General features: G+C 72.1%; 59 protein-coding genes and 1 riboswitch (1 of these 60 running past the window's edge). Of the genes, 25 read left to right on the forward strand and 34 right to left on the reverse strand.

The window, feature by feature from the left end; all coding sequences use genetic code 11:
- Positions 1-248: 248 nt before the first annotated feature.
- From KZ829_RS18300 to KZ829_RS18310, 3 genes are read right to left on the reverse strand one after another with little or no spacing between them, the layout of a single operon-like run.
- The gene (locus tag KZ829_RS18300) at positions 249-611 is read right to left on the reverse strand and encodes a DoxX family protein (protein WP_220145125.1); all 363 of its coding nucleotides are present in this window, start codon (positions 609-611) and stop codon (positions 249-251) included.
- Positions 612-645: 34 nt separating this feature from the next.
- Entirely contained in the window at positions 646-1,263 is a 618-nt protein-coding gene (locus KZ829_RS18305) for an MBL fold metallo-hydrolase (RefSeq protein ID WP_220145126.1), read from the reverse strand.
- Positions 1,264-1,284: 21 nt separating this feature from the next.
- Complete coding sequence (locus tag KZ829_RS18310; protein WP_220145127.1) at positions 1,285-2,220, reverse strand: TIGR03564 family F420-dependent LLM class oxidoreductase; 936 nt, start codon at positions 2,218-2,220, stop codon at positions 1,285-1,287.
- 123 nt (positions 2,221-2,343) lie between these two features.
- Between KZ829_RS18310 and KZ829_RS18315 the strand changes: the two genes are divergently transcribed.
- Genes KZ829_RS18315 through KZ829_RS18325 form a run of 3 tightly spaced genes read left to right on the forward strand, consistent with a single transcriptional unit; the run spans position 2,344 to position 4,029 of the window.
- The gene (locus KZ829_RS18315; protein WP_220145128.1) at positions 2,344-2,859 is read left to right on the forward strand and encodes a TetR/AcrR family transcriptional regulator; all 516 of its coding nucleotides are present in this window, start codon (positions 2,344-2,346) and stop codon (positions 2,857-2,859) included.
- A 19-nt stretch (positions 2,860-2,878) separates the two neighbouring features.
- Positions 2,879-3,541: a hypothetical protein gene (locus KZ829_RS18320; protein WP_220145129.1), complete on the forward strand. Its 663-nt coding sequence runs from the start codon at positions 2,879-2,881 to the stop codon at positions 3,539-3,541.
- A 5-nt stretch (positions 3,542-3,546) separates the two neighbouring features.
- On the forward strand, positions 3,547-4,029 hold the full coding sequence (locus KZ829_RS18325) for a hypothetical protein (protein ID WP_220145130.1): 483 nt from the start codon (positions 3,547-3,549) through the stop codon (positions 4,027-4,029).
- A 49-nt stretch (positions 4,030-4,078) separates the two neighbouring features.
- Here KZ829_RS18325 and KZ829_RS18330 read toward each other — a convergent pair whose 3' ends face one another.
- Both KZ829_RS18330 and KZ829_RS18335 read right to left on the reverse strand, forming a co-directional pair.
- A complete protein-coding gene (locus KZ829_RS18330; RefSeq protein WP_220145131.1) occupies positions 4,079-6,145 on the reverse strand; it encodes an endo-1,4-beta-xylanase in 2,067 nt (688 codons plus the stop codon).
- Positions 6,146-6,413: 268 nt separating this feature from the next.
- Complete coding sequence (locus tag KZ829_RS18335) at positions 6,414-6,746, reverse strand: hypothetical protein (RefSeq protein WP_246635835.1); 333 nt, start codon at positions 6,744-6,746, stop codon at positions 6,414-6,416.
- A gap of 432 nt (positions 6,747-7,178) precedes the next feature.
- Between KZ829_RS18335 and KZ829_RS18340 the strand changes: the two genes are divergently transcribed.
- Positions 7,179-7,595 carry a GNAT family acetyltransferase gene (locus KZ829_RS18340; RefSeq protein WP_220145132.1) on the forward strand — a complete coding sequence of 139 codons (417 nt, stop codon included), beginning with the start codon at positions 7,179-7,181 and terminating at the stop codon, positions 7,593-7,595.
- Here the strand turns inward: KZ829_RS18340 and KZ829_RS18345 are convergent.
- Positions 7,582-8,193 (reverse strand): TetR/AcrR family transcriptional regulator, encoded by a 612-nt coding sequence (locus tag KZ829_RS18345; protein ID WP_220145133.1) that lies wholly within the window; start codon positions 8,191-8,193, stop codon positions 7,582-7,584. The genes KZ829_RS18340 and KZ829_RS18345 overlap by 14 nt on opposite strands.
- Before the next feature lie 65 nt (positions 8,194-8,258).
- Between KZ829_RS18345 and KZ829_RS18350 the strand changes: the two genes are divergently transcribed.
- The gene (locus KZ829_RS18350; protein ID WP_220145134.1) at positions 8,259-8,780 is read left to right on the forward strand and encodes an AhpC/TSA family protein; all 522 of its coding nucleotides are present in this window, start codon (positions 8,259-8,261) and stop codon (positions 8,778-8,780) included.
- A gap of 58 nt (positions 8,781-8,838) precedes the next feature.
- Positions 8,839-9,609 carry a class I SAM-dependent methyltransferase gene (locus tag KZ829_RS18355; protein ID WP_220145135.1) on the forward strand — a complete coding sequence of 257 codons (771 nt, stop codon included), beginning with the start codon at positions 8,839-8,841 and terminating at the stop codon, positions 9,607-9,609.
- A gap of 512 nt (positions 9,610-10,121) precedes the next feature.
- Here KZ829_RS18355 and KZ829_RS18360 read toward each other — a convergent pair.
- The 6 genes from KZ829_RS18360 to KZ829_RS18385 form a co-directional block, all read right to left on the reverse strand.
- Positions 10,122-11,210: a helix-turn-helix transcriptional regulator gene (locus KZ829_RS18360; protein WP_308285553.1), complete on the reverse strand. Its 1,089-nt coding sequence runs from the start codon at positions 11,208-11,210 to the stop codon at positions 10,122-10,124.
- Positions 11,211-11,215: 5 nt separating this feature from the next.
- On the reverse strand, positions 11,216-12,154 hold the full coding sequence (locus KZ829_RS18365; RefSeq protein WP_308285554.1) for an alpha/beta fold hydrolase: 939 nt from the start codon (positions 12,152-12,154) through the stop codon (positions 11,216-11,218).
- A gap of 12 nt (positions 12,155-12,166) precedes the next feature.
- Entirely contained in the window at positions 12,167-12,610 is a 444-nt protein-coding gene (locus tag KZ829_RS18370; protein ID WP_220145137.1) for an MmpS family transport accessory protein, read from the reverse strand.
- Positions 12,611-12,909: 299 nt separating this feature from the next.
- On the reverse strand, positions 12,910-14,088 hold the full coding sequence (locus KZ829_RS18375; RefSeq protein ID WP_220145138.1) for an MFS transporter: 1,179 nt from the start codon (positions 14,086-14,088) through the stop codon (positions 12,910-12,912).
- A gap of 54 nt (positions 14,089-14,142) precedes the next feature.
- Positions 14,143-14,712: a TetR/AcrR family transcriptional regulator gene (locus KZ829_RS18380; RefSeq protein WP_220145139.1), complete on the reverse strand. Its 570-nt coding sequence runs from the start codon at positions 14,710-14,712 to the stop codon at positions 14,143-14,145.
- Positions 14,713-14,714: 2 nt separating this feature from the next.
- Entirely contained in the window at positions 14,715-15,284 is a 570-nt protein-coding gene (locus KZ829_RS18385; protein ID WP_246635838.1) for a sugar O-acetyltransferase, read from the reverse strand.
- A gap of 60 nt (positions 15,285-15,344) precedes the next feature.
- Between KZ829_RS18385 and KZ829_RS18390 the strand changes: the two genes are divergently transcribed.
- The gene (locus KZ829_RS18390; protein ID WP_308285555.1) at positions 15,345-16,244 is read left to right on the forward strand and encodes an aminoglycoside phosphotransferase family protein; all 900 of its coding nucleotides are present in this window, start codon (positions 15,345-15,347) and stop codon (positions 16,242-16,244) included.
- Positions 16,245-16,321: 77 nt separating this feature from the next.
- On the opposite strand, the gene KZ829_RS18395 is transcribed toward KZ829_RS18390, so the two are convergent.
- Together KZ829_RS18395 and KZ829_RS18400 are read right to left on the reverse strand one after the other, a co-directional pair.
- Positions 16,322-16,540: a hypothetical protein gene (locus KZ829_RS18395; RefSeq protein ID WP_220145141.1), complete on the reverse strand. Its 219-nt coding sequence runs from the start codon at positions 16,538-16,540 to the stop codon at positions 16,322-16,324.
- A gap of 16 nt (positions 16,541-16,556) precedes the next feature.
- Positions 16,557-18,125, reverse strand: a complete 1,569-nt coding sequence (locus tag KZ829_RS18400) for a hypothetical protein (RefSeq protein WP_220145142.1) — start codon at positions 18,123-18,125, stop codon at positions 16,557-16,559.
- 88 nt (positions 18,126-18,213) lie between these two features.
- Here KZ829_RS18400 and KZ829_RS18405 point away from each other — a divergent pair, with 88 nt between their 5' ends.
- Together KZ829_RS18405 and KZ829_RS18410 are read left to right on the forward strand one after the other, a co-directional pair.
- Positions 18,214-18,834 (forward strand): HEAT repeat domain-containing protein, encoded by a 621-nt coding sequence (locus KZ829_RS18405; protein WP_220145143.1) that lies wholly within the window; start codon positions 18,214-18,216, stop codon positions 18,832-18,834.
- A 3-nt stretch (positions 18,835-18,837) separates the two neighbouring features.
- Positions 18,838-19,830, forward strand: a complete 993-nt coding sequence (locus tag KZ829_RS18410; protein WP_220145144.1) for a MerR family transcriptional regulator — start codon at positions 18,838-18,840, stop codon at positions 19,828-19,830.
- A 167-nt stretch (positions 19,831-19,997) separates the two neighbouring features.
- On the opposite strand, the gene KZ829_RS18415 is transcribed toward KZ829_RS18410, so the two are convergent.
- From KZ829_RS18415 to KZ829_RS18430, 4 genes are all read right to left on the reverse strand, one after another.
- Positions 19,998-20,558, reverse strand: coding sequence for a hypothetical protein (locus KZ829_RS18415; protein WP_220145145.1), 561 nt, complete (start codon positions 20,556-20,558; stop codon positions 19,998-20,000).
- Positions 20,559-20,634: 76 nt separating this feature from the next.
- Positions 20,635-21,759 carry a type III PLP-dependent enzyme domain-containing protein gene (locus KZ829_RS18420; RefSeq protein ID WP_220145146.1) on the reverse strand — a complete coding sequence of 375 codons (1,125 nt, stop codon included), beginning with the start codon at positions 21,757-21,759 and terminating at the stop codon, positions 20,635-20,637.
- On the reverse strand, positions 21,752-23,317 hold the full coding sequence (locus tag KZ829_RS44025; protein ID WP_220145147.1) for an IucA/IucC family protein: 1,566 nt from the start codon (positions 23,315-23,317) through the stop codon (positions 21,752-21,754). Before KZ829_RS44025 ends, KZ829_RS18420 begins: the two co-directional genes overlap by 8 nt.
- A gap of 23 nt (positions 23,318-23,340) precedes the next feature.
- Positions 23,341-24,825 (reverse strand): IucA/IucC family protein, encoded by a 1,485-nt coding sequence (locus tag KZ829_RS18430; RefSeq protein ID WP_220145148.1) that lies wholly within the window; start codon positions 24,823-24,825, stop codon positions 23,341-23,343.
- Positions 24,826-24,959: 134 nt separating this feature from the next.
- On the opposite strand from KZ829_RS18430, the gene KZ829_RS18435 reads away from it, so the two are divergent.
- Complete coding sequence (locus tag KZ829_RS18435; RefSeq protein ID WP_220145149.1) at positions 24,960-26,624, forward strand: FAD-binding dehydrogenase; 1,665 nt, start codon at positions 24,960-24,962, stop codon at positions 26,622-26,624.
- Here KZ829_RS18435 and KZ829_RS18440 read toward each other — a convergent pair.
- The 3 genes from KZ829_RS18440 to KZ829_RS18450 form a co-directional block, all read right to left on the reverse strand.
- A complete protein-coding gene (locus KZ829_RS18440) occupies positions 26,621-27,586 on the reverse strand; it encodes an NAD-dependent epimerase/dehydratase family protein (RefSeq protein WP_220145150.1) in 966 nt (321 codons plus the stop codon). The genes KZ829_RS18435 and KZ829_RS18440 overlap by 4 nt on opposite strands.
- A gap of 64 nt (positions 27,587-27,650) precedes the next feature.
- On the reverse strand, positions 27,651-28,127 hold the full coding sequence (locus tag KZ829_RS18445) for a heme-degrading domain-containing protein (RefSeq protein ID WP_220145151.1): 477 nt from the start codon (positions 28,125-28,127) through the stop codon (positions 27,651-27,653).
- 18 nt (positions 28,128-28,145) lie between these two features.
- The gene (locus tag KZ829_RS18450; RefSeq protein WP_220145152.1) at positions 28,146-28,907 is read right to left on the reverse strand and encodes a sulfite exporter TauE/SafE family protein; all 762 of its coding nucleotides are present in this window, start codon (positions 28,905-28,907) and stop codon (positions 28,146-28,148) included.
- A 119-nt stretch (positions 28,908-29,026) separates the two neighbouring features.
- Here KZ829_RS18450 and KZ829_RS18455 point away from each other — a divergent pair, with 119 nt between their 5' ends.
- Complete coding sequence (locus KZ829_RS18455; protein ID WP_220145153.1) at positions 29,027-29,803, forward strand: endonuclease/exonuclease/phosphatase family protein; 777 nt, start codon at positions 29,027-29,029, stop codon at positions 29,801-29,803.
- 284 nt (positions 29,804-30,087) lie between these two features.
- On the opposite strand, the gene KZ829_RS18460 is transcribed toward KZ829_RS18455, so the two are convergent.
- A complete protein-coding gene (locus KZ829_RS18460; RefSeq protein WP_220145154.1) occupies positions 30,088-30,432 on the reverse strand; it encodes a PadR family transcriptional regulator in 345 nt (114 codons plus the stop codon).
- On the reverse strand, positions 30,432-31,415 hold the full coding sequence (locus KZ829_RS18465) for a hypothetical protein (RefSeq protein WP_220145155.1): 984 nt from the start codon (positions 31,413-31,415) through the stop codon (positions 30,432-30,434). The genes KZ829_RS18460 and KZ829_RS18465 overlap by 1 nt, the downstream gene beginning before the upstream one ends.
- 243 nt (positions 31,416-31,658) lie before the next feature.
- On the opposite strand from KZ829_RS18465, the gene KZ829_RS18470 reads away from it, so the two are divergent.
- The 4 genes from KZ829_RS18470 to KZ829_RS18485 are packed head-to-tail and all read left to right on the forward strand — an operon-like array spanning position 31,659 to position 35,993.
- Entirely contained in the window at positions 31,659-33,266 is a 1,608-nt protein-coding gene (locus tag KZ829_RS18470; protein WP_246635839.1) for an ABC-F family ATP-binding cassette domain-containing protein, read from the forward strand.
- A 4-nt stretch (positions 33,267-33,270) separates the two neighbouring features.
- A complete protein-coding gene (locus KZ829_RS18475) occupies positions 33,271-34,209 on the forward strand; it encodes a tyrosine-type recombinase/integrase (RefSeq protein WP_220145156.1) in 939 nt (312 codons plus the stop codon).
- A gap of 60 nt (positions 34,210-34,269) precedes the next feature.
- On the forward strand, positions 34,270-35,106 hold the full coding sequence (locus KZ829_RS18480) for an undecaprenyl-diphosphate phosphatase (RefSeq protein ID WP_220145157.1): 837 nt from the start codon (positions 34,270-34,272) through the stop codon (positions 35,104-35,106).
- A 2-nt stretch (positions 35,107-35,108) separates the two neighbouring features.
- Complete coding sequence (locus KZ829_RS18485) at positions 35,109-35,993, forward strand: DUF3626 domain-containing protein (RefSeq protein ID WP_308285556.1); 885 nt, start codon at positions 35,109-35,111, stop codon at positions 35,991-35,993.
- Here the strand turns inward: KZ829_RS18485 and KZ829_RS18490 are convergent.
- Both KZ829_RS18490 and KZ829_RS18495 read right to left on the reverse strand, forming a co-directional pair.
- Complete coding sequence (locus KZ829_RS18490) at positions 35,974-36,468, reverse strand: RBBP9/YdeN family alpha/beta hydrolase (protein ID WP_220145158.1); 495 nt, start codon at positions 36,466-36,468, stop codon at positions 35,974-35,976. The two genes, KZ829_RS18485 and KZ829_RS18490, sit on opposite strands and share 20 nt — an antisense overlap.
- 280 nt (positions 36,469-36,748) lie before the next feature.
- The gene (locus KZ829_RS18495; protein ID WP_220145159.1) at positions 36,749-37,144 is read right to left on the reverse strand and encodes a hypothetical protein; all 396 of its coding nucleotides are present in this window, start codon (positions 37,142-37,144) and stop codon (positions 36,749-36,751) included.
- A 144-nt stretch (positions 37,145-37,288) separates the two neighbouring features.
- On the opposite strand from KZ829_RS18495, the gene KZ829_RS18500 reads away from it, so the two are divergent.
- The 4 genes from KZ829_RS18500 (at position 37,289) to KZ829_RS18515 (ending at position 40,178) form a co-directional block, all read left to right on the forward strand.
- Positions 37,289-38,158: a hypothetical protein gene (locus tag KZ829_RS18500; RefSeq protein ID WP_220145160.1), complete on the forward strand. Its 870-nt coding sequence runs from the start codon at positions 37,289-37,291 to the stop codon at positions 38,156-38,158.
- A gap of 23 nt (positions 38,159-38,181) precedes the next feature.
- On the forward strand, positions 38,182-38,568 hold the full coding sequence (locus KZ829_RS18505; RefSeq protein ID WP_220145161.1) for a DUF1707 SHOCT-like domain-containing protein: 387 nt from the start codon (positions 38,182-38,184) through the stop codon (positions 38,566-38,568).
- A gap of 206 nt (positions 38,569-38,774) precedes the next feature.
- Complete coding sequence (locus KZ829_RS18510) at positions 38,775-39,311, forward strand: SGNH/GDSL hydrolase family protein (protein ID WP_246635900.1); 537 nt, start codon at positions 38,775-38,777, stop codon at positions 39,309-39,311.
- A gap of 93 nt (positions 39,312-39,404) precedes the next feature.
- A complete protein-coding gene (locus KZ829_RS18515; RefSeq protein ID WP_220145162.1) occupies positions 39,405-40,178 on the forward strand; it encodes a hypothetical protein in 774 nt (257 codons plus the stop codon).
- Positions 40,179-40,410: 232 nt separating this feature from the next.
- On the opposite strand, the gene KZ829_RS18520 is transcribed toward KZ829_RS18515, so the two are convergent.
- From KZ829_RS18520 to KZ829_RS18540, 5 genes are all read right to left on the reverse strand, one after another.
- Complete coding sequence (locus KZ829_RS18520; protein WP_220145163.1) at positions 40,411-40,773, reverse strand: GntR family transcriptional regulator; 363 nt, start codon at positions 40,771-40,773, stop codon at positions 40,411-40,413.
- Positions 40,773-42,164 carry an MFS transporter gene (locus KZ829_RS18525; protein WP_220145164.1) on the reverse strand — a complete coding sequence of 464 codons (1,392 nt, stop codon included), beginning with the start codon at positions 42,162-42,164 and terminating at the stop codon, positions 40,773-40,775. The genes KZ829_RS18520 and KZ829_RS18525 overlap by 1 nt, the downstream gene beginning before the upstream one ends.
- Before the next feature lie 72 nt (positions 42,165-42,236).
- Positions 42,237-42,680: a hypothetical protein gene (locus KZ829_RS18530; RefSeq protein ID WP_220145165.1), complete on the reverse strand. Its 444-nt coding sequence runs from the start codon at positions 42,678-42,680 to the stop codon at positions 42,237-42,239.
- The gene (locus KZ829_RS18535; RefSeq protein ID WP_220145166.1) at positions 42,677-44,461 is read right to left on the reverse strand and encodes a dynamin family protein; all 1,785 of its coding nucleotides are present in this window, start codon (positions 44,459-44,461) and stop codon (positions 42,677-42,679) included. The genes KZ829_RS18530 and KZ829_RS18535 overlap by 4 nt, the downstream gene beginning before the upstream one ends.
- Complete coding sequence (locus KZ829_RS18540) at positions 44,449-45,927, reverse strand: dynamin family protein (protein WP_220145167.1); 1,479 nt, start codon at positions 45,925-45,927, stop codon at positions 44,449-44,451. Before KZ829_RS18540 ends, KZ829_RS18535 begins: the two co-directional genes overlap by 13 nt.
- A 170-nt stretch (positions 45,928-46,097) precedes the next feature.
- On the opposite strand from KZ829_RS18540, the gene KZ829_RS44030 reads away from it, so the two are divergent.
- The 3 genes from KZ829_RS44030 (at position 46,098) to KZ829_RS18555 (ending at position 49,898) form a co-directional block, all read left to right on the forward strand.
- Entirely contained in the window at positions 46,098-48,596 is a 2,499-nt protein-coding gene (locus KZ829_RS44030; RefSeq protein WP_220145168.1) for a helix-turn-helix transcriptional regulator, read from the forward strand.
- The gene (locus KZ829_RS18550; RefSeq protein WP_308285557.1) at positions 48,593-49,126 is read left to right on the forward strand and encodes a LuxR family transcriptional regulator; all 534 of its coding nucleotides are present in this window, start codon (positions 48,593-48,595) and stop codon (positions 49,124-49,126) included. Before KZ829_RS44030 ends, KZ829_RS18550 begins: the two co-directional genes overlap by 4 nt.
- A gap of 364 nt (positions 49,127-49,490) precedes the next feature.
- Entirely contained in the window at positions 49,491-49,898 is a 408-nt protein-coding gene (locus KZ829_RS18555) for a hypothetical protein (RefSeq protein ID WP_220145169.1), read from the forward strand.
- Here KZ829_RS18555 and KZ829_RS18560 read toward each other — a convergent pair.
- Positions 49,867-50,376, reverse strand: a complete 510-nt coding sequence (locus KZ829_RS18560; RefSeq protein WP_220145170.1) for an SMI1/KNR4 family protein — start codon at positions 50,374-50,376, stop codon at positions 49,867-49,869. The two genes, KZ829_RS18555 and KZ829_RS18560, sit on opposite strands and share 32 nt — an antisense overlap.
- Before the next feature lie 240 nt (positions 50,377-50,616).
- Between KZ829_RS18560 and KZ829_RS18565 the strand changes: the two genes are divergently transcribed.
- Positions 50,617-51,567, forward strand: coding sequence for a GNAT family N-acetyltransferase (locus KZ829_RS18565; RefSeq protein ID WP_220145171.1), 951 nt, complete (start codon positions 50,617-50,619; stop codon positions 51,565-51,567).
- On the opposite strand, the gene KZ829_RS18570 is transcribed toward KZ829_RS18565, so the two are convergent.
- Positions 51,458-52,231, reverse strand: coding sequence for a lysophospholipid acyltransferase family protein (locus KZ829_RS18570; RefSeq protein ID WP_220145172.1), 774 nt, complete (start codon positions 52,229-52,231; stop codon positions 51,458-51,460). The two genes, KZ829_RS18565 and KZ829_RS18570, sit on opposite strands and share 110 nt — an antisense overlap.
- A gap of 218 nt (positions 52,232-52,449) precedes the next feature.
- Between KZ829_RS18570 and KZ829_RS18575 the strand changes: the two genes are divergently transcribed.
- Entirely contained in the window at positions 52,450-53,001 is a 552-nt protein-coding gene (locus KZ829_RS18575) for a hypothetical protein (RefSeq protein ID WP_220145173.1), read from the forward strand.
- A 60-nt stretch (positions 53,002-53,061) separates the two neighbouring features.
- Positions 53,062-53,131, forward strand: a riboswitch (guanidine-III (ykkC-III) riboswitch).
- A gap of 14 nt (positions 53,132-53,145) precedes the next feature.
- Positions 53,146-53,460, forward strand: coding sequence for a DMT family transporter (locus KZ829_RS18580; protein ID WP_204298401.1), 315 nt, complete (start codon positions 53,146-53,148; stop codon positions 53,458-53,460).
- A 60-nt stretch (positions 53,461-53,520) separates the two neighbouring features.
- Here the strand turns inward: KZ829_RS18580 and KZ829_RS18585 are convergent, their stop codons facing one another.
- Both KZ829_RS18585 and KZ829_RS18590 read right to left on the reverse strand, forming a co-directional pair.
- The gene (locus KZ829_RS18585; RefSeq protein ID WP_220145174.1) at positions 53,521-54,231 is read right to left on the reverse strand and encodes a hypothetical protein; all 711 of its coding nucleotides are present in this window, start codon (positions 54,229-54,231) and stop codon (positions 53,521-53,523) included.
- Between the two features lie 85 nt (positions 54,232-54,316).
- Positions 54,317-54,604 carry the 3' portion of a VOC family protein gene (locus KZ829_RS18590; RefSeq protein ID WP_246635841.1) on the reverse strand. Its footprint extends 402 nt past the window's final position, so only the last 288 of its 690 coding nucleotides appear in the window; its start codon lies beyond the right edge, outside the window; the stop codon is at positions 54,317-54,319.

Raw genomic sequence — 54,604 nt, forward strand, 5'->3', positions numbered from 1 at the left:
GGAGATCGACCCGGGCGTTCCGGCGGAGCTGTGGCGGTTGAGGCGCGGCGGGCCGGGCGGCCGCCCGTGAGCTGGCGGCGCTGATCCAGCCGGGGGCGCGGTTCGTCTCCAGCCCGGAGCCCAAGGCGATGGAAACACCGGCGGAGATCGCGGGAGACGGTCGTTCAGGAGGTGTCCAGCGCCTGGGCCGTCGTCGCCCGCTGGACGCCCTGCATCAGCCGGGGGTTCGTTCCGCGGATCGGGCAGACCTATGCGGTGGCGGAGAGGCTGGCGAAAGCGGTCAGCGGCAGCAGCAGGAAGACGCCGGGGATCACGGCGCTGCGCCAGGTGCGGGTGGTCAGCCGGGCCGCGGTCTCCGCCAGGAACAGGACCACCAGCACCGACGCGGCGGCCAGACCCACCGGCCGGCGGACCGTGCCGATCAGCAGGCACACCGCGGCGCCCAACTGGACCGCCGCGAACGGGCGCCACAGCCACTCCGGGTAGCCGTAGCGGCCGGGGACGTCCAGCTCCTTCACATGGTCGGCCGGCATCCGTAGCTGCACCGACGCCTGCCAGATGAGGAACAGGCCGGCGAGCAGGGGGAGCAGTAGTAGGTGTCCGTCGGTCACCGAGACACCCTACGTGCCGGCTACGTTCCGGTGATCAGGAGAGGTCGTCGGACTCACCCAGGGCGATCCGGGCGTACGTCGTCTCGCTCTTGGCATCCATCCAGGCGTCGAAGTTGGCGAAACCGACGTCGGTGGACAGCATCCGGTCATGGATCGGGAAGGCACGCAGCGGCGCGATCGCCCGGGTCATCTCGATGGCCTCGCGGTGCTTCGCCCACGGCGCCGCGGCCGGCACCAGCAGGGTGGTGACGAGCGTTTCCGGTACGAAGTACGAGTCGCCGGGGTGGTAGACGCCGTCCACGACATAGCCGAGGTTGGCGCATCCGGGCAGTCCGTCGATGATCTCGGCATGCTGCCCGCCGACCGCGGTCACCTGGAAGCCGGCGGCCTTGAACTCGTCGCCGGCGCCGACCACCGTGGCGGTGGGCAGCAGTGCCCGCACCGGCTCCGGCGCGAAGATCTGCAGTTCACGTGTTGCCGTCAACTCGTTGATGCGTTCGGCGTCAACATGGTCGTCATGTTCATGGGTGATCAATATGTCGGTGACCCCGTCGAACGCCTCCGCCTCGGTCCACACACCCGGATCGATCAACAGGCGACGATCGCCGTTCGCGATCCGGACACAGGCGTGGGTGAATTTGGTCAGTCGCATCGCCTCACCCTATGCCCGCTGTCAGCGAGCATCCGGACCTCGTCTCGCCTCTGGGTGAGCCACCGGACGGGCGCTGGCGAGATCGCGCAGCAGCGTGGTGGTCCGTCGCTGCTCGGCCGGATCGCCGAACGGGGCCGCGGCGAACTCGGTGATGCCGGTGTCCTCGAGGCGCTGGACGGCCCGCGCCACCGTCTCCTCGTCGCCGACGACCGCGACGTCGGCGGGGCCGGTCACGCCCTCGCGGTCGAGGACCGCGCGGTACTCGGGGACCTGGCCGGCCATGCCGAAACGCTCCGTGATGCGGGAGCGTGCGCCGGCCTCGTCGCCGGTGACGCAGACCGGCAGGCCCGCGACGATGCGCGGGGGCGCGGGGGCCGCTTCGCGGATCAGGGGTACGACGTGCGACTCCAGTGTCCGGGGACCGGTCATCCACGTGATCGCGCCGTCGGTGGACGATCCGGCCAGGCGCAGCATCGCCGGGCCGAGGGCGGCCAGCAGGACCGGAGGGGGTGCGGTTGCCGGCAGTTCGACCGTACCGATGCTGGTCAGGAACCGACCGGTGTGGGTGACCGGCTCGCCGCGCAGGAGCGGCAGCAGGATGGACAGGTATTCGCGCAGGTAGCGGACGGGTTGGTCGGTGGGGAGGCCGAACATGCCGCCGGTCATCGCGCCGATGCCGGCGCCGATGCCGAGGGTGAGGCGGTTGCCGGTGGCGGCCTGGACGGAGAGCGCTTGCCCGGCCAGCAGTAACGGATGTCGTTGCCGGACCGGGACGACCGCGGTGCCGAGGCGGATGCCGGGCGCGTGGGTGCCGGCGACGACGAGAGCGGTGAGGGCGTCCCACCCGAGGGCCTGCGCCGCCCACACGCCGAGACCGTCGGCGGCGGTGACCTGGTCTTTCAGGTCGGCGGCGGTCGCCGGGCCCCGTACGTCACCGATCATGATGCTGATGTCCATGCGTGTTCTCCTGGCAGGGTGGCAGCGTGCTCCGGCTCCAGCGGATCGCTCGGCCGCCGGGTCATGGTTCCGGAGTGGTTCTCCGGTACGATACGGAGAGGTTCTCCGGATGGGAAGAGCGGGATGAGAAGCGACGCACGGCAGAATCGCGACCGGGTGCTGGCCGCGGCGCGGGAGGAGTTCACCGCGCACGGTGCGGCCGCCTCGCTCAACAAGATCGCGCAACGGGCCGGGGTCGGGCCGGGCACCCTCTACCGGCACTTCCCGTCGGCGCAGGCGCTGCTCGTCGCGATCATCACGGCGGACGTGGCGGCGCTCGTCGATCACGGGCGTGAACTGCTCGGCCATCCGTCGCCGGGCGAGGCGCTGCGGATCTGGCTGCGGGCCGTGGCGGTGCACGCGACCGCGATGCGCGGGCTGGTGGCGACCGAGTTGCTGGGTGCGGATCCGGCGCTGGCCGAGTGCCATGACCGGATCCGGGCGGTCGCCGGGGACCTGTCGCAGCGTGCGGGGGTCCGCGACGATGTGGACGATCTGTTGACCGTCGTCAACGCGGTGGCCTGGGCGAGCGAGCGGCATCCGGGGGATCAGGGACGCCTCGGCCGGCTGCTGACCCTCGTCACCCGGGGACTGCCATGATCCGATAGCGTGCCGACTCGTGAACCCCCTGCTGCGAAGGTTCGTCGATCTCCTCGAGGACGGGCTGGCACCCGACGGCTTCGTGCGCCGCGGGCCGGTCTACCGGTATCTCGACGCCGACGGGAACGGCATCGCCCTCGACATTCAACGGACCACCGCGATGTACGGGGAGGTCGAGTTCTTCGTCAACGCCGGGGTGCTGCTCGGCCCGTACGTTCGGTATTTCCTGGATGACGAGGATCCGCGCCTGGACGTCATACCGCGTCACGGTGTCTGGGAGCACCGCCTGGTGGCGGAGGACGATGACCACCGGTTCTCGCTGGCCGACGAGGCCGGCGCGGACCGTGCCGCCGAGGTCGTGCTGACCTGGACGAGGGCGAACGTTCCCCGGCTGAAGGGCTGGCTCGGCGACTACGACGCGATGCTCGCCGCCGTTGCCGAGGACGGGGAACGGGTCAGGCGGGCCCGCGCCGAGCAGCTCGCCTCCGGGGAGTGGAAGCCCGGCCGCTGGCCCGACGGGACGTGGCGCGAGAAGGTCATCCGGCTCTACCGGGATGCCGAGCGCGGCGACGTCGGCGCGGTCAGCGCGCTGATCGGGACTCCGAAGGCCGTCGACCCGGACTCGGTCCACGCGGCCGCACTGGCCTACGCCGAGCAGCGCCGCGCCGAACGGAAGGGCTGACCGGCATGGGGTACTCGGGTCTGGTCGTCGTCGCGCGTACCGGTGACACCCGCCTCGACGATCTGGTGTGCATCGAGGATCTGCTGGTCGTCGCGCGCGGTCATCTGCGGGTGGGTGGCTGGCGGATCGGCTTCCTCGGGCAGAACGACGACACGTCACCCGGGCGGCTCGCGGCGGATCTGGCGCTGGAGACGGCGGCGCCCGCCATCGCGATGTGGGTGGTGGACAGCGACTGCGCCTTCGCGGTGGCGGAGCATCCCGTCGGGGAACGGGTCGAGTTCTATCTCAACGAGGAGATCGTCAAAGAGCTGGCGGGGGACGACTTCGAGCCGCTCAACAGCGAGGCCGTCGCCGGGCTGATCCGCTGGGCCGGCGGCGGGGACCCCGATCGGCTGGCGGCCGCCCTGGAGGAGAGTCCCGGCCCGTTCGGCGACGGCATCTACGCGTTCGCCGAGGCGCTGGGGATCGGGCCGTTGCCACCGGCGTGAAGCCGGATGGCCCCGCTGCCCCCGGCTCGAGCCGGGGGCAGCGGTCACCTCAGAGGACCGTGCAGGCGGTGCCGTTGAGGGTGAAGGCGGCCGGGACCGGGTTGGCGCCGGTCCAGCTGCCGAGGAACCCGAACGTGGTCGAGCCGCCGGCCGGGACGTTGCCGTTCCAGGACGCGTTCGTGACCGTGACCGAGGTGCCGGTCTGGACGGGCGAGCCGCCCCACAACTGGGTGACCTTCTGGCCGCCGGTGAACTGCCAGTTCAGGTTCCAGCCGGTCAGCGGTGTCGGGCCGGTGTTGCCGATCTTGACCTCGCCCTGGAAACCGCCGGGCCAGCTACCGGTGACCCGGTAGGTGACGGCACACGACGACGTGCCGGTCGACGGGCTGACGCTGGCGGAGGGACTGACGCTGGCGGACGGGCTGACACTGGCGGACGGGCTGACACTGGCTGAAACGCTGGCCGACGGGCTGACGCTCGTCGAGACGCTGGCCGACGGGCTGACGCTCGTCGAGACGCTGGCCGAGGGCGAACTCGGCGACGGTGAGGTCTCGATCTTGCTGGGGTCGACCACACCCCAGTACGCCTGCTTGGCCTGCAACCGCGTGTCGAACAGCAGCGGCGCGTCCTTGCGGGTCACCGGGAACGTGTCCAGCCACGTGTTGTCGTCGGCCAGGCCCCACAGCGTCACCGAGGTGATCTCACCCGGGTACTTGCGGAACAGGGCGAACATGTCGCGGTAGACGTATGCCTGCTTGAGTAGACGATCCGCGGGCGGGGTCGTGAAGTTCTCACTGTTGCTCGTGTAGATGCTGACGTCCATCTCGGTGATCTGCTGATCAATGTTGAGTGGAATGAACTTCGTCAACATTGATTCAGTCTCGGCGATGGTCGGCCAGTTCACGTTGATGTGCATCTGGTGGCCGACGCAGTCGATCGGTACACCCTCGGCCTTGAGTGTGCTGACCAGATTGAACAGGTGGTCACGCTTGGCCGCCACGTTGGTGTTGTAGTCGTTGATACACAGCTTGGCGTGCGGCGCCACCTCACGTGCCACCCGGAACGCGGTCCGGATGTAGTCGAGACCGGTCACGTTGTACCAGCTGCTGCGCCGGTTGCCGTCCGACTGACTCTCGTCGATGACCTCGTTGACGACGTCCCACACGCCGATGTCGGTGCCGTAGTGGGCGGCCACGTTGCGGATGTGGTTCTCCAGCCGGGCGAGCAGCAGCGTCTTGTCCTCGGCGGTGGCGGTCATCGGCTGACCGTCGGCCCCGGTGAACACCCATGACGGTGTCTGGTTGTGCCAGACCAGGGTGTGGCCGCGGACGGCCAGGTCGTTCGCCTTCGCGTATGCCATCAGCGGGTCCGCCTGGGCGTACGTGAAATTGTTCTCGGACGGCTCGGTGGCGTCCCACTTGAGCGCGTTGCCCGGGGTGACGGTGTCGAAGTGCTTGGTGAGCAGCTGGCCGTGTTCGGTCACGATCTCCGCGCCGGTGATCGCCGCGCCGACCGGGAACTCGGTGACCACGTCCTTCACCGACGGGATGCCGGTCTGGACCGGCAGCGCCGGCACATAGCCGGCGGTCACGTCGTCGATATGGAACGAGCCGGTCGTCGACGAGGTCTCCACATAGACGCGCAGGAACTCGACGTCGGAGGCGAGCGTGTACCGGCCGGTCAGGTTCACCCAGGATCCGCTGGTCACCGCGGTGTTCCCGACGACCTGGTCGTAGGCGGCGACGCCACCGGTGCGGCGTTCCACACTCAGCCGGGCGTTGTCCGAGCCGCTGGACATCCGGACCCACACCGAGATCGTGTAGGCGGTGCCCTTCTCGAAGGTGTCCAGCACGTCGAGCGACGGCCCCTGCCAGGCCGCGGTCCGCCCGGAGACGAGCAGGCTGCCGGTGCCGCCGTGCGCCTGGGCGGTGCTGTGCGCGACGGTCTCGGCCGACCGCCCGGACCAGCCCTGGACGGTGCCGTCCTCGAAGTTGCTGGTCAAGACGGTGATGGGGGTGGGGTCGTCGGCCGCATGGGCGGCCACGGTGACGGTTACGGCGGCCGCCGGGATCGCCACCAGGAGGGCGGCTATGGCCAGCCGGGGGAGAGCGCGCATTCGCGGCTCCTTCGGGGGGTCGTGACGGGGATAGAGCGACATCGTTGCATGGGAGCGCTCCCATTACAACGACGTCAAATCAGACGTCTTGGCCGCCGGGCCACGCGGCCTCCCGCACCCGCACTGCCGTGCGGCGGCAGCCGGATTGGCCGGCGCCGCTACCCGGCGTCCAGGACGGTGTCGACCCAGCGGCAGAACGGATCACGGGTGCCGGGGTCGCCCATCTCGGCGGGTTCGGGCACGATCTCCCGTGCGGTCTCCGGGATGGTCACCCGCTCGCCGAAAGTCCGGCGCAGCCAATCGCGGTAGGGCGCGTTGGCGATCTCGTGGTCCTCGCCCGCCGGTTGCGGCGGGGCGCCGAACTCCGCGTTCCAGCCAACCAGGCGGCCGCGTACGAGGCCGTCTGATCCGCGGTGAAACCGCGCAACTCCACACGCGTGCCCACCCAGGCGTCACGGCTGATGGAGCCGTAGAGATCTCCGTCGTGGCCGGTGACCACGAAACCCTGCTGACCGACCCACTCGAACAGCAGGCGCAACGGCTCGGGCAGGTCGAACCCGGCGGGCACGCGCGCCAGTGTCAGGCTCAGGAAGTCGCTCACCGCGACATCGTAGGCGCCCGTCACGGCTGAGTGGTTGATGATCCTTCGACCGCTTCGGCACCCCCGGGCCAGGGGTTCGGAACCAGGAAAAGTGCTGATATCGACCTGGCTAGGCTGCGGGACATACTGGTGCGACGTAGCGCGGCCGGCATGAGTACGGCCGTTGTCGTGGAGTTGCCGGTCTCAGTGGCCCGGGCCGAGCCGTCCGAGCAGGACACCGTTTCCTGCCGGCCGCTCATCAGGGACACGGCGCCGAACTCGAGCAGGGTCGGACCGCTCGGCTCGAGACCGGCGGCCCGGAGGTCCGGGAGACCCCGCCGCGTGCGGTAACCGGCTGACAGACGACCTCCATACTGGAATCCTAGGAAGCCCTGGCGGTGGTGCGGTCGATCACGTCATCTCCGGGCTTCATCGAGGGGGAGGCGGTAGAGGGTGATCCGGCAGTTCCAGTGGCGTGACTACGACGCCGTGACCGGGGTGTGGGAGTCGGCCGGGCGGGAGGTCGTGCCCCGCGCCGAGCTGGAGGCCAAACTTGCTCGCGACCCCGAGTTGTTCCTGGTGGCCGAGACCGGGCGGCGGATCGCCGGGGTCGTGATGGGCGCCTACGACGGGCGGCGTGGCTGGATCCTGCGGTTGGCCGTTCATCCCGACTACCGCCGCCAGGGTCTCGCCTCCCGGCTCGTCGCGGAGCTGGAGGCACGTTTCGTGCGGCTGGGGTGCCCGCGGGTCAATCTGCTGGTGATGCCGGACAACGAGGCGGGGCTGCGGTTCTGGCAGGAACTCGGCTATCTGCCGTGTCCCGACGTGCTGTGCACCAAACCGATGGGTACGCCGGTCAGCCGGGACTGAGGCCGTTGAGCAGCGCGGTCAGTCCCGCGCCGAACTCCGCCTCCGGTGTCACCGCGGCCGCGTCCCGGGCGGTGCTCGCCATCAACGGGAAGTCGCTCTGCGCGGCGATCACCTTCGTGCCCGGCCCGGCCAGTGGGCCGAGGTGCTGCAACTGGAGCACTCCGACCATGTAGCCGGTGATCGCGCGCAGCGCCGTGACGCGGGCCGGTCCGGTGTGGCCGGCCGCGGTGAGGACCTGGAGAGCGGTTTCCGACCAGCGGAGCAGGCTCGGTGAGCGGTGCCGGTGCGTCATCAGCAGCGGTACGACGGCCGGGTGGGCGCTGACGGCGACCCGTACCCGTTCGGCGAGCGTGGTGATGGTGTCGCGCCACGGCGTGTCGTCGCCGGGTGGGCGGGTGTCGACGTCGGCCAGAACCAGTTCGACGACCAGGGCTTCCAGTTGGTCGCGGCCGTCGACGTACCGGTAAAGCGCCATCGTGCTGGTGCCCAGCTCGGCGGCGACCGCACGCATGGTGAGCGCGTGGAGGCCCTCCCGGTCGATGACGGTGAGCGCGGCGGCGGCCAGTTGGCTGGTGGTGAGGGAGCGCGGTCTCGGCATGGCGCGCATAGCGTACCGTCCGATCGTAAGCGTACGATGTACGCCTACGATTCGATGGAGGCCAGATGCTGTCGCTCACCGCCGTCCAGGACGGCGCGCCCGTCCCCGTGCCGGACCCGGTCCGCATGGTCCACCTGCAGCTGCGCCGCTTCGCCGGCTGCCCGATCTGCCATCTGCATCTGCGGTCGTTCGTCCGCCGCCACGCCGAGATCGAGTCCGCCGGCATCCTCGAGGTGGTCGTCTTCCACTCGGCGGCCGACGAGTTGCGGCCACATGTGACCGATCTGCCGTTCCCGGCGGTCGCCGATCCGCAGCGGCGCCTCTACCACCGGTTCGGCGCCGAGCCGTCGGCGCGCTCGCTGCTCGATCCACGGGTGTATTCCTCGGTGGTGCGGGCGGTCACGGTCGGCACCGTCGAGTTTCTGCGGGGCCGGGCGAAGCTGCCGTCGCTCAAGCCCACCGGCGGCCGGCTCGGACTGCCCGCCGACCTGCTGTTCGCGCCGGGCGGCGACATCGTGGCCCGCAAGAACGGCGTCCACGCCGACGACCAGTGGTCCGTCGACGAGGTCCTGGAGCTGGCCCGATGAGCGCCGTCGAGCGGGACGCCGACCAGTGGTCCTTCCACGAGGTCCTGGAGCTCGCTCGATGAGCGCCGTCGAGCGGGACGCCGACCAGTACGAGGTGGTCAGTGCCGGCTACACCGCACCGCTGCTTGCCGCTGCGGGGATCACTGTGGGCGATCGGGTGCTCGATGTCGGATGTGGCTACGGCACGACGACCCGGGCGGCCGCGCTCCTCGCCGGATCCGGCCGGGTGCTGGGCAACGACCTCAGCCCGGCGATGGTCGCCGGTGCGCGTGCGCTGAGCGCCGGCGTCGACCACGTCGCCTTCGAAGTCGGCGACGCGCAGACCCATCCGTTTCCCGATGGCGGATTCGATGTGGCCATCAGCCGGATGGGGGTCATGTTCTTCGCCGACCCGGTGGCGGCCTTCACCAACATCGGCCGGGCGTTGCGGCCCGGCGGGCGGCTCGCGATCGCCACGGTGGGAGCGCCCGAGGACAACGATCTGCCCGGCCTCGTCGCCGCCGCCGCGCCGGGCGCGGACGCGGTGCTCGCGCTCTCCGATCCGGCGCATCTCACTGCCGTGCTGGGCGCCGCGGGATTGCAGGACATCACGGTACGGCCGGTCGCGACGACGATCGCATTGGCCACCGACCCGGCGGCGGCTGCCGAGTTCATCTGTGAATGGGGCGCCTTCCGTGGCTTCCTGACCGCCGGTCCGGCCGAGGAATTCACCGCCCGGCGTGCGGTGGCGGCGGCCGCGCTGACCGTGGCGGCGCAGCGGTTCCACACCGGTGATGGGATCCGTCTGCGGAGTTCGGCCTGGTTGGTGACCGCGGTCCGCCCGGCCTGAGAACTCCGTCCGCAGCCGCATTCAACGTTGATCAATGTTGATTGGCGCCGGCCGGAGGGAGGACCAGGTCTTCCTAGGATGGTTTAGGGGAAGTGCGGCAACCCGCTAACTCACAGCGTCGGCTTCGCCGACTGATCTCCGAACCGGCGGATCCGGATGCCTGGGTGGAGCCGATCGACGGCGCCTCGTAGAGCAGCCAGAACAGCGTGGCGATCATGTCGAAAGGGGGCGGTTACCTCGGGCAGGCGGTGGCGGTGCCGAGCCAGGCCAAGCGGGTGAAGGCCGGGCCGGATCCGATCGGGCCGCCTTTCGGGCCGCCTTCTTCACCAGCCGCCTTCTCCATCAGGATGGCCTCGGCTACCGGCAGGCGAGGCGACCGCGTTTCACGGGCGGCGGATCGCTGCGGGCACCGGTGAAATAGGTGCCGGCGAGTGCGCCGGATGAACCAGCGGCGGCGAGGGGGCGGGATCAGACCTCGCCGGGGCGGTGTCGTCGATGGCTAGTCGGCCGGATCATCCCGGAGCCGGCCAGGTGACGTCGTCGATGGCGAGCCACGGCGCGGCGGCGACGGCCGCGGGGGTGAGACCGGTGAACTCGCCGGCGTCGCGATGCAGATGCGACTGGTCGGCGTAGCCGGCCCGGGCCGCCACGTCGGCGATCGGGTGCCCGGCGGCGAGCAGGTGGGCGGCCAGGTCGAAGCGGGCCAGCCGGGCGGCCCGTTTGGGGACGACGCCGAGCTGGGAACGGAACCGGGACCACAGGCGCTGGCGGCTCCATCCGACCTCGCCGGCCAGGTCGTCCACCCGGATGCGGCCGTGGCTGGTGCGGATCCGCCGCCAGGCGTGGGTGACCTCCCGATCGACGGTTCGCCCGCTGTGGAGTCGGCGGCCGAGGATGTCGGCGGCCGTCGCGAAACGGTCCTCCCACGAGGTGACCGCGCGGAGGCGGGCTTCAGCGTCGTGGCCCCAGACGTCGTGCAGGGCGGCCACCATGCCGGTGAGTTCGGTGCAGGGGCCCAGGAGAACGGCCGCGACGGTCGGTTCGAGGCGGATCTGCAGTAGGTCACCGTTCGTTCCGGCGGTGCGGACGGCACCCGGCAGAAGTCCGATGACGGCGCTGCCGACGATCTTTCCGGCGGGGGCCGGCGCCGGGCCCACGGTCCGTCCCGCTGGGACCGGGCTCGCGGCCAGTCTTGCCGGCACTGGGTCTATGGCCAGCGTTGCCGGCACTGGGTCCATGGCCTGTGCTGCTGGGACCGGGTTCACGGCTTGGTCTGCTGGGGCCAAGCCCATGGCCTGTCCGGCCCGGTCTACGGCCAGTCCAGCCGGCGCCGCGGCCACCGCCTGCTCTGCCGCGGCTCGGTCTCCGGCGTGCTCTGGCCGGGCCGGGGTGCGGGTGGTGGCGGGGTCATTCGGGGCGAGATGGACGGTGAATTCGCCCGGACCCAGGTTGAACAGCAGGGTGACGGCCGGGTGGGCGATCATCGCGAGGTCGATGGGCCGGGCCGCACGGTGGCTGAAGCCGGCCATGCGGATGCCGGGCAGGCGGTGTGGGGTGCGCGGGACGGTGATGTTCACGTCCGCCCAGTCGAAGGCCGCCACGGTGGTCAGGCTAAACGCTGTGCCGTGGTGAAGGCGAGCAGCAGGTCGGCGGTCTCGCCGGGGGCTTCCAGCATCGGTATGTGCCCGACGCCGGGCAGGGTATCGATGCGGGCGCCGGGTACGGCGCGGTACTGCTGGACCGAGGCGGGATTCCAGCGTGGATCGGCGTCTCCGAAGACGGCCTGGACCGGGATGCCGAGTGGAGCGAGCCGGTCGGGGATGCCGCGTTCGGTCAGGTAGGCGGTGTTGCTGTCGAGGACCTGACGGAGCGTTCGGTAGCGGACGCGGCGCAGGTCGGCGATCACGTGGCCGGGAAGGTCGATCGGGCGGGCGCAGGTGGCGGCGATGCCGCGGCGGATCAGGGTGCTGGTGCGCAGTTTCCACAGGATCGGTCCGGCCGGCGGGGCGAGCAGTAGGCGCAGGATGGGCGGTTCGGGCAGGGCCGCGTCCATGGTGGGGCCGCAGCTGATCAGGGTGAGGGAGCTGATGAGGCCGGGCCGGCGGGTGGCGAGGGCGGTGGCGATGTAGCCGCCGCTGGAGTGCGTCGCCACGGCCACGCGGTGGGTTCCGCTCGCGTCGAGGGTTTCGGCGAGGCGGTCGGCTTGATGGGGTACGGCGTACGAGGACGCGACCGCCGAGCGCTCGTGTTCGGGCAGGCCGGCTGAGGGCACGAGGCCGTGTCCGGGTAGGTCGGGAGAAGATGCGATGGCCGAGGGGTTGTCTGCGGGTGGGCCGGCCGCAGATGCGATGGCCGAGCGGCCGTGTCCGGGCAGGTCGACCCGGATGACGCGGTGGTGTGCGGCGAGTGCCGGGATCATCGGTGCCCAGAATCCGCCGGAGGCTCCGGAACCGTGGATGAGCAGTAGAGGCGGTGCATCCGGTGGTCCATCGTTGACGACATGAATCAATGCGGTCATGTGGTCATGTTGTCCACACGTACACATGTCGTCTTGGATTTATGTCGTCAATGCTGAGGGGACTGTGGAGCAGGTGGCTTCGGCACGCGGGCCGTGTGCGGTCTTCTCGACCAGGATGACGTTGCCGCCGATGGTGACCCGGCAGCCGATGGTGGTGTCGGTGCTGGTGCCGGTGGCGCGTGCGGTGAGGGTGACCAGCATGACCGGTTCGGTGAGCGAGCGGGTCGTGGTGGTGCGCCACGGTGTCTCGGCGCTCAGCCGGGTGGGGGTCTGGCCGTACTCGTACGCATAGGTGATGTCGGCCTCGCCCTTGCCGGTCACCTCGAAGAGCACCTCGACCGGCGCCTCCAGCAGGGAGACCCGCTCGGGTGTGCTGGGTGCCGTGATCGGTGGCGGCGCCTGTTCGGAGGATCCGCCGAATCCGCAGGCGAGGCCACCACCGGCGAGGGCGAGGAGAGTGATGGCGGTGATGGGGTTGCGCACGGCCGCGATCATGCCAGGACCGTCGGGGTGGCCAGAAGCAGGCGCCAACGCGGTATCCGCCATGTCGTGCGGGCATGGAGCCGGTGGGAAGGGTTCCTCGTGATCGCTGGTGGCCGGTCAGGGCCCGATAGGGATGGGCCCGTCGCGGCTGCCGCTGGTCGGCCTGGCCCGGCAGGGAAGGCCCCGTCGCCGGTCGGAGTCGGCAGGAAAGGCCCGTCGCGGCTTCGGGTGGTGGCCGGTCAGCGTCCGGCAGAAAGGCCGTCGCTGCCGCCGAGCAGGGCCGGGCCGGGTGTGGGTGGTCATCGGTGGTTGCCGTTGACGAGGACGCGGGCCAGGGCGACCGTGGTGAGGCCGGCGGCGACGACGGTGAGCAGGCCGACGCGCAGTCCGGCCTGGTCGGCGAGGAAGCCGACGGCCAGGGGGGAGAGCAGGAAGCCGCCGCGCAGCATCCAGCTGACGATCATGAGGCCGGTGCCGGGGGCGAGGCCGGGGAGTTCGTCGGCGGTGTGCATGGCGGCCGGTACGAGGGTGGCGACGCCGAGTCCTGCCAGGGCGAAGCCGATGAGCGCGACCGGGACGGACGGGACGGTGAGGGCGGCGCCCATGCCGATCGCGGCGAGGGTGGCGCCGGCGCGGACGACGGTGCGCTGGCCGAAGCGGTCGACGACGCGGTCGCCGGTGAGGCGGCCGATGGTCATGGCGGTCTGCAGGGCGACGACGGCGAGTCCGGCGGTGGCGGCGCCGGCGTGCAGGTCGGTGAGGTAGATGGCGCCCCAGGAGGCGCCGGCGTCCTCCACGAGGGCGCCGCAGGCGGCGAGGACGCCGAGGACGGCCAGGATCGGCACGGCGCGGGAGGTGACGTGCGCGCCGCCACCGGGCTCGGAGGAGCGTTCGTCGGGGCCGGCCAGCGTGTAGCGGTGGGCGATCAGGGCGACCGTGCTGAACAGTGCCGCGGAGATGCTCAGGTGCAGGCCGAGGGGCAGGTCGAGGCCGGCGGCGGCGGAGCCCATCAGGCCGCCGAGGACGGCGCCGACGCTCCAGACGCCGTGCAGGGAGTTGACGATGGAGCGGCCGTAGAGGCGCTGGACGCGCAGGCCGTGTGAGTTCTGGGCGACGTCGACGACGGAGTCGAGGGCGCCGACGGTGAACAGGACGGCGGCGAGGGTGTAGACGTCGGGCGCCACGGTGATGCCGAGGATGGCGACGGTGGTGAGGACGATGCCGAAGGCGCCGACGCGGGCGGATCCGAAGCGGCGGATGGCGGTGGCGGCGAGGAGCCCGGCGAGCAGGGCGCCGATCGGGAAGGCGGCGATGGCGGCGCCGAGGGCCACGTTGGTGAGGCCGAGGTCGGCTTTGATCTGCGGGTAGCGGGGGACGACGTTGAAGAAGATCGCGCCGTTGGTGAGGAACAGGGCGGCGACGGCGGCGCGGGCGTGGCGGGCCTGCCGGGTGGGTGGGGCGGCGGCGAGGGCGGTCAAGATCAACTCCGAGATGTGGGGGTGGGCTTCGCCCGTACCGGATGGAAAACGCGCTCAGCGCAGGTAACGCTCGATGGCGTGGCGGATCTGGGCCGGCGTCATCGGGTCGGTGGAGAGCGCGCTGTGCAGGGTGAGGCCCTCGATGAGGGCGTCGGCCTCGCGGGCGGTGGTCGGGTCGAAATGGCGTTCCAGGGCGTCGCGGCTGCGCTGCATCCACGCCTGGGTGACGGCCTTGAGGCGCGGGTTGCGGGCCGCGGCGACGTAGAGCTCGACGGTGAGCACCAGGTCGTGGCCGGGGCTGAGCAGGTCGCCGGTGACCAGGGTGACGACGGCTTCGACGGCTTCGTCGCGGGTGCGGGCGGCGGTGAGGCGCTCGTCGAAGACGCGGGCGATGCCGTCGGCGTGCCGGGTGAACGCCTCGGCGAGGATCTCGTCGAGGCTCGCGAAGTGGTAGGTCATCGAGCCGAGTGGCACGTCGGCGGCGCGGGCGATCTCCCGGTGGCTGGCGCCTGCCACGCCACGCTGCGCGATCACCTGCAACGCGGCGTCGATGAGGCGGTCGCGCCGGTGCGGGTCGTGCCGCCGGGTCCGCCGGGTGGTCGCGGTGGGCGCGGGGTCGCTCATGGTCAGGAGATGGTACGGACGACGCGCGCCGGATTGCCGGCGGCCACCACGTTCGCGGGCAGATCGCGGGTCACCACCGAGCCGGCGCCGACGACCGTGTTGTCGCCGATGGTGACGCCGGGCAGGACGATGGCGCCGCTGCCGAGCCACACGTTGTCGCCGATGACGATGGGTTCGGCGGCCTCCCACTTGTCGCGGCGCGGCTGCGGGTCGACCGGGTGGGTCGGGGTGAGCAGCTGCACGTTGGTGCCGATCTGCACGTCCTCGCCGATGGTGATCGGGGCGACGTCGAGGGCGATCAGGCCGTAGTTGGCGAAGGTGCGGGCGCCGATGCGGATGTGGCTGCCGTAGTCGACCCGCAACGGTGGCCGGATGTCGGCGCCGTCGCCGATCTCGCCGAGCAGTTCTTCGAGGATGCGGCGGCGTTCGGCCGGGTCGCGGGCGGAGGTGGCGTTGTAGGCGTCGGTGAGGTCCATGGCGCGCAGACTGGCCTCGGCCAGCTCGGGGTCGTCGGCGATGTAGAGGTCCCCGGCGAGCATCCGGTCGCGCATGCTGCGGCTGTCGGTGGTCATGCGTACGAGCGTACACATCATGCGTACAGTCGTACATAGTGATTGATGCAGAATGCTCGGGTGACCTTGCACGAGGGTGAGCTTGCTGTCGACGAGTCCGTGGTCCGGGCGCTCCTGGACGACCAGTGCCCCGAATGGGCCGGGTTGTCCCTGGCCAGGGCCGGTGCCGGGACCGAGAACACGATGTACCGGCTGGGGGATGAGCTGCTGGTGCGGTTGCCGCGGACCCCGGACCGGGCCGCGCCGTTGCGCAAGGAACGCGAGTGGCTGCCCCGGATGGCGCCGCTGCTGCCGTGTGCGATTCCCGCACCGGTGCATGCGGGAGTTCCCGCCCCGGTGTATCCGTCGGAGTGGGCGGTGTACCGGTGGATCGACGGGGTGGAGGCGTCACCGGAGAGCGTGCGGGACTGGGCGGCGTTCGGGGCGGACCTGGCCGGATTCGTGCGGGCGCTGCACGGTGTCGACCTGATGGGCGCGCGGCGGGCCGGGGAACTGAGCTGGTACCGCGGTGGCGGTCTGCACGACTGTGACGGCTGGGTGAGCTCGGCATTGGCGGACTGCCGCAGACTCGCCGGGGCGGAACTCGACGTGGACACCCTGGAGTCGTACTGGCGGGACGGGCTGGCGCTGCCCGGTTCGCCGGCCGCGCAGGTGTGGATGCACGCCGACCTCAAACCCACGAACCTGCTGGTGGGGGCGGACGGGCGGCTGCGGGCGGTGATCGACTGGGGCAGTCTCACGGTGGGACTGCCGGACGCCGAGCACTCCACGGTGTGGGATCTGCCGGCGGGTGCGCGTCACGCGTACCGGGAAGGTCTTGAACTGGATGACGCGACCTGGACGCGCGCCCGTGCCTGGGCCGTCGCGGTGGCCGCGAGCGGGATCGCCTACTACTGGGACACGTTCCCGGCCTTCGTGGCCGAGTGCCGGGCCCGTCTCGCGACCATCCTTTCTGCCTAGAATCCTAGGATGGCTTAGCGGCAGTGCGGCAAGCCGCACCCAACCAAGAACCCAAAGGACGGCTTCGCCGACAAGACCTAAAGAGCGATTGGCCGGTACGAGAGGATGAAGTCGACCAGCTCGGCGACGCTCGCGCCCTTGAGGTGCTCCGGCGGGTGGTAGAAGACGGACACGGCGGCCGGGCGGACCGTGTTCGTCTCGAACAGGTGCGTGTAGAAGTCGGTGTCCGAATCGACGGCGACGATCCGTTCGGCGATCTCCACCAGCTCGTCGCGGGTTGCACGGCCGCGTTCCATCACGGGCGTCAGCGGGTCATGCGAGGTCGCGGCGGACCCGGGCCATCGCGGCGGCGAGATGTGGGGCGGCCGCGCCGACCGCTGCCAGGTCGGTGCGCTGATTCAGCAGGTGGGCCCAGAGCACGGCACGGCCCGCCTCGTTGACCTCGACCGCCTCGCCGCAGTGGTGGCCGGCGGCGAGGACGGCCGCGGTGGCGTCGCTGCTGACGTCGGCGACCTGGGCGAGCCGGAATTCCTGGTCGAACCGTGGGACGCCGGGCCAGGCGACGACCGGCAGCAGGTCCACAGCCTGCCGGGCGGCGTGATCGGCGCCTGCGGTGTCGCCGGCTGTCGTGCGGGCCGTTATCAGGGCGTGTGCCGCCTGGATGCGGACGGCGGGTGCGGCGGTCGGGTGGTTCGCCGCACCGGTGAGGAGCGTGCCGGCCCGGTCGAGGTCCGTGTGGTCGCCGTGGTCGGCCCAGCGGGTGATTCTCGCGGCGGCGGCGACGAGCGCGTGGTCGGCGTGGTCGGGATGTTCGGGTGGGGTCGTGGCGATCGCCTCGTCGGCCGAGGCGATCGCGGTGTGCAGGTTGTCCGCTGTTCCCTGGATTTCGTGAACGGCGAGGTGGGCGCGGGCGAGTGCGGTCAGGGCGCCGGGTCGGTGGGCGCTGCCGCGGGCTTCCTCGGCGGCTGCTTCGAGTTCCGGGAGCATGCGGGTGACCAGGGCGAAGCGTGTGTCGCCGGTGGTTTCGAGGATCTGTGCCCAGTTGGCGATGACGACCGGGCGGATGGCGGGGGCGGCGTCGAGCAGGTCCAGGAGTCGTTCGTAGTGGGCGGCCGCGCGTTCGAGGGCGTGTGGGTCGCGGGTGCGCCGGTGGTGTTCGACTTCGAGGGTGGCGAGGTGTGCCAGGTAGCCGCTGTATTCGGGGTGGTCCTGTGGGGTTCGGTCGACAACGTCGGTGGCGAGGTGCAGGGCGTCGTCGAGGTCGGTGGAGTCGTTGAAGTCGCGGTGGCGGAGCATGAGGATCGAGCTGAGCATGTAGGCGGTCTTCGGGCGGACGGCGGCGGGTGCGTCCCGGTGGGCGCGGCGGGCGAGGTCGATTGCTTCGGTGAGGTTGTCGGGGTCGCGGGTGGTGTCGTAGCGCAGCCGTAGTGTGAAGGCCAGGTTGGACCGGAGTGCGGGGAGCATGCCGGGTTCGGTGTCGTGGGCCAGGTCGGCGGCGGTGCGCAGGTGGTCGAGGGTGGCGTCCAGGTCGGCCGGGTCCTCGGTGTACTGGAATCGGGCGTTGTGGACGCCGGCCAGGCTGGTGTGGAAGGCGAGTGGCAGCTGTGCCGCCGGTCCGGCCTGGTCGAGTTGGTGCCGGCCGAGTGTGATGGCGTCGTCGAGGTGGATGCGGTCGCTGCTGGTGAGGAAGAGGGCGCGGAGGCAGGCCATCAGGTTTGCGGTCACCGGCAGGCGGCGGGGGTGGTCGCTGGGCAGTGTTGCCAGTGCGTGCCGGTAGTGGTGGGCGGCTCGGGGGAGTTCGTGGGCGTCCGCGCCGCCGGAGGCGACGTAGGCCTGGAAGATGCGTTCCGCGTCGTTCAGGGGGTCGTCGTCGCCGGGCATCTGGTCGCGCCCTTCGGATCGGGGAATCAGCCGGAGGGGTAACCGTACGCCTTGACCTTGACACTGTGGCAACGTCTTGACTGGGTGTATGGGCATTGTTGGCGGGTTGAGTGCGGCGGAGTCGTCGGTGCGGTTGCGGGCGGTGATGGCTGCGGGGACGGGTGCGGAGCCGGGGCTGGTGGAGGCGCTGGTGGGGCGGTGTGCGGTGGAGCCGGACTTCTTCGTGCGGGACATGCTCACGTGGGCGTTGACGCGGTTGCCGGTTGAGGTGACGGTGCCGCGGTTGCTGGTGGAGTTGGGGTCTCCGGCTGCTCAGGCGCGGAGTCAGGCTTTGCACACGTTGTCGAAGATCGGTGACCGGAGTGTGTTTCCGGCGGTCAGTGGTGAGCTGCTGCATGACGGGGACGACGAGGTGGCGCGGGCGGCGTGGCGTGCGGCGGTCGCGCTCGTGCCCGAGGGGGAGGGTGAGCGGCTTGCCGGGGAGTTGGCTGGTGAGTTGGGGCGGGGGGACCGGGAGCGGCGGTTGAGTTTGAGCCGGGCGCTGGTCGGGTTGGGGGCGGTGGTCGAGCCGGTGCTGGAGGCCGCGATGGGGAGTGTGGATGAGGCGGTGCGGGAGCATGCGGCGGCGACGGGGGTGTTGTTGCGGGACCCGGAGGTGGGTTTCGACGCGGCTGTTCATGAGGCGACGCGGATCATGGCTTTGGGGTAGCGGGTGCTGATCGGTGAGGTGGCGCGGCGTTCGGGGGTGAGTTCCCGGATGCTGCGCCATTACGAGTCTCTGGGGTTGGTGCGGCCTACTGGGCGGACGGTGGGTGGGTATCGGGAGTATCGGGCGGAGGATCTGCGGCGGATTTTCGAGGTGGAGGCGTTGCGGTCGCTGGGGTTGTCGTTGCGGCAGGTGGGGCAGGCGCTGGAGGATCCGGGGTTCGAGCCGGCGGTGTTGATCGGTGAGTTGATTCGGTGGGCTGAGGATCGGGTGCGGCGGGAGCGGGAGCTGTTGGAGCGGCTTCGTGCGGTGGATGCGTCGTCGCCGGCGGGGTGGCCGGATGTGTTGCGGATCGTGGAGTTGATGCGGGGGTTGGGGTCGCCGGATGCGGCGCGGCGGCAGCAGGCGGTGCTGGCTGGTGAGGATGTGCCGGTGCCGGTGGAGTTGCTGGCGGGGGCGGTGCTGGCTGAGGCGGATCCGAATGTGGCGGGTGCGTTGCGGTGGGCGTTGGCGCGTTCCGGTGGTGAGGGGGTTTCGAGTCTGGCGGTGGGGGTGTCGTCGGTGGATGCCGTGGTGCGGCGGCGGGCGGTGGTGGCGCTGGGTGAGATGCCGGGTGACGAGGTGGTGGCGGTGCTGGTGGATGCGCTCGGTGATGCGGAGGTGTCGGTGCGGGGGCCGGCGGCTTTGGCGTTGGGGTCGCGGGGTGTGGTGGCGGCGGTTCCGGTGCTGGTGGGCATGGTGGTCGATGGTGTGAATGATGTGGAGGCGGCTGAGGTTCTGGGTGGGTTGGCGGGGGCCGGGCACGCGGAGGGGATCGTTTCGGCGCTGGCTGGTGAGTTGGCGGTTCATGCGGGGGATCAGGCGGTGCGGATTCGGCTGGTGCAGGCGTTGGCGGAGTTGCCGGTGGATGTCGCGCGGGGCCTGCTGGAGGAGTTGGCGGGTGACGGTGACCGGGCCGTGGCGTTGTTCGCTGGGATGTTGTTGCAGAGGCCGCTCTAGAGCGCGGCGGCCGCTCTGAATCGCGGCGGGTCGAACTGGCGGCGATCTTGGACTTTTGACCACCTGACGGGGTGGCCAGACGTCCAAGATCGCCGCCAGTTTGGGTTTTGCGCCTGCCCGGATGCCGACACCCTTGCCGGGTGGTGGGGTGGGTGAGTGGGGACGGCCTACCGGGTGGCGGGGAGTGGGGTGGGTCGGCGGGTGAGGGGGTGGAGGGCGGCGAGCATGAGCAGGCCGGTGAGTGGGAGCAGGTTGAGGTCGACGGCGGTGAGCAGGACGGCGGTGAGCAGGAGGACGGGGCTCCACCAGGGCAGTGGTTTGGTGAGGGCGGCGAGGATGCCGATGCCGATGAAGAACAGTTGCGGGCCGATGTCGTAGATGGCGAGCTGGACGCCGGGCAGGTCGGTGAAGCCGTGCTGGAGGGTCTTCAGTTCGGCGCGGTCGGCGGCGATGGCGGCCTGGATGATGTCGGCGCTGAACTGGATGATCGAGGCTGCCAGGCCGAGCAGGGTGACGGCGGTGACGGTTTCGCGTAGCGGGCCGGGGCGGGTGTGGGCGCGCAGGTGCCAGATGATCGGGATGAACAGGAGCATGCCGGCGAGGCCGAAGAGGTGGGCGAGTTGCCAGTCGGCGCCGGGGCCGTACTGGTCGTCGAGCCGGCCGATGATGCGGGTGATCCCGTAGGCGGTCATGGCGAGTGGGCCGAGCAGGAGTGCGGCGCGTGTCATGTGGACGATCCTGGTGGCGGTGGGCCCTGGGGCGCCTCCGGGCCGGAACCCGGAGAGTTCCCGGAGGCGGTCACCCTTAGATCGTCAGGAATGTGGGTGGGTCGTGGCGCAGGAAGTCGTGGTGGGAGATGTCCCAGCCGTAGGCGCCGGCGCGGGCGAACAGGAGTAGGTCGCCGGTTCGTAGTCGGGTGACGTGGTGGCCGCGGGTGAGGACGTCGCGGGGGGTGCAGAGTTCGCCGACGGCGTCTACTTCGGTGTCGGTCACGGAGAGGCGGGGGTACGGGTGGGGCCAGTCGTCGACGGGTAGGACGGTGAAGGGGTGGCTGTAGCCCCAGGCGGCGGGGAGCCGGAAGTGGTGGGTGCCGCCGCGGAGGACGGCGAAGGTGCGGCCGTGGGTGGTTTTGAGGTCGAGGACTTCGGTGGCGTACCAGCCGGCGTCGGCGGTGAGCCAGCGGCCGGGTTCGAGGATCAGTTCGAGGTTGTCGGGTACCTGCACTGAGGCGAGTGGGGTGAGGTCGATGGACTGGTCGGACTGGTAGTCGACGCCGAGTCCGCCGCCGGCGTTGACGATGCGGATGCTCAGCCCGTACCGGTGCGCGGTTTTGAGGGACCAGCCGATGGCTTCGGTGAGGAAGGCGGCGTGCGCGTGGCCGTCGAGGTTGTTGGAGACGGCGTGCAGGTGGAAGCCGATCACCTGGAGTCCGTCGGGCAGGTTTTCGAGGATGTCGGGGAGTTGGGTTTCGTCGATGCCGAACGGGGTGGGTACGCCGGTCATGGTGTGGCTGCCGGACAGGGCGGGGCCGGCCCGGTTGATGCGCAGGCAGATGTCGCCGCGGTGGCCGAGGGCGGCGAGGCGGCGTAGTTCGTGGGCGCTTTCGACGTTGATGAGGGCGCCGGCTGCGATGGCGGCGGCGAGTTCGGTGTCGGTTTTGGCGGGGCCGCCGAAGACGATGCGGCGGGCGCCGGCCTGGACTGCCAGGGACAGTTCTCCGCCCGAGGCGACTTCGAGACCGTCGCAGGCCCCGGCGAGGGTACGGACGACGTGCGGGTGTCCGTTGGCTTTCACCGCGTACAGGAAGGTGGTGTTGGTGGGGAGCGCGGCCCGCAGCGTGGTGGCGCGGGCGCGCAGGATGCGGGTGTCGTAGAGGTAGGCGCAGCGGGGTGCCGGCAGTTGGCGCAGCAGGTCGTGGTGGTCAGACATGGAGTGGGTTCTTCACGGGGATGTGGATGTCGCCGGTGCCGGCGAGGCGCATGCGGACGAGTGCTTTGTGGGGGACGGTGGGGGCGATGAGCCAGGTGTGGTCGGCGGCGGCGTGGGGGTGGGTGCCGAGGGCGTCGTAGGTTTCGTCGATGACGTTGCGGATGAGGCGCCAGGCGTGGTTTTCGTCGAGGTTGTGGGTTTCGCCGAGGCGGATGACGAGTTCGCCGAGGTGGGCTTGGAGTGCGGTGTAGCCGAGTTTGGCGCGCAGGATTTCGGTGTCGTCGGTGGTGATGACGCTGCCGGGCCACAGGTCGATGGTGTGGCCGGCCTGGTGGAGGCGGCCGGGGTGCAGGCGCAGGCCGGCGAAGTCGCGCAGGGCGAGGCGGTGGGGGTGTCCGCCGAGGAAGGTGGGCAGGCAGTTCTGGAGGTGGGCTTCGAGGGCGATGCCGTGGGTGGCCAGGCGTAGGAGTGGGGGGAGGAGGAGGCGGGTGTAGTCGGTGAGCCAGGTGGCGGGGTTGCCGCCGGTGGCGTCGACGAGGCCGGCGATCACGGTGGTGCGGGTGGTGGGGTCGTAGGCGGGGAGGGCGCCGCCGGGGATGGCGTGTTCGCCGGGTTGGAGGCGGCCGGTGAGGCCGGTGCGGGTGATGGCGGACAGGTCGCGGCCGGATCCGGCGGGTACGGCGGCGCCGGCGGTTTCGGTCATGAGGATCAGCCGGTGGCCGTCGGGGTCGTTGTCGACGAGTTTGTGCAGGAGGTGGGAGAGGGCGGGGCCGTTGCGGGTGGAGGCGATGCTGATGCTGCGGCGGGTGGAGGTGACCTGGATGTCGAGGCTGACTTTCAGGTAGGTGCCGCCGGGGAGCAGGAGGGTGCGCAGGGCGGCGGTGGGGATGGCGTCGAGGTGGCCGTCGATGCGGCGGAGGGTGCCGTCGGTGAACAGGTTGTGGTAGCGGTGCAGGACGGTGTCGTGTTGCCAGGCGTGGACGGGTTGGATCCGGTATCCGGGGGGCGCTGGTGGCAGGTTGAGCCAGGGGCCGAGGTCGTCGCCGAGGTGGGCGTGGTCCTGGACGGCGATGAAGCGGATGGTGGTGTGGCCGGCTTCGAGGTCGTGGGCGAGGACGTCGGCGGTGTCCCAGCCGAGGCGGGTGCGGCCGCAGGGGTGCAGGTTGTGGCCGGCGACGGCGAGGCGTTCGAGGTGGACGGCGGTGGTGTCGGGGTCGGTGTCGGCGGGGATGCGCGCGTCGTAGCGGGCCAGGGCGACGGCGAGGTTGAGGACGGCGTTGCGGATCTCGGCGGTCATGGTGCCGGTGGTGTCGATGCCGGTGAGCAGTTCGACGGGGTCGTCGACGCCGGCGGTCGGGTATTCGACGCGGTGGAAGGCGTGGGTGTGGCCGCCGGCGCCTGCGGGGGTGAGGTTTTCGCGGACGAGGGCGGCGCGCAGGCGGCGGCCGACGGTGTCGGCGGCGTGGGGCAGGTGGTTGAGGAAGCCGTCGACGAGGTGGGGTGCGTGGACGGTGAGGGCGGCTTCGGTGTGGGCCGCGGCGGTGGCGATGCGGATCATGGGTGGTCCTTTTCGCGGGTGGCTCAGGCGAACGCGGCCATCGGGTTGGGCAGGTGGGTCCATTGGTCGTGCAGGGGGTCGGCGGCCAGGCGCATGGCGGTGGTGGCTTTGACCGGCAGGGGGTCGGTGCGCAGTTTCGGGTCGGCGTGGCGCAGGCAGGTGGCGAGTAGCTGCCACAGCCGGTCGGGTTCGGCGTGGTGGTGGCGGCTCAGTGCGGTGATGGTCTGGCGGGCGACGGTGGCGAGGGCTGCGGCGGCGAGTTTGGTGCGCAGTTCGGCGGGGTCGTCGGTGGGGAGGTCGCCGTGCAGGGTGGGGGCGCCGGCGGTGGTGTGGATGCGGACGCCGCCGAGGTCGCGGTAGACGGTCCGCACTGGGCGGCCGTGGTCGAGCACGATCAGGGTGTTCTGGCCGTGGGCTTCGAGGGCGACGCCGCGGTCGAGGATGGTGGCGAGGGGGGCGAACAGGACGGTGCCGAGGTCTGTCATGAAGGTGTAGGGGTCGTCGATGGTGTCGAGGATGGCGGGGGTGGTGGCGAGGACGCCGAGGGGGATGGCGCCGGGTGGTGGGGCTTGGCGGATGAGGTGGGCGAGGTGCCGGTCGGGGCCGTGGTCGGTGATGGCGGCGCCGGCTTCGGTTTCGGTGAGGACGTCGAGTGGCAGGTCGGCGGTGAGCCGGTTGAGGAAGGTGGAGAGGCGGGGGCCGTTGTGGACGGCGGCGGGGGAGACGGTGCGGATGGCGGAGGTCATCTGGATGTCGACGGCGGTTTTGATGTGGGGGCCGCCGTCGATGGGGGCGACGGTGCGCAGGGACATGAGGGGGCGTACGGGGGTGGTGGGGCCGTCGTCGGTGAGCCACGGGTGGCGGTCGAGGAGGCGGGCGGCCTGCCAGGGGTGGGCGTAGAGGATCGGGTCGGTGGTGCCGTACCAGCGGTTTTGTGGGACTCGGAGGCGGCGTAGGGGGAAGGTGGGGTGGTGTTCGGGGGCGTAGGTGAGCAGGTCGGCGACGGTCATCCCGCCGCGGGTGCGGCAGCAGGGGTGCAGGGGGTGGCCGTCGACGAGCAGTTGTTCGGCGTGGCCGGGTTGGTCGATGCCGGTGAGGGTGGCGGGGGTGGGGTTGGCGGCGCGGGCGAGGGCCAGGTTGGCGACGCTGTTGGCGATCTCGGTTTTCAGCTGCGCGCCGGGCCACAGGTGGGTGGTCAGGGCGGCCGGGTCGGTGACTTCGAGGCCGTCCACGGCCACGGTCAGGCCGGTGGGTGGTTCGGTGAAGGGGGTCGCCGCGCGGGTGGGGTAGGTGATGGTGGTGTGGGTGAAGCGGAGGTGGGTGCGGCCGTCGTGGTGGTGGCGGGTGAGCAGGCCGGGCAGTGGTTCGTGTTCGAGGGCGGTCAGTAGCCGGGCGAGGATGGCGGCGTGTGCCGCGGGTAGGGCGGTGTCGTAGCCGGTGAGCAGGTCGGGGCGCAGGTCGGCGAGTTGCGCTCGGGTGCCGGCGGGGTCGGCGGTGTGGGTCGGCACGTGCTCATTGTCGCGGTCGGGGCGGTGGGTGTCCGGCGGGGACACTTCGTCAGCGGTGGTGATCACATTCGGGGATTTCCCCCACGCCGCTAATCCGATAAATTCTCGTATTCATTGGTGAAGGGGTGTGTGTCGTGGACGTCGACGTCATCGTGGTGGGGGCCGGCCTGGCCGGATTGGCGGCGGCCCACGAGCTCACCGCCGCGGGCAAGAGTGTGGCGCTGGTCGACCAGGAGAATCCGGCGAACCTGGGCGGGCAGGCGTGGTGGTCGTTCGGTGGCCTGTTCTTCGTCGGCAGCCCGGAACAGAAACGGGCCCGCATCACCGACAGCGTCGAGCTGGCCTGGCGGGACTGGAGCAACAGCGCCGGCTTCGACCGGCTCGGCGCCGGTGCTGAGGACGAGTGGGCGGTCAAGTGGGCGCGGGCGTACGTCGAGTTCGCGGCCGGCGAGAAACGGTCCTGGCTGTCCGGGATGGGGTTGAGGTGGCTGCCGTTCGCCGGCTGGGCCGAACGCGGTGACCTGCGCGCTGACGGGCACGGCAACTCGGTGCCGCGGTTCCATGTCACCTGGGGCACCGGTACCGGGGTGGTCGCCCCGTTCGCCGCGGCCGCGCTGGAGGCGGCCCGTACCGGCCGGCTGCGGTTCCACCACCGGCACCGGGTCGACGAGCTGATCGTCGAGGCCGGCACGGTCACCGGGGTGCGCGGGGTGCTGCTGGCCGCCGACGACTCGGCCCGCGGTGTGTCGTCCAACCGGGAGGTGGTCGGCGACTTCGAGCTGCGGGCGCAGGCGGTGATCGTCACGACCGGCGGGATCGGCGCCAACCACGATCTGGTGCGCGAGTACTGGCCGGAACGGCTCGGCACCCCACCGGCGAGCATGATCACCGGTGTTCCGGCGTATGTCGACGGCCGCATGCTCGGCATCGCCGAGACCGCCGGGGTGCGGCTGGTCAACCGTGACCGGATGTGGCACTACGTCGAAGGTGTCCGTAACTGGAACCCGATCTGGCCCGGCCACGGCATCCGGATCCTGTCCGCGCCGTCACCGATGTGGTTCGACGCGCTCGGCCGCCGCCTGCCCGCCCCCTACTTCCCCAGCTACGACACGCTCGGCACGCTCAAATATCTGCGGTCGACCGGCCACGACCACTCCTGGTTCGTGCTGTCGCAGAAAATCATCGAGAAGGAGTTCGCGCTGTCCGGCAGCGAACAGAACCCGGACGTCACCGCCGGGGACCGGCGCGGCTTCCTCAAGGAACGGATCCTCGGCAAGGGCGCGCCCGCACCGGTGGAGGCGTTCAAGAAGCACGGCGCCGACTTCGTGGTCGCCGACACCCTCGACGAGCTGGTCGCCGGCATGAACGAGCTGACCGAGCAGCCGCTGCTCGACGCGGGCATGCTGCGTACGCAGATCGAGGCGCGGGACTCGCAGATCGCCAACAAGGTCACCAAGGACGCGCAGGTGCAGGGCATCCACAACTCGCGCCGCTACCTCGGCGACCGGATCGGGCGTACGGCGGCCCCGCACCGGATCCTCGACCCGGCGGCCGGACCGCTGATCGGCGTGAAACTGCACATCCTCACCCGCAAGACGCTCGGCGGCATCCAGACCGACCTGGACTCGCGGGCGCTCGGCGCCGACGGGGCGCCGATCCCCGGCCTGTACGCGGCCGGGGAGGTCGCCGGATTCGGTGGCGGTGGCGTGCACGGCTACAACGCGCTGGAAGGCACGTTCCTGGGTGGCTGCCTGTTCTCCGGACGGGCGGCCGGCCGGCACGCGGCCGCCAGTCTCTAGAGCCCGAGGAGTTCGGCCTCGACCTGCGGGTCGAGGCCGGACGCCGGCCGGTCGGTGCGCTGCGGTGCGCCGCCCGGCAACGTTCGCAGCCACGTCCACGTGTCGGTGACCGTGTCGCGGACCGGCCGGCAGGACAGGCCGGCGTCGAGGGCTCTGCTGACGTCGCCCTGGTGCATGAACGCGTACCCCGTCTCGGGTGTCAGCCAGATCGGCAGCTGCGTCCACGGTTGCACGCCCGCGGCGGTGATGTCCTCACCCGGCAGCCACCGCAGGTCGGCGTGACCGCCGGTGACCTCGTTGGCGATGTCCAGCAGTTCGCCCATGGTGGTGTGGCCGGGTGGGCTGACCACGTTGAACGGGCCGTGCCGTCCGGCGGCGCCGAGCAGGAACGCGGCCAGGTCGCGGACGTCGATGTACTGCAGGGCGAGGTCGTGGGGGCCGGGCGCCAGGGTCGGGCCGCCCTGACGGAGGCGGTTGAGCCACCAGGGGAGGCGGCCGATGTCCTCGTACGGGCCGAGGATCAGCCCGGCGCGGGCCAGCAGGACCGGGCCGTCGAACGCGGCGGTCGCGATCTCGGCGCGCAGCTTGTCGCCGGCGTAACCGGGGTCGTCGACGTCGGCCAGGGGTGAGTCCTCGGCCAGCGGTGGGGCGCCGAGATCCCATCGGTAGACCGACCGGCTGGAGACGTACACGTAATCGGTCGCCCGGCCGGACAGCAGCGACGCCGCCGCGCCCACCGCCGCGGCGTCGGCCGACCAGGTGTCGATCACCGTGTCCCAGGTGCCGTCGCGCAGCGCGTCCAGGCCGCCGGGGGCCAGGCGGTCGCCGGTCAGGGTGGTGACGTGGGCGACCGGGTCGCGCAGGCCGCGGTTGAACACCGTCACGTCGTGGCCGCGGGCCACCGCCAGTTCGGCGGTGGCCCGCCCGACGAAACCGCTGCCACCCAGGATGAGAATCCGCATGCCGGCGAGCCTGCCCGACGGTGTGGCGACACGCCCAGGCGGCTCTGCCGACAGCAGAGGGGCGTCAGTCGTCGGCCAGGAACGTTTCGATGGCCTCGACGACCAGGGCGTGGTCGTCGGCCTGCGGCAGCCCGGACACGGTGACCACCCCGATCACGCCGGCGTTCGCGAGCCGTACCGGGAACGCGCCGCCGTGTGCCGCGTACTCGGCCGGGTCGGCGCCCTGGGAGGCGTCGAGTTGGCGGCCCTTCGCGGCCAGCCGGCGGCCCACCAGGTAGGAGGAGGCGCCGAAGCGGTAGACGACGCGGACCTTGCGCTCGATCCAGGTGTCGTTGTCGGCGCTCGAGCCGGGCAGCCCGGCATGGAACAGCTGCTGCTGGCCGCGGCGGATGTCGACGGCCACCGGCAGGCGCCGCTCGGTGGCGAGGTTCACCAGCAGGCAGCCCAGCGCGAACGCGTCGGCCTCGGTGAAACCCGGGAACACCAGCCGCGCCTCCTGCTGCTCGATGTCTTTGATCAACTGGTCCAGGTCGTCGCTCATGACGCCCATTGTGTCGTCCTAGCTTTCCTGCCAGTGCAGGTATCCCAGGCGGGCGATCAGGGCCAGCACCACCACCAGCAGCACGATGCGGACGAACCCGGCGCCGCGTTTCAGGGCCATCCGGGCGCCGATCACCGAGCCGATCACGTTGCACACCGCCATGCCCAGACCGAGTTTCCAGGCGACGTGGCCGGTCGCGGCGAACACGGTCAGCGCGCCCAGGTTCGTCGCCGTGTTGACGATCTTCGCCATGGCCGAGCCGTGTACGAAGTCGGCGCCGACGATTCCGGTGAACGCCAGAACCAGGAACGTGCCGGTGCCCGGGCCGATCAGCCCGTCGTAGGTGGCGATGACGCCGCCGGCCACGGCCACCGCGGCACCCCGGCGCCACGGGGTGCGTTTCTCCGGGTGCTCCATCAACCCCATCTGCGGGCGTACGGTGACGAACACCGCCACCGCCACCAGCACGCCGATGATGACCGGCCGGAACGCGGTCGCCGGGATCCCGCCGGCCAGCAGCGCCCCGCAGCCGGAACAGATCAGTGCCAGGGCCGCCGACGGGCCCGCCACCCGCCAGTCGATCTTCGTGCGGCGGGCGTAGGTGACCGCTGCCGTGCTCGTGCCGCAGATCGCCGTCAACTTGTTCGTGCCCAGTGCCGTCGCCGTCGGCAGATGCGGCGCGGCCAGCATCAGCGCCGGCAGCAACAGCAGGCCGCCCCCGCCGACGACCGCGTCCACCCAGCCCGCCGCCGCGGCCGCCACCAGCAGTGTTGCGATCACCGGCGGCCCCGGGCCTTCTGCAGCCAGATCCCGAACGCCGCACCCGCGATGAACAACAACGCGAGGCACAACACTGCCTTGATGAACATCCCACTCACCCCGTTGGCTAGGGTCGGCTGGTGCGCCTGGCCACCTTCAACCTGCTGCACGGCAGATCACTGTCCGACGGCACCGTACACGCCGGCCGGATCCGCACCGCGATCGCCGACCTGGACGCCGACGTCCTGGGACTGCAAGAGGTGGACCGGGCCCAGCCGCGTTCCGGGCTGCTCGATCTGACCGCGCTGGCCGCCGACGCCCTCGGCGCCTCGACCCACCGGTTCGCGGCCGCCGTCGTCGGCACCCCCGGCCAGGCGTGGGAACCCTGGCACTCCGGCGCCGACATGGCCCACCCGCAGTACGGGATCGCCCTGGTGTCGCGGTACCCGGTGGACCGGTGGCAGGTCACCGAACTGCCCGGCGCGCCGGTGCGCTCGCCGGTGCTGGCGCCCGGCGGTGGTCTGATGCTGCTGCGCGACGAGCCGCGGGTGCTGCTGGCGGCCGTCGTGCAGACCCCGTCGGGGCCGATGACGGTGGCGACCACGCACCTGTCGTTCGTGCCGGGCTGGAACCTGCGGCAGCTGCGGCACGCCGTGCGCGCGCTGCGGGCGCTGCCGGCGCCGCGTGTGCTGCTCGGCGATCTGAACATGCCGGCCGGGCCGGTGCGGGCGTTCACCGGCTGGCGGCCGCTGGCGCGGGCCGCGACCTTCCCCAGCCCGGCGCCGAAGACGCAGCTCGATCATGTGCTCGCCGATCCGCGGGGGGTGGCGGCTCTGGGCGAAGTCGTGCAGGTGCGCACCCCGTCGCAGCCGATCTCCGACCATCGCCCGCTCGTCGTGCGCCTCGACCGCCGTTGACCCCCTTTTTCTGTACGCGTGACACCGTCGCGTTTCTTTTTGCGGCCGTTGCGCCCTGCCACGCGAGCCGGCTGCCTACTCCCGCCTGTGCCGCGCCCGCCGGGCTGAGGTCGCCGGTCCAGCTGGCTCCCGGAGCTGTCTCAACCCTGTCGATCAGGCCCTGACAACCAGCCGTGGTCGGGACCCAGAAACCGCGCCTCTTCTCGTGGCGGTTCTCGATCACCCTCGGCTGCTGTGCCGGCCGGCCGCCCCCGTGGCACCGATCGGCACAGCAGCCGAGGGTGTCAGGCGGCGCCGGGAGCGGGCCGGCCGAAGCCGGGGACGGCACGGTCCTTGAGCTGGGTCTCGGCGGCGGTGGCGCGGCGGCGTAGCCGTTGCACCTCGGTGGACAGGGCGGCGGCGCCGTCGTCGGTCAGCCGGTAGTAGCGGCGTAGCCGGCCTTCGACGGCCTCTTCACGTTCGACCTCGATCAGGCCCTGCTCGGCAAGCCGGTCCAAGGCGCCGTAAAGGGTTCCCGGCCGCAGTTTGACCTCGCCCTCGGACAGGGTGATCACGGACTGGACGATGCCGTAACCGTGCAGCGGCTGAGCGGCCAGCGCGGTCAGGATCAGGAACGTCGGCTCCTGCATCAGCCCGCCACCTCCCGCATCGCCGGCCCGGCCGGGCGTGAGAGCCGGGACACCACGACCGTGACGACGGCCAGCGCCAGACCGGCGACGGTGAGCCCCGGGTTGAGCCACGGTGGACCGGACTGCCAGTACGACGATGTGACCAGCACGTGATGCACGGTCGCTCCCAGGTGGGCGCGGTGGAAGAGGTTCGTCAGGTTGCCGGCGACCGACACCACCGGCATGGTCAGCGTCGCGAAGGCGAACACCGCGGTCACCGCGGCCGGGCGGGAACGGCGCTGGGCGACCGCGGCCGCGATCAGCCAGCCGGTGAGGGCGCCGGCCAGCAGACCGGCGACGACCAGCGGCCGCATCCATCCGGTGTCGACGGTCGATACGGTGGACCAGACGGTGGACCGGGTGACGTCGGTGTTCGCGTGGATGCGCAGGCCGTCGCGTTGCATCATGAGTTCGTAGCCGCGGTCGGGTGCCGCCACCGGCAGGGTCTGCCAGCCGTCGGCCGCGAGGCGGGCCCGGGCCGGGGCGGCCTGCCAGCCGGACAGGTCGCTCTCGGCCATGACCATCGGGCCGGTGTCGTAGTGGCCGCGCAGTGTCCGCACGTACGGCGAGGCGCCGGGCGCGCCGACGGTCAGCCGGTGGACGGCCGTGGCCTGAGTGTGGCCGGGCAGTGGGGTGCAGGTCTGGAAGGCCGCCCACGAGCCGGCCGCCGCACCGAACGCCGCGCCGGCGAGCAGGGCCAGGACGGCGCCCGGCATTGCCAGTGGGCGGCGGGGCAGCCGGAGGCGTTGCCGCAGGCCGGAGGCGATCAGATGCCAGGAATCGGCGAGGCCGGGGCGCTGCCGGCCCGGTTCGGCCATCTCCAGCAGGGTGGTGACGATCTCGGTGCCGTGGCGGCGCCGGTAGTGGCTCGGGTAGGCGTTCAACAGCCGCCGGTAGTGGCGTTCGAGCGTGGGGGCGGCGCTCGGCCAGTCGGGAGCAGACATGCCAACAAGCTACGGGCGACGTCATATAACGTCAACCGTAGTATCCGATTCGGGTGAGGCGGCATGTATCGGCGGCCGTATTATTCGAAAAGGGTGAGTGGATATTTCGGTTGCGCACGGCGGGAGCGGCGGGCATGGTGGGAGCCGGACCTGCCGCCGAGAGAACCGGGAGCGCACCAGCGCGATGTGAGAGACGACCGACCCCCAGATTCCCTGTCGGTGCACTCTCCCCTGGAGTAGATCTTGCAACAGTCCGCTCATCTCAAGACCGTCCGGCTGGGCCACGCCCACGACGGTGACCTGCTCTTCTCCGGCCTCGACCTGGTGCTGCGCCCCGGCGACCGGATCGGGGTCGTCGGACCCAACGGCGCCGGCAAGACCACCCTGCTGCGAGTGCTGGCCGGCTCGCTCACCCCCACCGAAGGGCACCTCGGCCTCGCGGCGGGCACGCGCGTCGCGTACGTCCCGCAACGGATGCCGGACCCGGACGGGCCGGTCGGCGCGTTTCTCGGCGGCGGCCTCGGCGAGCTCGCGGAAGTGACCGCACAGCTGCGTGAGCTGGAGAAACGGCTGGCCGACGGCGAGGACGTCCTGGAGGAGTTCGCGGCCGTCCAGGAACGCTGGACCGCCCTGGAGGGCTGGACCGCCGAGACCCGGCTCACCGAGATCCGGCAGCGCCTGGACATCGACCACCTCGACGACGACCTGCCGCTGCGGGCGGTCAGCGGCGGCGAGCAGGCGCGGCTGATGCTGGCCCGCGCCCTGCTCGCCGCACCCGACCTGCTGCTGCTCGACGAACCGACGAACCACCTCGACGCCGAGGGCGCGGCCTGGCTGCGGCAGTGGCTGCGCGATTTCGAGGGCGGGGTGCTGGCGGTCAGCCACGACCGGGCGTTCCTGGACGAGGTCGTCACCCGGATCGTCGAACTCGACGGCATCGACGAGCAGCCGCAGGACTATCCGGGCGGCGGCTACACCGCCTACCGCGCCGAGAAGCAGCGGCGCTGGGAGAAGCTGCTGCTCGACTACGAGGCGCAGGAGAAGGACCGGATCCGGTGGGAAGCCGACATCGAGAAGACCAAGGGGTACGCCCGTGGCGTCGAACTGAACACCCCGGCCAGCGCCGCCGCCCCGCACATCAAACGCGTCGCCCGGCTCGTCGCCCGTAAGGCGAAGGTCCGGGAGCGGCGGCTGCGGCGGCAGATGGCGTCGGTGTCGTGGATCGCCCGGCCGCGGACCCGCCCGCCGCTGACGCTCGCCTTCCCCGGCGACGACGGCGACCCGGGCGAGATCGTCCTCAAGGTTCGCGACCTGAACGTGGCCCACGGCGACCGGGTTCTGCTGCGCGACGTCGACCTGGACGTCACCCGCGGCGACCGCATCGTGATCACCGGCCGTAACGGGGCGGGCAAGACGACCCTGCTGCGGGCGATCGCGGACCGGCATCGCGGCGAGGTGGCGGTGCTGCCGCAGACCGACGACGGGCTGCGCGACACCACGACGGTGATGGAGTTCTTCCGGGCGCGGGTGCCGGTCTACATCGACGACGCGGAGAAGCTGCTGGCCGGGCACCAGTTCGACGCCGACCAGTGGGACGCGCCGACGAGGGACCTGTCGGCGGGGGAGCTGCGGCGACTGCTGCTCGCGGTGCTGGTCAACAGCCCGTCGCGGATCCTGCTGCTGGACGAGCCGACCAACTTCCTCGACTTCGCGGCTCTCGACGTGGTCGAGGAGGCGCTGCGCCGCTACAAGGGGACGCTGCTGGTGGTCAGCCACGACCGGTATTTCGCCGATGCGATCGGGCATACCCGGCACTGGCATGTCGCGGACGGGCAGTTGATCGAGAACTGAGACGATGACGGGCATGTCGTCGCAGCCGCACCTGGGCCGGGAACCCGTCATCGGCACGGGCGCGCGGGAGTTCACCGACGCGTGGCTGGCCAACCGGCGGCTGTCGCAACACACCCGGGCGGCGTACCGGCGCGACGTCGACGGCTGGCTCACCTGGTGCGCCGGCCGTGACCTCGACCCGCTGCACGCCTCGTTCCTGGACGTCAACGCCTACGCCCGCGAGCTGGAGGCCCGGCCGCTGGCGCCCGCCTCGGTGGCCCGGAAACTGTCCGGCCTGTCCAGCTGGTACGACTTCCTGGTCAAACTGCGGGCGGTGCCGGCGAACCCGGTCGGCGGCGCGGACCGCCCCCAGGTCGACCGCTACCACTCGTCCACGGTCGGGCTCGCCCCGGCCGAGATCGACGTGCTGCTCGCGGCCGCCGGGCGGGCCGGCCGCCGCACCCACGCGATGATCACCGTGCTGGCCGATCTGGGGCTGCGCGTCGGTGAGCTGGTCGGGCTGAACCTCGACGACCTCGGCCACGAACGCGGCCACCGGACCGTCCGGTTCACCGGCAAGGGCGGCAAGGCCCGCCGCCGGGCGGTGACCCCGGCCGTGGCGGCGGCCCTCGACGACTACCTGGCCGAACGCGGCAACCGGCCGGGGCCGCTGTTCGTCACCTCGACCGGCTCCCGCGTCGACCGGCACGCCGTCTTCCGGCTGGTCCGCAGGCTCGCCGCGGAAGCCGGCATCGCGTCGGCCGACCGGTTGTCGCCGCACTCGCTGCGGCACTCGTTCGCCATCACGGCCCGCGCCGAGGGCGTACCGCTGGAGGACGTGCAGGACGCCATGGGGCACGCCGATCCGCGTACCACGCGCCGCTACGACCGTGACCGTTACAACTTGGACCGTGACCCCGCGTACACGATCGCGGCGGCCCGTGCCCGCCGCAACAGGGGGTGAAACGGCCCCCTATGCTCTGAACCCGGCTACGGAAAGCGGGCGGGTGTTTTGAGCACGGAAATGAGTCTCGTCGAGGCGATCATCCTCGGCGCGGTCGAGGGCGTCACCGAGTTCCTCCCGGTGTCCAGCACGGGGCACCTGACGATCCTGGAGAAACTGTTCGGCCACACCATCGACGACCCGGACATCACCGCCTTCACGGTGATCATCCAGTCGGGTGCGGTGCTCGCCACCATCCTGTTCCTGCGCAAGGACATCGCCCGGGTGGTGCCCGCCTTCTTCAAGGGCCTGTTCAACGCGTCCCACCGGGAGCACACCGACTTCAAGTTCGGCCTGGCGGTGCTGCTCGGCTCCATCCCGATCGTGATCGCGGCGCTGCTGTTCAAGGATGCCATCGAGGGCACCCTGCGCAGCCTGTGGTTCGTCGCCGGGGCGCTGATCCTGTGGAGTGGTGTGATGGCGTTCGCCGACCACGCCGCCACCCAGGTCCGCCATCAGGACGACGTCACCTGGAAGGACACGCTGATCATCGGCACCGTGCAGTGCATGGCGCTGATCCCCGGCATCTCCCGCTCCGGCGCCACCATGTCGGCCGGCCTGCTGCGCGACCTCGACCGGGTCACCGTGACGAAACTGTCGTTCTTCCTGTCGATTCCGGCGCTGACCGGCGCGTCGGTGTTGCAGGGCGTCAGCGAGGCCGACCGGATCTCCGCCGGGGTCGGCTGGACCAACACGATCGTCGCGACCGTGGTCAGTTTCGTGGTCGCCTACGCGTCGGTGACGTGGCTGCTCAAGTTCGTGTCCAAGCACTCGTACAGCATCTTCATCTTCTACCGGGTGGCGCTCGGCTCGCTGCTGTTGCTGCTGCTGGCCACCGACACGATCTCCGCCAAGTAGGCGTGACCACGCCCGGGGAACAAGCGCTCGCCCACGTGCGGGCGCTTTTTCCGTCTCCGCGGCCGGTGCCGGGCGCGCCGATCACGGTCAACTTCCACCCCGACCGGCCGCTCGCCGACGGCCGCACCGTGATCGAGCACCTCGCCGTGGACGGCGTCTACCGCACCCAGTACGAGACCGGCATCTCCAACGGCGGGCTCGGCGGCGACCGGCCCCGCTGGGAACAGCGCATGTTCGGCGACAGCGGCAGCCGGCCCGTCTACGGGGCGCTCAACCTGGCCGGGCATCCCGACGGGGCGGCGCCACGGTTCGGCAGCTGCCATCTCGAACTGCGGGCGCACTGCCTGCGGCGGGCCACGTTCAGCCTCGGCGACAGCTACACCGAACCGGAGATCCTGGGCACGGCGGGCACGTTCGGCGCAGTCTGGGAGGGGCTTCTCGCGCAGGTCACCTGTACCGGAAACGCTGTGGGGGTGAGCGCGAGCGGCACGGAGCAGTGGGTGGCCGCGCTCGGCGAGCCCCGCACGCAGGCCGGCCGGACCCTCGACGACTACGTCGAAGCGCAGGTCCACGATCGGCTCACCCTCAGCGGCGACGTCGCGGCCGTCGTCGCCGACCCCTCATTCCGCGGTACGGCGTACGAAGGGCATCTGCGTGCCCTCGGGTTGCCGCTGCGCTGGCACGGCGGATTCCGGCTGCCCGCCGACGAGTTCCCCGGCGAGCTGCGCGGGCCGCAGGCGGTGGCGCTGGGCCGCCGGATCGCCGCCCGCTACGGCGAACAGGTCCTGGACGCGGCCCTGCTCGGCCGGGCCGCCCGCGACGGCGACCATCCGCAGCTGATCAAATACCTGTGGCACATCCTGGTGCTCAAGGGCCGGCCAGCCTAGCCACCAGTTTCTCGCCCTCCGGCCAAGGCCCGAACCCGGAACTCGAATCCAGATGCCCCACCGGGCCGGCGTCGTGGACCTCGGCGCCCCACTGCCCGGCCAGCTGCTCACCGTAGGCGAACGTGGCATGCGGATCGTCACGCGACAGCACCGCGATCGACCGGAACGGCAGCGGCGAGCGCGGCATGTCGTCGTGTTCCGGCGGCGTCACCAGCAGCGCGCCCACCACCGGGCCGGTGTGCTGGGCGGCCCACAACGCCACGGTGAGACAGCCCGCCGAATGTGCGATCAGGATCGCCGGAGCGTCGCCGGCCGTGATGGCCGCGTGCAGGGCGGCCACCCGCTCGCCGGCCACATACGGCGGGCCGGGCGGCTCCGGCGCCCACGTGTGGTCGCGGTGGGCCCGCGCCCACTGCCGTGACCAGTGATTCGGAAACGGCACCCCACGGCCGGGCACCAGCAGAAATCGCGTCACCCACGAGAGGGTAACGGCTAACGTCGATGCATGCCCGATGCGATCTTCGCCGACCCGCGGCTCGCCGCCCTCTACGACACGTTCGACGGCGACCGTCCGCCAACGTCGCCCAGGTGTTCCTCACCGACCGGGAGTGGCAGGACACGCTGACCGGCCTGTACGACGTTCTCGTGCCGGGCGGGCACCTGGTGTTCGAGACCCGGCGGCCCGGCCGGGCTTTCGGAGGTGAGCGCACAAAGGAAGCGGGAAGCGAAACGCGGACCTCGACCACGAAGCTCTTTCACTCGCTCTCGCCGCGGTAGGGCAGCCACACGAAGCCCCGCGCGAACGGCACGAAACCCGGCCCGTCGCCCGGCTCCGGCAGCACCAGACCCGGAACCTGACGGCGCTCGCGCAGCGGGCCGAGCGGATCCCAGCCGGCCAGCGCCGCCCGGTAGCCGGTCAGGTCGGACAGCAGCCGGTACAGGCCGTTGCCCAGGTCGGTGAACCAGCGGGCTGTCCGGGCGCCGTCGACCACCGGCACCACCGACAGCAGCAGGGCCGTGTCACCGTCGCGGTCCAGGCGCGGCCAGTGCAGGTCGATCGGCGCGTTCCCGGCGGCCACCACCCGGTCCGCCGCGGCCACCGCCGCCTGCGCCGACCGGAACTCGACCACCAGCTCGAAACGGACCACCATCGCCGCTCCCCGGGTAGGACGAGCCCCCATTGTCGGCCGGCGCCGTCCACATCGTCGAGACCGGCCCGGACGTCCGCGGGCTGGATCGGTGCGGTCTCGCTCCGGCGCGGCGCGGGACCGGCCGGCCGGTGCGAGGATGAGCGGATGGGATTCGATCTCGGGGCGGCGGTCAGCTTCGCGGCCGGAAACGCCCGCAACCTGGACCGGCGGCGGCTGCACCACCTGCTCGGTGACCTGCCCGCGCAGGCCGTGATGGCGGCGCTGGACGGCTACCGCAACCCCGACGGCGGGTACGGGTGGGCGCTGGAGCCGGACCTGCGGTCGACGACCAGCCAGCCGGTCGCCGCCATGCACGCCCTGGAGGTGATGGCCGAGGTCCGCGACACCGGGCCACGGCCGGTCGCGCTGCTGGACTGGCTCGAGCGGCACAGCCTCGACGACGGTGGAGTGCCGTTCGCCTTGCCGTTCGGCGACAGCACCGGCAGCGCCCCGCACTGGACCGGCGCCGACCCGGCTGTGTCGTCGTTGCAGATGACCGCCCAGTTGGCGGGGCACGCGCACCGGCTGGCCCGGCACCGGCCCGACGACGTCGGCGGGCATCCGTGGCTGGCCGCCGCCACCGGCTACTGTCTCGGCGCGATCGAGCGGATCGAGACGGCGCCGCACGCGTACGAGCTGATGTTCGCGCTGCGGTTGCTCGACGTGGTCGAGGCGCCGGTGCTGCTGGAGCGGCTGGCCCGGTTCGTGCGGATGGACGGGCCGACCCCGGTCGAGGGCGGTATCGACGGTGAGGTGCTGTATCCGCTGGACTTCACCCCGCACCCGGGTACGGCGTCGCGCAAGCTGTTCGATCCGGGTGCGGTGGCCGCCGACCGGGAGAGGCTCGCGGCCGGACAGCAGGCGGACGGCGGCTGGACCGTCACGTTCCCGGCGTACAGTCCGGCGGCAGCCGTCGAGTGGCGCGGCTACGCCACCGTCGCCGCCGTCGCCGTGCTGCGCGACACGCCCCGGTGACAGTGGCCGCTACCCTGGGCGGCGTGACCGTCGTGAAAGGGCCTGACCTGCGTATCGGCTCGCCCGAACGGGAGCTGGCACGCGAGGCGCTGCAGGAGCACCTGGACGCCGAGCGCATCGACGCCGCCGAGTTCGAGCAGCGGCTGCTGGACTGTCAGGCCGCGCGTACCCGTACCGCGCTGGAGCAGGTCTTCGCCGATCTGCCGGACCCGCATCCGCAGTTGACGAAGCCGGCCGAGGACTCCGACGACGAGGCCGCCGGTGTGGTGTCCGGGATGGTGGCGCTGATGCTGGGCGTACCCGTGTCGATCGTCATGGGTTTCGTCTACGGCGCCTGGTGGTCGCTGGCCGTCACCGTCGGGATCACCGTGCTGCTGGTCTTCGCCGGGCAGACATGGGGCCGCCGGTAGCGGTAAAACGGGTGACGGGCGGCCCGCCGATCCGTCATGATCGGCGACCATGACCGGCCTGTACGTCGCGCTCGGCGACTCGATGTCCATCGACGACTACGCGGGCGGCCCCGGCCGGGGCGCGGCGAGCCTGCCTGCACCGCAACCACGACCGTGACTTCGCCGACTGGGCCGGCCGTGACCTGCCCGGCTGGACGCTGCGGCTGCTGGCCCGCGACGGCGCCGTCGTCGCCGACGTCCTGAACCGGCAGCTGCCGCAGCTCACCGAAGTCCCGGACCTGGTGACCGTGACGATGGGCGGCAACGACCTGATGGGCGCCTACGGCGACGACACCGCGGCCGCCGCCACCGTGGGCCGGGTCGCCGCGCAGGGCGAGGGCGTGCTGTCGCGGCTGCGGGCCCTGACTGGCCCGTCGTGTCCGATCGTGGTCACCACCGTCTATGACCCGAGCGACGGCGCCGGTGAGGTCCCCGGATCCGGGCTGCCGCCGTGGCCGGGTGGCCCGCGGTGGGTGGCGGCGCTGAACGGCGAACTGGCCGCGCTGGCGGCCCGGCACGGGGCGCTGCTCGCCGACGTGCACGCCCGCTTCCGCGGCCACGGCGTGACGGCCGGTGACCCGGCCCGCCCGGAGCCGCGTCCGGACGGTCGTGACCTGTGGTTCTGTGGGGTGATCGAACCCAACGCGTGGGGCGCCCACCAGATCCGTGCCGCCTGGTGGGAGGCGCTCGACCGGCGCGGCTGAGCTGTCGGATGTCCGTTACACCCGATCGATGCCCTGACGGGGTATCCGTCGAGCCCTATGGTCGGGCACAGATCCACGTCGCAGGGAGGATCCGTGCCTCGACCACGACCGTTTCTGGCCATCTGGGCCGTGCTGGCCCTGATGCCCGTCACCGTCTGCCGACCCCAGCCGCCCGCCGCCGAACTCGAACCCGCGCCGGTCCCCGTCCCGGTCGCGGCGACGACCCGGCACACCACACCCCCGCCCGTCGACTGCCCCCGCCCGCACGGCACCCGGGTGACCGCGACCGGAACCGCGCTGCGGACCGCCACCCGTGAATATCCGGCCGCCGACCATCCGCACGACGTCGCGTTCTCCGCCGAGACCCTGCGGTCGCTGCCCGACGTGGCCGGCGTCGGTGACCCGATCGACGTGCCCTACGTGCTGAGCCGGGGCGCGTTCGCGGCCGCCGGCGCCGTCGCCCAGGTCACCTTCGAGAACGCCACCAGCCACCTGATCAGCGTCACCGACATCCGCCCGGTCAACATCGTCACCGAATGCGTCCCGCACGCCGCCCTGATCCCGCTGCACGGCACCGGCGCCGAACCCGCGCCGATGATGTTCGACCTGGCCGACGTCGACCCGCTGATGTGGTCCACCGACGAGGGCGGCCGCGCCACCCGCCCGTACTTCGAGGAGTACCCGGGCATGCTCATCGAGGACGGTGAGAGACAGGATCTGCTGTTCAGTTTCCGCGCCGACAGCGGCGCCTACACCTTCGACCTGCTCGTCACGTACGAGACCGGGGGCAGGCGGGAACGGACCCTGTTGCGTAACGGCCGTGTCGGCTTCCGGGTCACCACCGCCCCGGATCCGCCGCAGGCGTGACCCGTCCGGCTCTGCGGCGCGGGTGGGCGCACACGAACGGCCTTGCGTGCTCGGTGGCCGCGGCCATGGGCCGGGTGGGCGCTCACGGCACGGCGACCGTGTGCGCCTGCCCGGCTTCGGGTGACCACCGATCTGAGCCCGGCGGGCGCGGCACAGGCCGGCGCGGGCAGCGAGGTCGCGCGGCAGGGCGGAACAGTCCTGAAAGAAACGGGGCGAGGTCACCCGTACGAAATCAGGTTTGGTCGTCCAAGGCGGCCTTGACCAGCGACAGGGCTGTTTCGGCGGGTACGCCGAGGGCGCGGATCCGCGTCGCGTAGGCCGCGGCCGCCTGCTGGGCCTCGACCGGCGTCGCCCCGGCCCGCGCGGTGATCACCGTGCCGTGCCGGCCCCGCGTCTCGACGAGGCCGGCCTGCTCGAGCTCCCGGTAGGCGCGGGCCACCGTGTTCACCGCCAGCCCCAGGTCCTCGGCGAGCCGGCGGACCGGGGGCAGGCGGGTGCCGGCGGGCAGCACACCGTCGGCGGCGAGCGCGGCGATGTGCAGCCGCACCTGCTCGTACGGCGGTGTGGCCGACGCCGGGTCGATCGTGATGTCCATCAGATCAGCTTGGGCGGGGTGTTGCCGACCGCGAGGATGGCGCGCCGCAGCGGCACGAACGCCAGCAGCACGCCGCCGACCACGAAGAACAGCACCAGCGAGACGATGCCGGCCCGGTAGCTGTTGGTGATCTGGAAGATCAGGCCGAAGAACAGCGGGCCGAGCCAGCTGGTGCCCTTGTCGCTGATCTCGTAGAAGCCGAAGTACTCGCCCTCTTTACCGGCCGGGATGAGCTGGGAGAACAGGCTTCTCGACAGGGCCTGGCTGCCGCCCATCACCAGGCCGATGCCGGCGCCGAGCAGCATGAACGGCACCGGCTCGCCCTCCGGCAGCCAGTAGGCGGCGATCACGACGAGCAGCCACAGGGCCAGGGCGATCAGGATGGTCTTGCGGGCGCCGATCCTGGTGGCCAGCGCGCCGAGCAGCAGGGCGCCGCCGAACGCCAGGAACTGCACGATCAGGATGGTCAGGATCATCGTGGACTGTTCGAGTTTCAGCTCTTCGCTGCCGAACTGGCTGGCCAGCGAGATGACCGTCTGGATGCCGTCGTTGTAGATCAGGTAGGCGCCCAGGAAGAACAGTGTCAGCGGGTAGGCGCGCATGCCCTTGAGGGTGTGGCCGAGCTGCTTGAACCCGTCGGTGAGCACGTTGCCGCGGTCGGTGCCGGTGATGACCGCGGAGGCGCTGGGGTGCTCGCGCAGCCACAGCAGCGGCACGATGGTGAACAGCGCCCACCAGACGCCGGCCGACACGATCGACCAGCGGGCCAGGTCGAGGGTGCGCTGCGGGTTGCCGTCCTGCGACAGCGACATCACGGCGACCAGGTTGAGCAGCAGCAGGACTCCGCCGCCCAGGTAGCCGATGGCCCAGCCGCGGCTGGAGACGCGGTCGCGGTCGTCGGGGCCGGACAGCAGCGGCAGGAACGAGTGGTAGACGACGATCGCCGCGCCGAAGGCGATGTTGGCGATGATGAACAGGATCCCGCCGAGCAGGTAGCGGTCGCCGGTCACGAACGCCATCGCCACGGTGGCGGCGGCGCCGGTGAAGGCGGCCCCGGCCAGCAGTGGCTTCTTTCGCGGGGCGCGGTCGGCGACGGCCCCCATGATCGGCAGGATGAACACGGTCAGCAGCACCGACAGCGACACCAGGTAGGGGAAGTAGGAGCCGGTGGCGACCGGGATGCCCAGCGGGTACACCTTCGCGGTGCACTCGTCGGCGTCGATGGCGCAGCCGGCGGCCTGTTCGGTGACGCTGGTCAGGAACGGTCCGAGGAACACCGTGATGACGGTGGTGGAGAACGCCGAGTTCGCCCAGTCGTACATGTACCAGCCGGTGCGTTCCCGCTTGGGCGCGAGAGTGGTGGTGGGGGTGTTGTCGCCGTCGACGGCCATCTACGTCCGCTCCTGAAAATGGTCGGTGCGCGGACATGATGCCACCCCGGCGCGTTCAGCGGGAGATGTGGATCACTGTTCACCCTGTGTCCACCACTGGGCCAGCGCCGCGGTGGCCGGGTCCTCGGAGGAGGCCAGGAACGTCCACGGGTCGGCGCCGGGCGGGATCTCGACGCCGGCGTAGGCGGCGAGCTCGCCCGCGGTGACCGGCTCGACCGGCGGGGTGAAGCCGGACGGGTCAGCCGCGCCGAGGGTGGCGGTGTCCACCCAGGGGAACCCGTCGACCGGTTCGGGCAGCTCACCGATGTCCAGGGTGGGCGGGAAGGCGGCGTCGTCCACCACGTCCGGCACGTCGGACAGGTCCGGGATGTCGATGTCGGGCAGGTCCGGAAGATCAGGGAGATCCTCCGGCAGCTCCCACTCCACCTGATCGGCATGGGCCAGGGGGTCGGGCCCCGGCACGTCATCCGGCGTCAGGTCGTCGAAATCGTCGTCGAAATCCCAGTGGTCGGTCATCGCGAGCCTTCCTCGTCGAGGGGGGTGGGGGTCAGGGAACGGGCCCGCAGCAGCGCCTCGTCGGCCTGCCGCAGCCGGGACGCGGCGGCGTCGCGGTCGGTGACGGCGGCGGCCCGCCGTTTGGCGCGGCCCGCGGCGTCCTCGGCGGCCGCCGCGTCGATCTCGGCGATCAGTGTGTCCAGTTCGCGCAGCCGCCGTTCGATCGCCTCGTCCAGGGCCACCGACAGCGCGTACTGCAGGTCGGTGAACCGGCCGCTGATCTCGTCGGTGAGCGCGGCCCGGGCCTCGGCCAGGACGTCACGCAGCCAGGTGTGGGCGTGCCGGCGGTCGGTGTGCACCCGGCGCCGGTAGATGACGTAGCCGCCGGCGGCCAGGCCCAGCCCGATCCCGGCGACCGGCAGCAGCAGTCCGCCGGACACGCCGAGCGCGGCCGCCCCCAGCGCCGCGCCGCGGCCGGCGATCAGCGCCACCCCGCCCGCGGACAGGGCGATCAGCAGGTTCTCGCCGGACCCGTCGCGCGGCGGCCCGGCGATCAGGTGGTGCCGCAGGGTGGCGCTGACCCGGGCCGGGTCGAACGCGTCGGCCAGCACCTTCTCGGCCACCTCCCGGTAGGTGTCCTCCAGCCGGGCCGACAGTTGCGCCGCGACCGCCTGCAACTGGGTGTCCAGGTCGTCGGGCAGCGCGGCCAGCGCCTCGCCGCGGGCGCTGTCGATGCGGCGGGCGTAGTCGTGCTGCACCTCGGTGAGCCGGGTCCGCAGCTGCCCGACGACGGCGACCCGGGCGTGCTGGATCTCGGCGTTGAGTTTCAGCGTCCACTGCCGGGACTCGGTGCGTTTGCGGGCGGCCAGCGCGGCCCGTTCGGCGCGGGTGGCGGCCTGGGCGGCCGCGTCCGCCGACGTCGCCGTCACCCGTTCCGCTGCCGTGTCGCGCAGCCGGGTCAGGTCGCGGTGGGCGGCGCGCAGCACGTTGGCCAGCCGTAGCTGGTGGCCGCGCCCGGCCAGTTCGACCAGCGCATGCTGCAGGGCCGGCACCCGGGACTCGGCCGCCAGCGCGTCGCGGGTGGCGGCGTCGCCGGCGGTCAGGGCCAGTTCGGCCATCCGCGCGGACACCGGGAACCAGGGCGCGGCCGCGAACCGGGGCGCGTGCGCCTGCAGCAGTGACCGGTTGTCGTCGGCGATGGTCCGCCACTGGCCGAACGCGTCGATCTTGGTGAGTGCGAAGACGACCGCGTCGACGCGTTCGGTGGCGGCGGCCAGGAAGTCGAGTTCCGGCTGGGACAGCGGGGCGGACGCGTCGGCGACGAACAGCAGGGCGGTGGCCCGGCGGACCGCGTCCAGGGCGATGGTGGCGTGCACCGGGTCGAGACCGCCCGCGCCGGGGGTGTCCAGCAGGGTCAGGTACTGCAGCATCGGCGCCGGGTGGGTGACCTCGATGCGGCGGGCCCGCTGTTTGCCGCGCGCCCACTCGTCGAGGGAGTCGATCTCGATCTCCTCGCCGCCGGGCAGCCACGCCCGCGCCGCGAACTCGGTGCCGGGCACGAAACTCAGGTAGGCGGCGGTGGTGACCGCGGCGTCGACCGGCGACAGGCCGGGCACCCCGAGCAGCGCGTTCACCAGGGAGCTCTTGCCGCGTTTGGTCTCGCCGACGATCACCACCCCGGGGCGGGTGAGGTGGGCGCGGCGCAGCTCGGCCAGGTCGGCGGCCGCGTCCGGGTCGGCGGTACGCAGGTAGGACAGGGTGTCGCGGACCGCGGTGTCCAGCAGGGTGGTCAGGTCGCGCACCGGCGCACCTCCTGGGCGAGCAGCTGGAAGCCGCGGTGGGCGACCTGGGCGATCCGGGCCTGCGCGGGGCCGGCGCCGTCGACCGCGTACGCCCTCCATCGTCCCGCCGCCGCGACCGCGGCCGTGGCCAGTTCGCCGTCGCCGGCCCGGGGCAGCCGCAGGATCCAGCGCGGGTCGTCGGAGGTGGCCAGCCGGATCAGTTCCTGCTCCCAGTCGCCGGGCAGCGCCACGGTGCCGGTGGCGGCCCGCTGGGCGGCGTCGAGCAGCCGCAGCCGGTGGTAGGCCGGGTCGCGCAGCGCCTGTTCCAGGGCGTCGCGGACGGTCTCCTGGTCGCCGCGGTCCAGGCCGTGCCGGGACAGCCGTTCCAGGCGGGTCAGCGCCCACCCGGCCTTGATCGCGTCCGAGCGCCAGCGGAACGTCTGGTCGACCGTCGCCGACAGCCGGGCCAGCCCGGACGCGGCGGCCAGCCGGCGTACCAGTTCGCCGGTGGACAGTCGCGGGTCGGCGGCCAGCTGGGCGCAGGAGAAGCCGACGCCGTACAGGTCGAGCCGGGTCAGCAGCCGTTCCCGCTGGTCGCGGCCGACGGGTGCGGGCCGGGACCGGAACAGGTCGGCCGAGGTCAACAGCAGGTTCAGCTCGGTGGCCGGCAGCACCGCCAGTTTCGCCAGGGCGTCGCGGTCGCCGCCGGTCAGCCGGCCGGACTCGGCGGTCTCGGCGAGCAGCCCGGCGACCGGTACGACGTCGCCGACGGTCCGGGCGAGCAGCCCGGCCTGCTGGGTGGCGAGCGGGCCGGCCACCGGCCACGGGTCCTGCGGGCCGCCGACCAGGGTGTCGACCTTCGCCAGCACACCGATCGCGTTGATCGGGCTGGTCGCCAGCCGGGCCGACGCGGTGTGGAAGGCCTCCAGGGCACGGACGTCGTCGGCGCGGACCGCCTGGGTGAACACGTACACCACGGCCTCGGCGGCGGCGACCTCCCCGGCCGAGTCGTCGTCGATGCCGACCGCGGCCTCCGCCCGGGCGCTGCCGGCGGTGTCGGTCGACGACAGGCCGGGGGTGTCCACGACGGTCAGGTCCCGCAGCCGGTCGGTGGTGAGGGCCACGTCCACGTACGCGATCCGGGCCGCCGGCACGCCGAGCCGGGCAGGCACCATGCCGTCCTCGTCCAGCGGCAGGCTGTGCCGGGCGCCGTCGCGGGTGACCACATCGATGCGGTCGGCCGGGCCGTACCGGAACCGGGTGACCACGCGGGTGCACTCACCGGCCGCGGTGGGGGCGACGCGACGGCCGATGAGCGCGTTGACTAGTGTCGACTTTCCGGCTTTCAAGCGTCCGGCGACCGCCACCCGTAACGGATCGTGAAGACGGTTACTGATCTGCCGTACGTGTTGACCAGCATCGGAGGAGACCCTCGTGACGATCTCGTTACAGAGCGTCGCGATGCCGGTGGTGAGTGGCCCGGTCACTTCGACTCGTCAGCGCAGCACACCGTCGGCGACAATGTGCGTATCGCGGATGTCGTCGGCACGAAGGGACCCTTCGATAGCGGGAACAGGAGTGGTCTACACCGTGCAGCCTACGGACGACGGCGCCGCGGCCGGGATCCCGTGTTCGTGCCAGTGAAGGGGGAGCGCAGGTGACGGACGACCCAGAGGAGGCCGCCCGTACCGCGCTGTGCCGAGGGCCCGCACTCGTCGTGATCGCCGGACCACCCGGCTGCGGCCGCACCACCCTGCTGCGCCGCATCGCCACCGCCGTGCCCGGCCCCGCCCACCTCGGCGGCGGCCTCGCCATGCTCGCCGCGGTACCCGCCCTCGCCCTGTCCCGGGCCGTGCGCGCCCGGCTGCCCGGAGACGACATCCCGCTGCTCGCCGAAGCCGTCCGCTCCCGTGTGCGCGGCGGCCTGCTCGTGCTCGACGACCTCCAGCACGTCGACCCGGCCACCCTCGCCGCCCTGCCGCACCTCGCCCGCAGCTGCCGGGTGCTGGTCGCCCTGCGTACCCCGCACCGGCTGCCCGACACCGAGCACGCCGCGCTGCGGCAGGCCGCCACCGCCTGGATCCCGGTGCCACCACTGACCGCCGACGCCGCACACGCCCTGGCCCGGCAGACCGCCGGCGGCCTCGGCGACCAGGCCGCGGCCGCCGTCGTGGCCCGGGCCGGCGGCAACCCCCTGGCGATCATCGCGCTGGCCCGGCAGGCCGCCGCCGGCCGCGCGCCGATCGGCGAGGACATCGACCAGGTGGCGTACGCGATCGCCACCGCCCTGGCCGACCTGCCCCGCCCGGCCCGCACCGCCCTGGCCGCGCTCGGGCTGCTCGGCCGGCCCGCCCCGCCCGCCCTGCTCGGCACCGGCGCCGCCGACCTGCTCGCCGCCGGGCTGGTCACCGCCGAACCGGGCGGATCCCTGCTGCCCGTGTCCGCGTACGTGGCCGAGACCGCCGCCGGGCTGCTCGACGCGCCGGCCCGGGCCGAGATGCACGCCCGCCTCGCCGACCTGACCCCACCCGCCGAAGCCGCCCGGCACCTCGCCGCCGCCGGGGACCCGAACGCCGCGTACCGGAAGGCTCTCGGCGCCGCCGACCGCCTGGCCGGCGCCGAACGCGCCGCGCTGCTGCTGTTCGCCTGCGGCCTGCCGACCACCGTCGACCCACGGGTGCGGCTCGCCGCCGCCGACGCCGCCCTGGCCACCGGCCGTGCCGCCGACGCCGCCGAAGTGCTGCGCCCGATCGTGCCCGCCGTGTTCCTGTCCGCCGACCCCGACCCAGGCTCCCGCCCGTCCGGCGCCGCCGACCCGCTCGCCCTGGAAGCCGCCGTCCTGCGCGGCGAAGCGCTTCTCCAGGCCGGCGACCCGGTCACCGCCCGCGACACCGTCCGAGCCGTCCCGGACACCGCCGCCGCCCGCGTCGTCGCCGCCCGCGACCGCGTCATGCTGCTGTCCGTGCTGGCCACCGAGCCGATGACCGCCCTGGAACTCGCCGACAAGATCGCCGTCCGGCATCCGCAGCCACCACCGGGCATCCAGGCCGCCCTCGCCGCCGTCCGCGCCACCCACCGGCAACCCGGCTGGGACGACACCCTCGCCGCCGTCGCCGACACCGGCGGCGACCCGCTGATCACCCGCTGGTCGGCGTGGCTGCTCGTCGAACACCTCGCCGCCGAAGGACGGCTCGTCGACGCCGCCTCCGCCGCGCTGCGCGCCGCCGCCACCGCCGGCGACGACCTCGCCTACGGCTGGCAGACCCGGTTCCTGGCCGCCGCCGACTGGGCGCTGGCCCTGCACGGCCCCGACTTCCCGGCCACCCTCGCCTGGGACGGCACCGAAGGCGTGCTGCGCCGGGCCGCGAACCTCACCGACCGGGCCTTGCCCGAACAGGCCCGGGCGTACGCGAACGCCGCCACCGCCCTCATCGAAGCCGACACCGGGCTGCTCGCCGCCGCCCGCGCCCGCCTCGACACCGCCGGCGTACACCCGGCCGTCGCCTGGGTGGCCCGCGAGGCGGCGTGGCTCGACGGGCAACCCGACCGGGCCGCCCGCACCCCCACCGAAACCGGCACCGGCCTGCTCGCCGGCCTGCACGCGATCACCGCCCGGTGGGCCGCCTACGACCTGGGCGCCCCGCCGGCCGCCGCCATCCCGGTCGACCTGCCCGCACCCGCGCGCCGCACCCTCACCGCCTGGGCCGTCGGCTCCGGCCTCGACGACGCCGCCGACAGCTGGCAGCCGGTCGCCCTGCGCGAACAGGTCCGCTGCCTCATCGCCGCCGGCCTGACCAGCCCCGACCGCGACCGGGCCGTCACCGCCCTGCTGCGCGCCGAACACCTCGCCGACAGCGCCGGGCTCACCGTCCTGGCCGGCCGCGCCCGCCGCGGACTGCGCCGCCACCAGATCCACCGCGACACCCGCAGCCCCCGCTCCGACGGCCGGCTCACCCAGCGCGAACTCGACGTGCTGCGACTGGTCGCCGCCGGAGAACCGACCCGCCGCATCGCCGGGCAACTCGGCATCTCCGCCGAGACCGTGGACACCCACATCCGGGCTAGCATGCGCAAACTCGGTGCGCGGACCCGTACCGAGGCCGCGGCCCTGGCCTTCGCCACCAATCCCTTCGAAACCAGCGAGGATGGCCGGTGATAAGACAGCCCGACGACGCCCCCCGCCACGTGGTAACCACCTCCGCCGAAGCCGACACCGTACTGCGGCGCCTCAGCCGCGACGGCTGGACCGCCCGCGCCGGCTTCGCCCTGCCCGACCCGTCCTGGGACGTCGCCGCCGCCCACCTGGTCCTGCACGGCCGGATCGCCGACGACGACCTGGAAACCGCCAAACTCGCCGTCCTGGCCGCCGCCCGCGGCGCCGCCGTCGTCGCCGTCTGCGACACCGAATCCCCGGCCGGCCGCGCGCTCGTCGACGACCTGTCCCGCCTCGGCCCGGTCCACCGCGGCATCGACGGCTCCGACATCATCGCCAACCTCATCCCCGAACAGCGCGCCCTGCTCGACCGCCTCGCCGCCGGCGACACCATCGCCGCCGCCGCGGCCGCCGAATTCCTCTCCCTGCGCACCGCCAACCGCCGCATCGCCGAAGCCCGCGCCCTGTTCGGCGTCCGCACCACCCGCGAGGCCGTCCTGGCCTATCTGCGTCAGCGTCAGCGCACCGAATAACACCGATCCGGGGTACGGGCTACGCGAACCCGCCGTAGCATCCCCGCGGCCACCTGCCCGCGCACGGCCGCAGCACGGCCGCCGGTCCACCCGCACGACGACCTCCACCCTCGCACCCTCCGCATTCCGTGCCCGCTGCGCTTTACGTGTGCTGCCACCAGCGTGATGACGGCGGCTTCCGTCCACACTCCTTGTTCTGTGTGCGCCCGCCCGCCCGCGCGCACGCTGTTCGTCACGTGTGCCGCTGCCGGCGTGACAGCGGCGGCCCGCGTCCACACTCCTTGTTGCGTGCGCGCCCAGGCGCGCTGCGCCGCCGGCATCCGCGCAAGGTGTTCACCGGGAGACACTTCGTTAGGCTGCGGCCGTGACCGAAGGCGTGCCGCCGCGGGCGGGGATGACGATCAGTGTCCGAAGCCGACGGGATGTGGTCGTGGTCGATCCGGATCGGTTCCTGGCCGCGGCCCGCCAGGCGTTACGCGACAGCGACCCGGATCTGAGCGAGGCGGAGGCGCAAGCCGCGATCACCGACGTGTACGACGCCGCACACGCCCTGCTCGACCGCGACGGCCAGTTGGCGGCCGACGAAGCGGATGACCGGGTGGGTGTCCGCGGCCGCCCGCCCGGTGTCCGGGTGACCGACCGGCCGGACGGCCTGTCGCCCGCCGGCCATCTCCAGGAGATCGTCGTCGACGACAGTCCGCCCTTACAGGATCACGGCTGCTTCCTGCCCCCTGACCTGTTCAGTCGTCCGGAAAGCCGGCCGACGGCGTGAGGCTCTCGACGAACGTCCGGAAGTCGGGCGCCACCCGCAACTCCTGGCCGAGGTCGGCGTCCAGATAGACCACCGGCGGGTCGCCGTCCGGGCCGCAGTCGCGGTAGTCCAGCGCCACCCAGGTGTGCCCGTCCCCGCTGAGCAGCACCACCGGCGACGGCAGCCCCCACTCCCGCACGAGATACCCGGTGTCCTGCAGCGCCATCGACAGCTCGCGACCGGGCGGGGCGATACCGTGCAGGTGATCGAACGGCACATGATCGGCCGCCCACGAGTTCCGCGCGGCCGGGCACGCGTCCCACCCGTCGGCGACGATGCCACCGTTACGCAGCCGCAGCAGCTGGATCAGCGCGGCCGGCAGCCGCACCCCGAGACCGGCTTCGGCGGCGGTGATCATCTCGCCGGTCAGCGGCGGCTGGGTCAGGTCGGTCTCGCCGGGATCCCAGAAGGTCGCCGCCACATCCTCGAACGAAGTCACGGCCGTCATGCTGCCAGAACCCGGCCCTGTGGCAGGATCCCGGCCATGGACGCGCGCCCCCTGACCCAGCGGGAACGGCCGTCCTCGACACCCCGCTGACCAGCACCCCGCCTGCCGGCCATGGCTCGACGAACCGGATCCGCTCGTCCCGCTGCGAGAGCCGGATGGCCCTGCACGTAGGTGGCGAAGTGGGGGACCATTCGGTCTGACCGGTCCGGATCAGCGATCTAGCATCTTCTGATGGAGGGCGAGCAGATCGAGCGGGTCCGCGACTTCAACCGCTACTACAACCAGCGGTTCAGCGCGCTCGCCGACCGGTTCCTGGGCCACGAATGGCCCCTCGGCCAGGCCCGGCTGCTGTTCGAGGTCGGCATCCGCAGCGATCTGCACGACCTGTGCGCCCGCCTCGGCCAGGACCGCGACCACGTGCGGCAGCAACTGGGCGCGCTGGCCGTACAGGGTCTGGTGGTGCTGGGTGACCGGAGCGCCGCGCTGACCGACGCGGGTCTGGCGAAACGCGCGGAGCTGGACCGGCGCGCCGACGCCGGGATCGCGGCGCTGCTCGGCGAACTGACCGGTGGGCAGCGGCACCGGCTGCTGGCCGCGCAGGACGAGATCCGGCGGGTGCTGCGGGCGGCCGCCGTCGTGGTCGAGGCGGTGCCGCCCGATCTGCCGGCGGCCCGCGACTGCCTGTCCCGGTACGCCGCCGAACTCGACGTCACCTTCCCGGAGGGCTTCGACGCGGATGTGCTGACCCGTCCCGAGGAGGTGACCGGCACCCAGCTGCTGGCCGTGGAGCTGGGCCGCCCGGTCGGCTGCGGCCTGTGGCTGCGCCTCGGCCCGGGGGTCGCCGAGATCCGCCACCTGTGGGTGGCCCCGGAGGCGCGCGGCCTCGGCCTCGGCCGCAAACTGCTGAGCCGCCTGGAGGTGGACGCGGCGAACAACGGCATCGACACGGTACGGCTGGGCACCCATCCGCTGCTGACCGAGGCGCTGGCGCTGTACCGGTCGGCCGGCTACGACGACATCGGCGGCTACAGCGACAACGCCTACAACCAGCTGGCGTTCGAGAAGGTGCTGGTCAGGACGGACGTGGCCGGATCCGGGCCGGGTCGTGCGGACGGGACGTGTCGACCACCTTCGGTGTCCGCATCTCGTCGCGGCGCAGTGGTGTCAGGGTCTCGTCGATAGCGTCCATGATCAGCCGGGTGGCGTGCAGGGCCCGCACCCCCGGCGTTCCGGTCTCGGCCGCCGACAGGTCGACCGGCCGGTCACCGAAGCGCACCTGCACGACCGGGCGCCGCAGCAGCGCCTTGACCAGCGCCCGGCCGAGCCGTTTCGGCGCCTCGTAGGGGATCGCCGCGTGCGTGCCCCACTGGGCCACCGGCAGCACCGGCGCCCCGGACATGGCCGCCATCCGCGCGGCGCCGGTCTTGCCGCGTTCCGGCCACATCCACGGATCCAGCCCGATGCGCCCTTCCGGATAGACCAGCACCGCCGAGTTCTCGGCCAGCGCCTTCGCCGCGGCGGGCAGCGCGTCGGCGACGTGGGCGGTGTTGCGGTCGACCCGGATGTGCCCGCAATGCCGCATGACCGTGCCGACCAACGGCGCCCGGAACACGCCACCGGTGGCCATGAACCGCGGCGCGATCCCCACCTTGTGGCACGCCGCCATGATCACCACCGGGTCGAACGGGCTGACGTGATTGGCCGCCAGAATGACCGGGCCGCCCTGCAACGGCGCCGGCAGGCCGCCCGAGACCCGCAGCCGCACCAGCGGGAACGCTACGATCCGCGACAGCGCGAGCAGCAGCCGCCACAGCCGCGGCACACGCCAGACAGGTGAGGTCTCCATGAGGCGAGAATGATTGCACGATCCCGAGATCGTCCTCTATCCGGCTTGGCGCGCCACCCGGTCCGGCGGCTGCTTCGCACCGCATGATCCTTTCCGGGTACGCGTAGAGCGTTCCGCAGCGGGCACCGCGAACGCGCCATCCGCACCCGCCGCACGTGCGGGTGGCGCGGCCCGGAAAACGGGTACGGGACGCGGGCCGGTGTATGACCCTCGACCCCATGACGATCTCGCCGCTCCTCCGCGCCGGCATGGGTGCCACCGTGACCCTGACCTGCATGCTCACCTGCCCGGCCCCGGCCGCCGCGCTCCCGGACGACGGCACCGCCCCCGCGCTGACCACGGCGCAGCGCAAGGTCCTGCTCGAGGCGACGGCCCGGTTCCGGGACCCGCGCCGGGCGAAGGCCGCCGGCTACCTGCCGACCGACCACTGCGTACCCGGCATGGGCCACCACTGGATGCACCCGGGTCACGCGGCCGACCAGGCGGTCGACCCGGTGCTGCCGGAGATCCTGCTCTACGTGCCCGGCCGCGACGGCAAACCTGTCCTGGTCGCGGTCGAATACTTCAAGGCCGACGCCGACGGCAACCTGTACACCAGCGGCGACCGGCCCACCCTGTTCGGCCGGCGGTTCGACGGCCCGATGGCCGGTCACGAGATGCCGCCCGGAAGCCCGCCCATGCCGGTGCACTACGACCTGCACGTCTGGCTCTACCAGCACAACCCGGTCGGTGAACTGGCCACCGAGAACCCGCGGATCACCTGCCGGTGAGTTCGGCCACCAACACCCCCGCCGCACCCGGGCCGCACCGGTGAGTGGCTAGGCTCGAAGCCGGCGCCGCGGGCCGCGGCCGCCCCGGACGAGTGCGCGTCGTACCCGGCTCTGACAAGACGACCGCCGTGAGGTGAGTTCGTCATGGCCTGGCTCGTTCTGATCGTCTCCGGTCTGCTCGAAACCGTCTGGGCGATCGCCCTGGACCGCAGCGCCGGGTTCACCCGCCCGCTGCCCACCGCCGTCTTCGGCGTCGCCGTCACCCTCAGCATGCTCGGCCTCGGCTACGCCCTGCGGACCATCCCGGTCGGCACCGGTTACGCCGTGTGGGTCGGCATCGGCGCGGTCGGCACCGCCCTGGTCGGCATGATCGCCCTCAACGAGCCGGCCAGCCTGCCCCGCATCGTCTGCCTGCTGCTGGTGATCTGCGGCGTCGCCGGCCTCAAATACTTCCACTGACACCGGATTTTCACCGGCACCGGTGGGCCGCGGCCTGACACCCAGGCCGCGGCCCACCGGTCAGCCGGCCTCGCCCAGCTCCGCCAGCCGGGCCTCGACCTCGGCCAGCTCGGCCCGCAACCGCTCGGCCTGCTGCTGCGCCTCCGCCCGCTCGGCGGACAGGATCTGCTCGACCGCCTCCTGCACCCCGGGCACGTCGATCAGCGACACCATCCTCAGCGCCTCGGCCGGCTTGATCACATAGGGGCGGGCCAGCGCCTTCGCGCCCTGGTTGGCGGCGACCGTCCACTCGCCCTCACCGTAGGCCAGCGTCACCGTCAAACCGGGCGACGGCTTGACCTTCGCCGGGCGGGCCACCTTACGCGGCGCCGCCGGCTCGTTGCTCTCCCTCACCTCAACAGCTTCCTCACTCTTACGCTGGACCGGCGGTTTCGGCGGCAGCGGCTTGTCGATCAGGAACTCGGGCCCGGACAGCACCGGCTCGGCCGGTGGCTCCGGCGCCGGGGCCACCTTCTTCGCCGGCACCCCCTTCGGCGCCACCCGCAGATCGGTGGGGGAGAAGGGCAACTCGTCACGCCCGAACCGGACCACCACCCACTCGTCGGAGACCGCCGGATCCTCCAGCGCCACGACCTGCCCGATCTGACCGGAGATCTGCCCCGCCGCCTCGGTGAACTGCACCCGCGGCTTACGCCCGGCCGCCAGAGCCTCCCGGAACTGCTCCAGCTGTTCCGCGCTCAGCCCACCGGCCTCCACACTTGCCGCCGTCATCACCAACCACCTTCGTACGCCTGTATGAGAGCGGCTTCTTTCTACCAGCACCCACCGACAACAACAGCGCACCACACCGAAGTGATCAAGTGCGGAACGGGGGGCGACCGGTCACGCAGTACTCCCGCCCGGCCGGGTCCTCAAGCGTCGTCCAGTCACCCGGCACCCGCCGCACCACCCGCGCACCCAGCCCGGCATGCCGCGCCACCTCGGCATCCACGTCGTCACAGGCCAGATCCAGATGCATGCCGGCGACCGTGCCACCAGTGCGCTGCACCAGCAACCGCAACGGCATCCCGGCCGGCCGCACCAGGTAGGAGAACTCCGGCAGATCCGAGAACCCGCGCTCCCATCCGGTCAGCGCAGCCCAGAA

This window comes from Actinoplanes hulinensis (assembly GCF_019429605.1).
GTDB lineage: Bacteria > Actinomycetota > Actinomycetes > Mycobacteriales > Micromonosporaceae > Actinoplanes > Actinoplanes campanulatus.

What these genes read in the sequence shown, in the direction of transcription:
- KZ829_RS18305 (WP_220145126.1), bottom strand. Translation starts at nt 1,263, where the DNA reads ATGCGACTGACCAAATTCACCCACGCCTGTGTCCGGATCGCGAACGGC.
- KZ829_RS18310 (WP_220145127.1), bottom strand. Translation starts at nt 2,220, where the DNA reads ATGGACATCAGCATCATGATCGGTGACGTACGGGGCCCGGCGACCGCC.
- KZ829_RS18315 (WP_220145128.1), top strand. Translation starts at nt 2,344, where the DNA reads ATGAGAAGCGACGCACGGCAGAATCGCGACCGGGTGCTGGCCGCGGCG.
- KZ829_RS18325 (WP_220145130.1), top strand. Translation starts at nt 3,547, where the DNA reads ATGGGGTACTCGGGTCTGGTCGTCGTCGCGCGTACCGGTGACACCCGC.
- KZ829_RS18330 (WP_220145131.1), bottom strand. Translation starts at nt 6,145, where the DNA reads ATGCGCGCTCTCCCCCGGCTGGCCATAGCCGCCCTCCTGGTGGCGATC.
- KZ829_RS18345 (WP_220145133.1), bottom strand. Translation starts at nt 8,193, where the DNA reads ATGCCGAGACCGCGCTCCCTCACCACCAGCCAACTGGCCGCCGCCGCG.
- KZ829_RS18350 (WP_220145134.1), top strand. Translation starts at nt 8,259, where the DNA reads ATGCTGTCGCTCACCGCCGTCCAGGACGGCGCGCCCGTCCCCGTGCCG.
- KZ829_RS18355 (WP_220145135.1), top strand. Translation starts at nt 8,839, where the DNA reads ATGAGCGCCGTCGAGCGGGACGCCGACCAGTACGAGGTGGTCAGTGCC.
- KZ829_RS18365 (WP_308285554.1), bottom strand. Translation starts at nt 12,154, where the DNA reads ATGTGTACGTGTGGACAACATGACCACATGACCGCATTGATTCATGTC.
- KZ829_RS18380 (WP_220145139.1), bottom strand. Translation starts at nt 14,712, where the DNA reads ATGAGCGACCCCGCGCCCACCGCGACCACCCGGCGGACCCGGCGGCAC.
- KZ829_RS18385 (WP_246635838.1), bottom strand. Translation starts at nt 15,284, where the DNA reads ATGACCACCGACAGCCGCAGCATGCGCGACCGGATGCTCGCCGGGGAC.
- KZ829_RS18395 (WP_220145141.1), bottom strand. Translation starts at nt 16,540, where the DNA reads ATGGAACGCGGCCGTGCAACCCGCGACGAGCTGGTGGAGATCGCCGAA.
- KZ829_RS18400 (WP_220145142.1), bottom strand. Translation starts at nt 18,125, where the DNA reads ATGCCCGGCGACGACGACCCCCTGAACGACGCGGAACGCATCTTCCAG.
- KZ829_RS18405 (WP_220145143.1), top strand. Translation starts at nt 18,214, where the DNA reads ATGGGCATTGTTGGCGGGTTGAGTGCGGCGGAGTCGTCGGTGCGGTTG.
- KZ829_RS18415 (WP_220145145.1), bottom strand. Translation starts at nt 20,558, where the DNA reads ATGACACGCGCCGCACTCCTGCTCGGCCCACTCGCCATGACCGCCTAC.
- KZ829_RS18420 (WP_220145146.1), bottom strand. Translation starts at nt 21,759, where the DNA reads ATGTCTGACCACCACGACCTGCTGCGCCAACTGCCGGCACCCCGCTGC.
- KZ829_RS44025 (WP_220145147.1), bottom strand. Translation starts at nt 23,317, where the DNA reads ATGATCCGCATCGCCACCGCCGCGGCCCACACCGAAGCCGCCCTCACC.
- KZ829_RS18440 (WP_220145150.1), bottom strand. Translation starts at nt 27,586, where the DNA reads ATGCGGATTCTCATCCTGGGTGGCAGCGGTTTCGTCGGGCGGGCCACC.
- KZ829_RS18445 (WP_220145151.1), bottom strand. Translation starts at nt 28,127, where the DNA reads ATGAGCGACGACCTGGACCAGTTGATCAAAGACATCGAGCAGCAGGAG.
- KZ829_RS18460 (WP_220145154.1), bottom strand. Translation starts at nt 30,432, where the DNA reads ATGCAGGAGCCGACGTTCCTGATCCTGACCGCGCTGGCCGCTCAGCCG.
- KZ829_RS18465 (WP_220145155.1), bottom strand. Translation starts at nt 31,415, where the DNA reads ATGTCTGCTCCCGACTGGCCGAGCGCCGCCCCCACGCTCGAACGCCAC.
- KZ829_RS18475 (WP_220145156.1), top strand. Translation starts at nt 33,271, where the DNA reads ATGACGGGCATGTCGTCGCAGCCGCACCTGGGCCGGGAACCCGTCATC.
- KZ829_RS18480 (WP_220145157.1), top strand. Translation starts at nt 34,270, where the DNA reads ATGAGTCTCGTCGAGGCGATCATCCTCGGCGCGGTCGAGGGCGTCACC.
- KZ829_RS18495 (WP_220145159.1), bottom strand. Translation starts at nt 37,144, where the DNA reads ATGGTGGTCCGTTTCGAGCTGGTGGTCGAGTTCCGGTCGGCGCAGGCG.
- KZ829_RS18500 (WP_220145160.1), top strand. Translation starts at nt 37,289, where the DNA reads ATGGGATTCGATCTCGGGGCGGCGGTCAGCTTCGCGGCCGGAAACGCC.
- KZ829_RS18520 (WP_220145163.1), bottom strand. Translation starts at nt 40,773, where the DNA reads ATGGACATCACGATCGACCCGGCGTCGGCCACACCGCCGTACGAGCAG.
- KZ829_RS18525 (WP_220145164.1), bottom strand. Translation starts at nt 42,164, where the DNA reads ATGGCCGTCGACGGCGACAACACCCCCACCACCACTCTCGCGCCCAAG.
- KZ829_RS18530 (WP_220145165.1), bottom strand. Translation starts at nt 42,680, where the DNA reads ATGACCGACCACTGGGATTTCGACGACGATTTCGACGACCTGACGCCG.
- KZ829_RS18565 (WP_220145171.1), top strand. Translation starts at nt 50,617, where the DNA reads ATGGAGGGCGAGCAGATCGAGCGGGTCCGCGACTTCAACCGCTACTAC.
- KZ829_RS18570 (WP_220145172.1), bottom strand. Translation starts at nt 52,231, where the DNA reads ATGGAGACCTCACCTGTCTGGCGTGTGCCGCGGCTGTGGCGGCTGCTG.
- KZ829_RS18575 (WP_220145173.1), top strand. Translation starts at nt 52,450, where the DNA reads ATGACGATCTCGCCGCTCCTCCGCGCCGGCATGGGTGCCACCGTGACC.
- KZ829_RS18580 (WP_204298401.1), top strand. Translation starts at nt 53,146, where the DNA reads ATGGCCTGGCTCGTTCTGATCGTCTCCGGTCTGCTCGAAACCGTCTGG.
- KZ829_RS18585 (WP_220145174.1), bottom strand. Translation starts at nt 54,231, where the DNA reads ATGACGGCGGCAAGTGTGGAGGCCGGTGGGCTGAGCGCGGAACAGCTG.